This window comes from Psychromarinibacter halotolerans (assembly GCF_029168315.1).
Classification (GTDB): Bacteria; Pseudomonadota; Alphaproteobacteria; order Rhodobacterales; family Rhodobacteraceae; genus Psychromarinibacter; species Psychromarinibacter halotolerans.
Window position 1 is genome coordinate 277,013 of sequence record NZ_JARGYD010000005.1, and the last position, 43,929, is coordinate 320,941.

Annotated in this window: 40 protein-coding genes and 2 pseudogenes (1 of these 42 running past the window's edge); 20 read left to right on the forward strand and 22 right to left on the reverse strand. The window is 65.4% G+C overall.

Features of this window, described 5'->3' with window-relative positions; all coding sequences use genetic code 11:
- From P1K30_RS15025 to P1K30_RS15050, 6 genes are all read right to left on the reverse strand, one after another.
- Positions 1 to 540, reverse strand: partial view of an ABC transporter ATP-binding protein gene (locus P1K30_RS15025; protein ID WP_275633570.1) — the 5' portion only. 648 nt of this gene lie to the left of the window's left edge; 540 of the gene's 1,188 nt are visible here — the first part of the coding sequence; the start codon lies at positions 538 to 540; the stop codon falls past the left edge of the window.
- A complete protein-coding gene (locus P1K30_RS15030) occupies positions 533 to 1,261 on the reverse strand; it encodes an ABC transporter ATP-binding protein (RefSeq protein ID WP_275633571.1) in 729 nt (242 codons plus the stop codon). The genes P1K30_RS15025 and P1K30_RS15030 overlap by 8 nt, the downstream gene beginning before the upstream one ends.
- Positions 1,258 to 2,190 carry a branched-chain amino acid ABC transporter permease gene (locus P1K30_RS15035; protein WP_275633572.1) on the reverse strand — a complete coding sequence of 311 codons (933 nt, stop codon included), beginning with the start codon at positions 2,188 to 2,190 and terminating at the stop codon, positions 1,258 to 1,260. The genes P1K30_RS15030 and P1K30_RS15035 overlap by 4 nt, the downstream gene beginning before the upstream one ends.
- Entirely contained in the window at positions 2,187 to 3,053 is an 867-nt protein-coding gene (locus P1K30_RS15040; protein WP_275633573.1) for a branched-chain amino acid ABC transporter permease, read from the reverse strand. The genes P1K30_RS15035 and P1K30_RS15040 overlap by 4 nt, the downstream gene beginning before the upstream one ends.
- 64 nt (positions 3,054 to 3,117) lie before the next feature.
- Positions 3,118 to 4,308, reverse strand: coding sequence for an amino acid ABC transporter substrate-binding protein (locus P1K30_RS15045; RefSeq protein ID WP_275633574.1), 1,191 nt, complete (start codon positions 4,306 to 4,308; stop codon positions 3,118 to 3,120).
- A 20-nt stretch (positions 4,309 to 4,328) separates the two neighbouring features.
- Positions 4,329 to 5,723: an aldehyde dehydrogenase family protein gene (locus tag P1K30_RS15050; protein ID WP_338052372.1), complete on the reverse strand. Its 1,395-nt coding sequence runs from the start codon at positions 5,721 to 5,723 to the stop codon at positions 4,329 to 4,331.
- A 177-nt stretch (positions 5,724 to 5,900) separates the two neighbouring features.
- Between P1K30_RS15050 and P1K30_RS15055 the strand changes: the two genes are divergently transcribed.
- The gene (locus P1K30_RS15055; protein WP_275633575.1) at positions 5,901 to 6,803 is read left to right on the forward strand and encodes a helix-turn-helix domain-containing protein; all 903 of its coding nucleotides are present in this window, start codon (positions 5,901 to 5,903) and stop codon (positions 6,801 to 6,803) included.
- Between the two features lie 24 nt (positions 6,804 to 6,827).
- Here the strand turns inward: P1K30_RS15055 and P1K30_RS15060 are convergent, their stop codons facing one another.
- Positions 6,828 to 7,751: a LysR family transcriptional regulator gene (locus P1K30_RS15060; protein WP_275633576.1), complete on the reverse strand. Its 924-nt coding sequence runs from the start codon at positions 7,749 to 7,751 to the stop codon at positions 6,828 to 6,830.
- 164 nt (positions 7,752 to 7,915) lie between these two features.
- Here P1K30_RS15060 and chvE point away from each other — a divergent pair, with 164 nt between their 5' ends.
- The 6 genes from chvE to P1K30_RS15090 all read left to right on the forward strand — a co-directional run bounded on the left by chvE (position 7,916) and on the right by P1K30_RS15090 (position 15,570).
- Positions 7,916 to 8,980: a multiple monosaccharide ABC transporter substrate-binding protein gene (chvE, locus tag P1K30_RS15065; protein WP_275633577.1), complete on the forward strand. Its 1,065-nt coding sequence runs from the start codon at positions 7,916 to 7,918 to the stop codon at positions 8,978 to 8,980.
- Between the two features lie 79 nt (positions 8,981 to 9,059).
- Positions 9,060 to 10,580 (forward strand): multiple monosaccharide ABC transporter ATP-binding protein, encoded by a 1,521-nt coding sequence (gene mmsA, locus P1K30_RS15070; protein WP_275633578.1) that lies wholly within the window; start codon positions 9,060 to 9,062, stop codon positions 10,578 to 10,580.
- A gap of 12 nt (positions 10,581 to 10,592) precedes the next feature.
- Entirely contained in the window at positions 10,593 to 11,801 is a 1,209-nt protein-coding gene (mmsB, locus tag P1K30_RS15075; protein WP_379560540.1) for a multiple monosaccharide ABC transporter permease, read from the forward strand.
- Between the two features lie 163 nt (positions 11,802 to 11,964).
- Positions 11,965 to 13,707 (forward strand): L-arabinonate dehydratase, encoded by a 1,743-nt coding sequence (gene araD, locus P1K30_RS15080; protein WP_275633579.1) that lies wholly within the window; start codon positions 11,965 to 11,967, stop codon positions 13,705 to 13,707.
- Entirely contained in the window at positions 13,707 to 14,642 is a 936-nt protein-coding gene (locus tag P1K30_RS15085) for a Gfo/Idh/MocA family protein (RefSeq protein ID WP_275633580.1), read from the forward strand. The genes araD and P1K30_RS15085 overlap by 1 nt, the downstream gene beginning before the upstream one ends.
- A 13-nt stretch (positions 14,643 to 14,655) precedes the next feature.
- Entirely contained in the window at positions 14,656 to 15,570 is a 915-nt protein-coding gene (locus P1K30_RS15090; RefSeq protein ID WP_275633581.1) for a dihydrodipicolinate synthase family protein, read from the forward strand.
- A gap of 39 nt (positions 15,571 to 15,609) precedes the next feature.
- On the opposite strand, the gene P1K30_RS15095 is transcribed toward P1K30_RS15090, so the two are convergent.
- From P1K30_RS15095 to P1K30_RS15125, 7 genes are all read right to left on the reverse strand, one after another.
- A complete protein-coding gene (locus P1K30_RS15095; protein WP_275633582.1) occupies positions 15,610 to 16,362 on the reverse strand; it encodes a FadR/GntR family transcriptional regulator in 753 nt (250 codons plus the stop codon).
- An 85-nt stretch (positions 16,363 to 16,447) separates the two neighbouring features.
- The gene (locus P1K30_RS15100; protein ID WP_275633583.1) at positions 16,448 to 17,089 is read right to left on the reverse strand and encodes a cupin domain-containing protein; all 642 of its coding nucleotides are present in this window, start codon (positions 17,087 to 17,089) and stop codon (positions 16,448 to 16,450) included.
- Positions 17,090 to 17,103: 14 nt separating this feature from the next.
- Positions 17,104 to 18,036 (reverse strand): 2-hydroxyacid dehydrogenase, encoded by a 933-nt coding sequence (locus P1K30_RS15105; protein WP_275633584.1) that lies wholly within the window; start codon positions 18,034 to 18,036, stop codon positions 17,104 to 17,106.
- Positions 18,037 to 18,067: 31 nt separating this feature from the next.
- Positions 18,068 to 18,883 (reverse strand): ABC transporter permease, encoded by an 816-nt coding sequence (locus P1K30_RS15110; protein WP_275633585.1) that lies wholly within the window; start codon positions 18,881 to 18,883, stop codon positions 18,068 to 18,070.
- Positions 18,880 to 19,749 carry an ABC transporter permease gene (locus P1K30_RS15115; protein ID WP_275633586.1) on the reverse strand — a complete coding sequence of 290 codons (870 nt, stop codon included), beginning with the start codon at positions 19,747 to 19,749 and terminating at the stop codon, positions 18,880 to 18,882. The genes P1K30_RS15110 and P1K30_RS15115 overlap by 4 nt, the downstream gene beginning before the upstream one ends.
- Positions 19,746 to 20,801, reverse strand: a complete 1,056-nt coding sequence (locus tag P1K30_RS15120; RefSeq protein ID WP_275633587.1) for an ABC transporter ATP-binding protein — start codon at positions 20,799 to 20,801, stop codon at positions 19,746 to 19,748. The genes P1K30_RS15115 and P1K30_RS15120 overlap by 4 nt, the downstream gene beginning before the upstream one ends.
- 36 nt (positions 20,802 to 20,837) lie before the next feature.
- Positions 20,838 to 21,869 (reverse strand): extracellular solute-binding protein, encoded by a 1,032-nt coding sequence (locus P1K30_RS15125; RefSeq protein WP_275633588.1) that lies wholly within the window; start codon positions 21,867 to 21,869, stop codon positions 20,838 to 20,840.
- Positions 21,870 to 22,186: 317 nt separating this feature from the next.
- On the opposite strand from P1K30_RS15125, the gene P1K30_RS15130 reads away from it, so the two are divergent.
- Positions 22,187 to 22,699, forward strand: coding sequence for an Lrp/AsnC family transcriptional regulator (locus P1K30_RS15130; RefSeq protein ID WP_275633589.1), 513 nt, complete (start codon positions 22,187 to 22,189; stop codon positions 22,697 to 22,699).
- Positions 22,700 to 22,775: 76 nt separating this feature from the next.
- Here the strand turns inward: P1K30_RS15130 and P1K30_RS15135 are convergent, their stop codons facing one another.
- Both P1K30_RS15135 and P1K30_RS15140 read right to left on the reverse strand, forming a co-directional pair.
- On the reverse strand, positions 22,776 to 23,708 hold the full coding sequence (locus P1K30_RS15135) for a dihydrodipicolinate synthase family protein (RefSeq protein WP_275633590.1): 933 nt from the start codon (positions 23,706 to 23,708) through the stop codon (positions 22,776 to 22,778).
- Positions 23,709 to 23,907: 199 nt separating this feature from the next.
- Entirely contained in the window at positions 23,908 to 24,627 is a 720-nt protein-coding gene (locus tag P1K30_RS15140; RefSeq protein WP_275633591.1) for a GntR family transcriptional regulator, read from the reverse strand.
- Between the two features lie 131 nt (positions 24,628 to 24,758).
- Here P1K30_RS15140 and P1K30_RS15145 point away from each other — a divergent pair, with 131 nt between their 5' ends.
- The 4 genes and pseudogenes from P1K30_RS15145 to P1K30_RS15160 all read left to right on the forward strand — a co-directional run bounded on the left by P1K30_RS15145 (position 24,759) and on the right by P1K30_RS15160 (position 29,063).
- Entirely contained in the window at positions 24,759 to 26,006 is a 1,248-nt protein-coding gene (locus tag P1K30_RS15145; protein ID WP_275633592.1) for an NAD(P)/FAD-dependent oxidoreductase, read from the forward strand.
- A 20-nt stretch (positions 26,007 to 26,026) separates the two neighbouring features.
- Positions 26,027 to 26,179 (forward strand): annotated as a pseudogene (locus P1K30_RS15150) (proline racemase family protein); the annotation flags it as partial.
- Positions 26,180 to 26,259: 80 nt separating this feature from the next.
- Positions 26,260 to 27,771, forward strand: coding sequence for an aldehyde dehydrogenase (NADP(+)) (locus P1K30_RS15155; protein WP_275633594.1), 1,512 nt, complete (start codon positions 26,260 to 26,262; stop codon positions 27,769 to 27,771).
- Positions 27,768 to 29,063: an ArgE/DapE family deacylase gene (locus P1K30_RS15160; protein WP_275633595.1), complete on the forward strand. Its 1,296-nt coding sequence runs from the start codon at positions 27,768 to 27,770 to the stop codon at positions 29,061 to 29,063. The genes P1K30_RS15155 and P1K30_RS15160 overlap by 4 nt, the downstream gene beginning before the upstream one ends.
- A gap of 44 nt (positions 29,064 to 29,107) precedes the next feature.
- Here the strand turns inward: P1K30_RS15160 and P1K30_RS15165 are convergent, their stop codons facing one another.
- The gene (locus P1K30_RS15165) at positions 29,108 to 30,085 is read right to left on the reverse strand and encodes a dipeptidase (RefSeq protein WP_275633596.1); all 978 of its coding nucleotides are present in this window, start codon (positions 30,083 to 30,085) and stop codon (positions 29,108 to 29,110) included.
- A gap of 145 nt (positions 30,086 to 30,230) precedes the next feature.
- Between P1K30_RS15165 and P1K30_RS15170 the strand changes: the two genes are divergently transcribed.
- The 8 genes from P1K30_RS15170 (at position 30,231) to P1K30_RS15205 (ending at position 40,208) form a co-directional block, all read left to right on the forward strand.
- Positions 30,231 to 31,808 carry an ABC transporter substrate-binding protein gene (locus tag P1K30_RS15170; RefSeq protein WP_275633597.1) on the forward strand — a complete coding sequence of 526 codons (1,578 nt, stop codon included), beginning with the start codon at positions 30,231 to 30,233 and terminating at the stop codon, positions 31,806 to 31,808.
- A gap of 70 nt (positions 31,809 to 31,878) precedes the next feature.
- A complete protein-coding gene (locus P1K30_RS15175) occupies positions 31,879 to 32,907 on the forward strand; it encodes an ABC transporter permease (protein ID WP_275633598.1) in 1,029 nt (342 codons plus the stop codon).
- Positions 32,907 to 33,749, forward strand: coding sequence for an ABC transporter permease (locus tag P1K30_RS15180; RefSeq protein WP_275633599.1), 843 nt, complete (start codon positions 32,907 to 32,909; stop codon positions 33,747 to 33,749). The genes P1K30_RS15175 and P1K30_RS15180 overlap by 1 nt, the downstream gene beginning before the upstream one ends.
- Complete coding sequence (locus P1K30_RS15185; RefSeq protein ID WP_275633600.1) at positions 33,746 to 34,636, forward strand: ABC transporter ATP-binding protein; 891 nt, start codon at positions 33,746 to 33,748, stop codon at positions 34,634 to 34,636. The genes P1K30_RS15180 and P1K30_RS15185 overlap by 4 nt, the downstream gene beginning before the upstream one ends.
- On the forward strand, positions 34,633 to 35,463 hold the full coding sequence (locus tag P1K30_RS15190; RefSeq protein WP_275633601.1) for an ABC transporter ATP-binding protein: 831 nt from the start codon (positions 34,633 to 34,635) through the stop codon (positions 35,461 to 35,463). The genes P1K30_RS15185 and P1K30_RS15190 overlap by 4 nt, the downstream gene beginning before the upstream one ends.
- Before the next feature lie 15 nt (positions 35,464 to 35,478).
- Positions 35,479 to 37,551 carry a hydantoinase/oxoprolinase family protein gene (locus tag P1K30_RS15195; protein WP_275633602.1) on the forward strand — a complete coding sequence of 691 codons (2,073 nt, stop codon included), beginning with the start codon at positions 35,479 to 35,481 and terminating at the stop codon, positions 37,549 to 37,551.
- A 25-nt stretch (positions 37,552 to 37,576) separates the two neighbouring features.
- A complete protein-coding gene (locus P1K30_RS15200) occupies positions 37,577 to 39,298 on the forward strand; it encodes a hydantoinase B/oxoprolinase family protein (RefSeq protein WP_275633603.1) in 1,722 nt (573 codons plus the stop codon).
- A gap of 241 nt (positions 39,299 to 39,539) precedes the next feature.
- A complete protein-coding gene (locus P1K30_RS15205) occupies positions 39,540 to 40,208 on the forward strand; it encodes a GntR family transcriptional regulator (RefSeq protein WP_275633604.1) in 669 nt (222 codons plus the stop codon).
- Between the two features lie 11 nt (positions 40,209 to 40,219).
- Here P1K30_RS15205 and P1K30_RS15210 read toward each other — a convergent pair whose 3' ends face one another.
- The 5 genes and pseudogenes from P1K30_RS15210 to P1K30_RS15230 all read right to left on the reverse strand — a co-directional run.
- Positions 40,220 to 40,651: an allophanate hydrolase-related protein gene (locus P1K30_RS15210; RefSeq protein WP_379560552.1), complete on the reverse strand. Its 432-nt coding sequence runs from the start codon at positions 40,649 to 40,651 to the stop codon at positions 40,220 to 40,222.
- Between the two features lie 58 nt (positions 40,652 to 40,709).
- A complete protein-coding gene (locus P1K30_RS15215; RefSeq protein ID WP_275633606.1) occupies positions 40,710 to 41,771 on the reverse strand; it encodes an ABC transporter substrate-binding protein in 1,062 nt (353 codons plus the stop codon).
- Positions 41,772 to 41,836: 65 nt separating this feature from the next.
- On the reverse strand, positions 41,837 to 42,697 hold the full coding sequence (locus tag P1K30_RS15220) for an ABC transporter permease (protein ID WP_275633607.1): 861 nt from the start codon (positions 42,695 to 42,697) through the stop codon (positions 41,837 to 41,839).
- Between the two features lie 20 nt (positions 42,698 to 42,717).
- A complete protein-coding gene (locus tag P1K30_RS15225) occupies positions 42,718 to 43,476 on the reverse strand; it encodes an ABC transporter ATP-binding protein (RefSeq protein ID WP_275633608.1) in 759 nt (252 codons plus the stop codon).
- Between the two features lie 300 nt (positions 43,477 to 43,776).
- A pseudogene (locus P1K30_RS15230) lies at positions 43,777 to 43,929 on the reverse strand (electron transfer flavoprotein subunit alpha/FixB family protein); the annotation flags it as partial.

Here is a 43,929-nt window from a genome sequence, read left to right on the forward strand (position 1 = left end):
CGCGCGCAGGCTTTGGAACAGTTCCTTGCACAGCAGGGGCGACAGGCCCAGCGACGGCTCGTCCAGCGTCAGGATCGACGGGTTCGACATCATCGCGCGGCCGATGGCGACCATCTGCTGTTCGCCCCCCGACATGGTGCGCGCCTGCTGGCGGCGGCGTTCGAGAAGCTTGGGAAACAAGGCGTGCACCCGGTCGAGGCTACCGGCCTCTTCGTCGCGCGCACGCTCGGAATACGCGCCCAGCATCAGGTTCTCGCCCACCGTCATGTCGCCGAAGATCCCGCGTCCCTCGGGGACCAGCGCGATGCCTTCTTCGACCACGCGGTGCGGCGGAAGGCCCGCCAGATCCTGCCCTTCCATCACGATCCGCCCGGACACCCGGCCCTCGCAGACGCCCGAGATGGCCTTCAGCAGCGTGGATTTTCCCGCGCCATTCGCGCCAAGGATCACCACGATCTCACCCCGGTTCACGCGCAGCGATACGTCTTCCAGCGCGCGGTGCTGGCCATAGGCGGCGGATAGGCCGTCGATCTCAAGCATCTTCGGTCCCCAGATAGGCTTCGATCACGTCCGGGTCGGACAGGACGGTCGCGGTATCGCCCTCGGCGATCTTCGCGCCCGAAGACATCACCACGCAGCGGTCGCACAGCGACCGGATCGCATCCATGACATGCTCGACAAGGATGATCGTCCGGCCCTCGTCGCGCAGCGCCCGGATCAGCGCGATGCCCTCTTCCAGCTCGGTCGGGTTCAGCCCGGCCAGCCATTCGTCCAGCAGCAGAACGCGGGGCTCGCCCGCCAGCGTGCGGGCCAGTTCGACGCGCTTGGTGTCGATGTAGGTCAGTTGCCCCACCGGCGCCTGCGCGCGGCGGGAGAGGCCCACCTTTTCCAGCATCCGCATCGCCTGCGCCTCGGCGTCGTGGCCCCAGCGGCGGCGGTGGCCGAACACCGCGCCCGCCATCACGTTTTCCAGCACCGTCATCGAGGGCAGAAGCCGCACCAGCTGGAACGTGCGCGCCACGCCGCGCCGGGCGATGTCCTGCGCTGGCAGGCCCGAGATGGTGCTGCCGCGCAGGGCGATGGTGCCCGAAGTCGGACGCAGCGCGCCCGAGATCAGGTTCAGCGTCGTCGATTTGCCCGATCCGTTGGGACCGATCAGGCCCAGCACCTCGTGTTCGGCCACGTCGAAATCGAGGTCGTTCACTGCGACCAGCCCGCCGAACCGCTTGGTCGCACCGCGTAAGGACAGAACCGCCGTCATGCGAAGCCCTCGCGCCGGTTCACGCGGTTCCGCGCGCTTTGCATCAGGCCGACGAACCCTTTCGGCAGCAGGTAGACGATGACAAGGAACGACAGCCCCAAAAGCAGCGTGGTCTGGTTCGGGAACGTGCCGGCGATTGCCTCCCACAGGAAGGTGAAGGGGATCACGCCGACGATCGGCCCCCATAGCCGCCCGGTGCCGCCGAGCAGCGCCATGATCACCACCTGAAACGAAAGCATCGGCGTGAAGGCGATGGAGGGTTCGATATAGACGTAGCGGGGGGCAAGGATCGCGCCGGTGATCGCGGCGACCGCGCCGGGCACCATGAACAGCAGCACCTTCACGCGGGCGGTGTTGATACCGGCGTGGCGTGCGACCTCTTCGTCGTCGCCAAGGACGCGGACCGCGAAGCCCAGCCGCGACCGCCAGATCGCCCAGCCGGTCAGGAACACCAGCGCGGCTAGGCCGACAAGCTGCCAGTAGATGTGTTCCTCGGTGATCGAGGTCAGCACGTACAGACCCTTCTGGCCCGACACGTTCTGCACCCAAGTGATGATCTGCCGCACCAGCTCGGCCAGCCCCAGCGTGAAGATGACGAAGTAGACGCCGGACAGGCGCAGCGTCGCAATCCCGACCAGCGCCGCCAGCACCGCGCCGATCAGGCCTGCGATGGGCAGCAGCAGCCAATAGGGCAGATGCTCGATCCCCATGCCGGTGGTGTAGGTGCCGATGCCGAAGAAGGCGGCGGTGGCCAGCGAGATGTAATGCGTCGGCCCCGAGAAAAGCGCCCAGCTGGTGGCCAGAACGGTGTACATCGCGATAGTGACGCCAATTGACAGAAGGTAGGCGTCCGACACGAAGGGCAGGCAGGCGGCGACGGCCAAAAGGACGACGGCAAGGCTGACCTGCTGGATCTCGGTCCGGGTCATGAGCGGCTTTTCCCCAACAGGCCCTGCGGCCGCAGCAGCAGGATCAGGACGAACAGAAGATAGGCGGCGGCCAGCGTCAGGCCGGGGTCGATGATGCGGGCGACGAAGGTTTCGAGGACCCCCAGCAGCACCGCCGCGACGATGGTGCCCCGGATGTCTCCGACCCCGCCCATGATGACGATGATCAGCGCCTTGAGGGTGAAGATCACGCCGGTCGAGGCGTCCAGCGTCAGGAACATCGACACCAGCGCGCCGCCCATCGCGGTGACCGCGCCGCCAAGCGCAAAGGCCAGCGCCGACAGGCGCGGCACGTTGATGCCGACCAGCCTTGCGCTGTCGGGCGCAACGGCGATGGCGCGGACCGACATGCCGGCGCGGCTGTTGTACAGCCACAGCCACAGCGCGCCGCAGATCACCACGGCCGACAGGAAGGCGACCACGCGGTTCAGCCCATAGGTGTCGCCGACGAATTGGACCGGGCGGGCAAGGTAGGAATAACTGAAATAGTCGCCGCCGAAGACCGCCAGCATCAGGCCGACCGCCACGAAGGACAGCCCGAAGGTGGTCAGGATCGCGTCGGTTTCCAACTGTCCGCGCGACCGGGCGCGTTTCACCAGCGGGCGCAGGATGATCACGTAGATCAGCCAGTTCAGCGCGAAGGCCAGCGGCGCCACCACGAAGACGGTCAGCAGTGGGCTGACCTGGCTGGTGGTCCAGAACCAGAAGGCGCCAAAGCCGCCGGCGACCAGTACCTCGCCGTTCGCAAGGTTCATGATCCGGGCCATGCCGTATTGCAGGTTCAGCCCCATCGCTATCAGCGCGTAGGTGCCGCCAAGCAGAAGGCCGGTGAAGAGAATGTCCATCAGGGTCTTTCCGGGTCAGTCAGCGTCGCGGGCCCCGATGTCGGGACCCGCGCAAGGGCCGGGATTATTCCCAGCCGTCCTTCACGATGGGATCGACGGCGCCGTCACGCCCGGTCGAGGCAACGCCGGTGTAGACACCGTCCTGCCACTGTCCGACCGTCCAGTAGGCGGCGTTGTTGTTGTTCTCGTCCCACGAGATCGGGCCGATCAGGGTGTCGAAATCGTTGTCCGCGATGAAGGCCGCGACGTCGGCCTTGTCGATGGACCCGGCGCCTTCGATCGCCTGCTCGTAGATCTGGAAGGTCGAGTAGACCATCGCAGAGGCCCAGCTGTCGGGCTTGGAGCCGGTGACTTCCTCGTGCCGGGCCGCGTAGTCTTGGAACGCCGGGTCGAACGCGTTGACGCCGCCGATGCCCATCACGCCGTTCGCCGCCGCGCCGAAGCGGTCGCCATAGGCCGGGAAGGCAGTGGCGACGGCGGTGTAGAACACCTTGACGTTCAGGTCCTCGATGATCGCCTGCTCGGTCAGCGCGAAGGTGTCGGGCGGGTACGAGAAGGCGACGAAGCTGTCCGGCGCCGCCTCTTTCGCGCCGCGCACCACGGGCGAGATGTCCTGCGTGCCCAGCGGATAGCTGCTGTCATAGACGATCTCGAACCCGGCTTCTTCGAAGGCGGGGCGCGCGGCCTCTGCCAGTTCGATGCCGAACGCGTCCGCGACGTTGACCATCGCGACGGTATTGCCGATCTCGCCCGCTTCGCGCATCGCGCTCATGACGTCGACCAGCCCGCCGACCATGCCGTCGGCCGCGCCGAGGGTGATGTAAAGGTTCGGGAACTTGGACGACAGGTCCTCGACGTTGCCGGTATTCGCGGTCGAGGTGACCTGCGGATAGCCGAAGCGGTCATAGATCGGCGCGGCGGCAAGGTTCAGGCCGGTGGAATAGGGCGGCAGGATGAAATCCGCCTCGTCCTGCGTCGCCAGACGCTGCACGGCGGCAATGGTCTGCGCGGGGTTGGTCTGGTCGTCGTACTCGACGATCTCGACCATGTACTTGGTGCCGTCGACGTCCAGCCCGCCGCGCTCGTTGATGTCGTGCGCCCACAGCTGGACGTTGGGCCAGTAGGTCACCGCAGCGCCACCGGCCAGCGGGCCGGTCTTCGGCCCCACGGCGCCGATCGTCAGCGTTTCCTGCGCCGATGCGCCACCGGCGGCGATGGCCAGCACCGTTGCCAGCCCGAGAATGTGCTTCGTCATCTTGGTTCCTCCCTTTGGTCCTATGTTGCGTCCGTGGTCTGCGGGTCCTCCGCCCGCTGGGTGACCACCTGACACTCGGTGAATTCGCGGATCGCCTCGTCGCCGCCGAAGCGGCCGTAGCCCGATGACTTCACCCCGCCGAACGGCATCAGCGGGTCGTCGAATACGGTCGAGCGGTTGATGTGGCCGATGCCGGTCTCGACGGTGCGCAGCAGCGCCTCGGCCTTCGCCGTGTCGCGGCTGAAGACGGACACCACGAGCCCGAACTCGGTATCGTTTGCCAGCGACAGCGCTTCTTCCGCGTCGCCCGCGCGGATCACGCCGACGATGGGGCCGAAGGCTTCCTCGGCGTAGATGCGCATTCCGGGGGTGACGTGATCCAGCACGGTGGGCTGGAACGTCGCGCCAAGGCTGTCGCCCCCGGCGGCAAGGCGCGCGCCGTGGCTTAAGGCGTCATCGACGATCCCGCGCAGGCGCAGCGCCGCGCCGGGACTGATAAGCGACCCAAGCGGCGACGTGCCGGGCGCGGGCGCGCGCAGACTTTCGGCGCGAGCGACAAGGCGTTGGGTGAACGCGTCGGCGACCGAGGCGTCGACCACAATGCGTTCGGTCGACATGCAAATCTGACCTTGGTTGAAGAACGCCCCGTGCGCGGCTTCTTCGGCGGCAAGGTCAAGATCGGCGTCCGCCAGCACGACCATCGTGCCCTTGCCGGACAGTTCCATCAGACAGGGTTTCAGATGCCGCGCGGCGGTGACTGCGATCTCGCGCCCGACACGGGTCGAGCCGGTGAAGTTCACGCGACGCACCGCGGGGTGCGCGATCAGGGCGGCGACGACCTCTTCCGCGTGGTCCGGCGCGTTCGTGACGAAGTTCAGCACGCCCGGCGGCAGGCCCGCGTCGATCAGCACGCGCGCCACCCATTCATGGGTCTTCGGGCACAGTTCAGAGGCCTTCAGAACCACGGTGTTGCCACAGGCCAGCGGAGCGGCGACGGCCCGCGTCGCCAGCGTGACGGACGCGTTCCACGGCGCGATGGCCAGCACCACACCGGCGGGCCGTCTGCGCACCACCAGCCGGGCGCCGGGCAGGGCGCCTTGGGTCACGGTTTCCATCATGTGATCCGGCAACTCGGACGCCTGCCGCAAGATGGCCACCGCGATTTCGACGTTGAACCGTATCCAGTCGGCGGCAGAGCCGACTTCTTTCGCGGCGATTGCCACCGCTTCCTCTTGCCGGTCCAGCATCAGCGTGGCGGCCCGGCGCAGGATCTCGGCACGGTCGCCGGGCGCGGTCGCGGACCAGTGGTGAAAGGCCGCGGCCGCAGCGGTGGCGGCGCGGCGCGCATCCGCCGCGCGCGCCGCGCACGCCTTGGTCACGACGTCATCCGACAATGGGCCACGGCGTTCGAACACCGGTCCCGGAGCCGCGGATTCCGACTCTCCGTTAATGATCAGATGCGACTGAAACAGCGTTCTCCTCCCCAGGAACCGCGGCCAGTCAAGCCGACGTACAGGGAAGAAGGCGCTATGCAGCGGTCATAGTAAATGACAGTCTGTGGGAAACGGTTAGCTATTTGAGGGAGGAGAGCCATGCCGCTTGGCAGGGAACGTGCGTTCCAGACCGAACTGATCCGGGGAAAGGCGTTCTCTGGCGGGCTGTGGCCCGTGGTGCTGGGCCGCGCCGATTCCCTGCCGGTGCGGTCCCGCGCGGCGCTGCTGCTGGAAGAAGGCGCGGCGCGGCTTGAAACGGCGGACGGCGGGCGGGACATCACCGGGCCGGCGCTGGCATGGATCTCGTGGCCCGAAGACGCGCGGATCGTCGTCGCGCCGGGCTCTGTAGGATCGCTGATGGTTGTGGGCGTCACGACCTTGCTAAACGCCATCGGCCATACGCCCGAGGCCGCCGAACTGCGCGGGTTCGCCGAACGGGACATGCTGCTGGCTCTGGCGGACAGACCGCAGCTGCGGCGGCGGTTAGAGGCCGGGATCGGCGCGATCCTCGATGAACGCGCCGGTGCGGCGGCGGCGGCGCGCACCATCATCGAGTCTCATCTGCGCATCATGCTGGTCCGGCTTTGGCGTGCGCAGGACGTGGCGGGCCATGCCGGCAATCCGCGCTCTCCGGCAGAGCAATTGTTCAACCGTTTCAGTGGCCTGCTGGAAGAACATTATCGCGATCACTGGACGGTTCAGGACTATGCCCGCGTGCTGGGCGTGTCGCGCGACCGGCTGGGCGACATCTGCCGGCGCATCGACGGGCGGTCGCCGAAGGACTTGTGCGCCGCACGGCTGGCGATGGAGGCGCGAATGCTGCTGGAACGCTCGACCCATTCCGTCGAGCAGATCGCCGGGCTGCTGGGCTTCGCGACGTCGTCACAGTTTTCGCGCTTCTTCAGCCGCGCGGCGGGGCTGCCGCCGGGTCGGTTCCGCGCTGAACTGCCAAGACGACGGCGCGAGGCGGACGACGCGGGCGCGCTGCACGCATGGCCCTAGATGGGCCACGCGAACGCGAAGCCTTCAGGCGCTGAGTCCTTCCAGCACCAGTTCAAGCAGGCGTTGCGCAATGGGGCTGAGCGGGCGGCTTTTCATCCGGATCAGGTGATACGGGGGCAGGGTGATCGGCTCGTGGCTGAAGAAGGTGGTGACACCGTCGGCGCGCATCGACCGCACAAGGTCCGCCACCTCGCGCGCAGCGGGAGAGATCGCGTCGGATTCCGCGATGAAGGCCAGCACCACCAGCAGCGAGGCCGAATTCACGACGTCCTGCGGCGGTGGCAAACCGGCGGCAAGATGCGCGCGGTCGACGGCCTCGCGGATGGGCATCCCCGGCGCCTGAACGACCCATGTGTAGTCCGACAGCTGTTTCAGCGAGGGGCGCGGCCCGCTGGCCAGCGGATGCCCGGCGCGAACCAGAAATTCCATGTGTTCGGGCCGGCCACGCAACACCTGAAGCTGGGTCGCGTCGATGCCGGGCGTCACGCGGGACAGCACGAAATCGTATTCCCCCTGCATAAGCCCCTGCATCAGGTCGACGCTGGGCGCGACGTCCACGCGCACTTCGGGGTTGCCGGATTCCTGCTTTAGCCGCCGAATGGCGGGCACCACGAAGGCCACCGACGCCCCGGTCACCGCGCCGACCCGCACCACGCCGGTCGCACCGGATCGGAAGGCCTCTAGCTCGTCCGCCGCTTGATCCAGTCCCGACAGCAGCAGCCCGGCATGGCGGACCAGAACCTCGCCGACGGGCGAGGCCGTCATCCCCTTGGGATGGCGCAGGAAAACCGGCGCGCCGACGATGCGCTCTACTTCGGACAGGGCGCGCGAGGCGGCGGGTTGCGTCATCGCCAGACGCTCGGCCGCCAGCGACAGTTGGCCGAGGTCATTGATAGTGCGGATAAGCTGAAAATGCCTGAGTTGCAGGCGAGTGATCGCGGATCTCATGCGCTAACATACCGAGATTGGTATGTGGAATGCTAGAAAAATCAATTGAACGTTATGAAGGAACGCAACATAGATCTGCACGGGGTGCATATCAGCCCTGAAATTTCATCCTGCACTGCAGGGGGCGGCCCAGAGGAAGGGCTGTCCGACACCGGGAGGACATCATGAAAAAACTGACTCTGGGGCTTTCCGCCCTGGCTCTTGGCGCGTCTCTGCTGGCCGCGCCCGCGATTGCCCAGGACAAGGGCCTGATCGGCATCGCGATGCCGACCAAATCCTCGGCCCGCTGGATTTCCGACGGCGAATCGATGGTCGAGCAGTTCGAAGCCGCCGGTTACGAGACCGATCTTCAGTACGCCGAAGACGACATTCCGAACCAGCTGGCCCAGATCGAGAACATGATCACCAAGGGCGTCGACGTCCTGGTCATCGCCGCCATCGACGGCACCACGCTGTCGAACGCGCTGGAGAACGCGCACTTCGCCGACATCCAGACGATCGCCTACGACCGCCTGATCCGTGACAGCGAATACGTCGATTACTATGCCACTTTCGACAACTTCCAGGTTGGCGTGCAGCAGGCGACCTCGCTGGTCGAAGGTCTCGAGGAACGCTTCCCCGATGCGGAAAGCTGGAACGTCGAACTGTTCGGCGGCTCGCCGGACGATAACAACGCCTACTTCTTCTACGACGGCGCCATGTCGGTTCTCGACCCGCTGATCGAAGAGGGCAAGGTGAACGTCGTGTCCGGCCAGATGGGCATGGACACCGTCGGCACCCTGCGTTGGGACGGCGCCGTGGCGCAGGCCCGCATGGATAACCTGCTGTCGGCCCACTACACCGACGCGCAGGTGCATGGCGTGCTGTCGCCCTATGACGGCCTGTCCATCGGCATCCTGTCGTCGCTGAAAGGCGTCGGCTACGGCTCGGGCGACCTGCCGATGCCGATCGTCACCGGGCAAGACGCCGAACTGCAGTCGATCAAGTCGATCATCGCAGGCGAGCAGTACTCGACCATCTTCAAGGACACCCGCGAACTGGCCCGCGTCACCGTGGGTATGGTCGAGGCCCTGCTGGAAGGCGGCGAGCCCGAGATCAACGACACCGAAACCTACGACAACGGTGTGAAGGTCGTGCCCAGCTACCTGCTGAAGCCGGTTCCGGTCGATGCCTCGAATTACGAGGAAATCGTGATCGACTCCGGCTACCACTCGGCCGACGATCTCTGATCGCAACGTAAAGACGCCCCTGCCCGCAACAGGGCGGGGGCCCACGAAAATCCGCAGACATTCTTAGGGGGGGAGCCCGATGGGCACGCTGCTGGAGATGCAAAGCATCACCAAGACCTTTCCCGGCGTGAAGGCGCTGGACGAGGTCAACCTCCGGGTACAGGAGGGCGAGATCCACGCTCTCGTCGGCGAAAACGGCGCCGGCAAATCGACGCTGATGAAGGTTCTGTCCGGCGTCTATCCCCACGGCTCTTACGACGGCGAGATCCTGTACGCGGGCAATCCGGCCCGGTTCGGCGGCATCTCGGACAGCGAGCGCGAAGGGATCATCATCATTCACCAGGAACTGGCGCTGGTGCCGCTTCTGTCGATCGCCGAGAACCTGTTCCTTGGCAACGAGCGCGCCCGTGGCGGCGTGATGAACTGGCAAGAAACCTTCCGCCGGTCCGAGGAGCTGCTGCGCCGCGTGGGGCTGAAAGAAGCGCCCGGCACGATGGTCGACAAGATCGGCGTCGGCAAGCAGCAGCTGGTCGAGATCGCCAAGGCGCTGGCCAAGGACGTGCGGCTGCTGATCCTTGACGAGCCCACCGCCGCGCTGTCGGAATCCGACAGTCAGGCGCTTTTGGACCTGCTGCTGGAACTGAAGGCGCAGGGCGTCACCTCGATCATCATCAGCCACAAGCTGAACGAGGTCCGGCGCGTGGCGGATTCGATCACCGTGATCCGCGACGGGTCCACCGTGTCGACCATCGACGCGAAGACCGAAACCGTGACCGAGGACCGCATCGTGCGCGACATGGTCGGTCGCGACATGTCGCACCGCTATCCCGAGCGCGAGCGCCGGGCGGGCGAGGTGCTGTTCGAGGTGAAGAACTGGAACGTCTTCCACCCCGAGCATTCCGAACGTCAGGTCGTCCACGACGTGAACCTGTCGGTCCGCGCGGGCGAGGTCGTGGGCATCGCCGGCCTGATGGGCGCCGGGCGCACCGAACTTGCGATGAGCATCTTCGGCGGCAGCTATGGCCAGAACATCAGCGGCGAGGTCTTCCTGCACGGGCAGCCGATCAACACGTCGAGCGTCCGCGCCGCCATCGACAGCGGGCTGGCCTATGTGACCGAGGACCGCAAGGAACTTGGCCTGATCTTGGAAGAGACGATCCGCACCAACATCACGCTGGCGAACCTGCCGGGCGTGTCCTCGACCGGCGTGCTGAACGGGGCCGAGGAAACGCAGGTTGCCGAAAAGTACCGCAAGGCGATGAACATCCGCACCCCCAGCGTGGTGCAGAAGGTGATGAACCTTTCGGGCGGCAACCAGCAGAAGGTGGTTCTGTCGAAGTGGCTGTTCGCGGGGCCCGAGGTGCTGATCCTTGACGAACCGACGCGCGGCATCGACGTCGGCGCGAAATACGAAATCTACAACATCATCAACGACCTCTCGCGCGAGGGGAAGGGTGTGCTGATGATCTCGTCCGAGATGCCCGAACTGCTGGGCATGTGCGACCGGATCTACGTCATGAACGAGGGCGAATTCGTCGGCGAACTGACCGCCGCCGAAGCCAGCCAAGAGCGCATCATGTCGCTCATCGTCACCGAATAGGGAGGGGCAGGAATGTCCGACACGGTTTCCCCCACCGAGGGGCAGGCAGAGGCAGGCGGCAAGGGGCTGTCCGGCTATCTTATCGGCCACATGCGCGAATTCGGGCTGCTGTTCGCCCTGATCGCGATCATGGTCTTCTTTGAGATCGTGACCGGCGGCACCCTGATGCGGCCGATCAACATCACCAACCTGTTCCTGCAGAACAGCTATATCATCATCATGGCGCTGGGGATGCTGATCGTCATCGTCGGCGGCAACATCGACCTCAGCGTGGGGTCCGTGATGGGCTTCATCGGGGCGCTGGCGGCGGTGATGATCGTCAACTGGGACTGGTCCGTCTACATGGCCATCCCCGCCTGTCTGCTGGTCGGCATCCTGATCGGGGCGGCGCAGGGCTATTGGGTCGCGTACTGGAACATCCCGTCGTTCATCGTGACGCTTGCCGGGATGCTGGTGTTCCGCGGCCTGTCGCTGTGGCTGCTGCAGGGCCAGTCCATCGGTCCGTTCCCGCGCGAATTCCAGGCGCTGTCGACGGGCTTCATCCCTGACCTGTTCGGGGTGGACCGGCCGAACGTGACCGCGCTGGTGGTCGGCGCGGTGGTGGTGGCCATCATCGTCTGGACCGGGATGCGCAAGCGCAGCCGCAACGTGGCCTACGGGATCGAAGCGGAACCGATGCCCTTCTTCGTGATCCGCAACGCCATCGTTGCCGGGGCGTTCATGTTCCTCGTCTACAAGCTGTCCACCTTCCGTGGCCTGCCGAACGTGCTGATCACGATGGGCGTGTTGTTCATCATCTACGCCTTCATCACCGAGCAGACGACGCTGGGCCGGCGGATCTATGCGCTGGGCGGCAACAAGAAGGCGGCGAAGCTGTCGGGCATCGCGACCGAGCGGCTGACCTTCCTGACCTTCGTCAACATGGGTTTCCTTGCTGCGCTGGCCGGTCTGATCTTCGCGGCGCGTCTGAACACGGCGACACCCAAGGCGGGCTTTGCGCTGGAACTGGACGTGATCGCGGCGGTGTTCATCGGCGGCGCGTCGATGTCCGGCGGCGTGGGCAAGATCGTGGGCGCGGTGGTCGGTGCGTTCATCATGGGCGTGATGAACAACGGCATGTCGATCATGGGGATCGGCATTGATTACCAGCAGGTGATCAAGGGGCTGGTGCTTTTGGCCGCCGTGATCTTCGACGTCTACAACAAACAGAAGCAGGGGTAGGGCGGGGTACCCCCTCCCCGACCCTCCCCCTGTCAGGGGGAGGGAGCCGCGGGGCGGTGGGTGTTTCACCCCCTCCCCAACCCTCCCCCTGAAGGGGGAGGGAGACCGGGCGCCGCTGCTTGGCCCCCTTAAGTCAGGTCCCATCGGGACAGGAGCTGAAAACATGACCTTCAAGCCTGCCGAATGGCCCCGCAAGCTGCGCTCGCAGGAGTGGTACGGCGGCACGTCGCGGGACAACATCTATCACCGCGGCTGGCTTAAGAACCAAGGCTACCCGCACGACCTGTTCGACGGGCGCCCGGTGATCGGCATCCTGAATACGTGGTCCGAGCTGACGCCCTGCAACGGCCACCTGCGCGAGCTGGCCGAGAAGGTGAAGGCCGGCGTATGGGAGGCTGGCGGCTTCCCGGTCGAGGTCCCCGTGTTCTCGGCGTCCGAGAATACCTATCGCCCCACGGCGATGATGTATCGCAACCTTGCCGCGCTGGCGGTCGAAGAGACGATGCGCGCCCAGCCCATCGACGGTGCGGTGCTGCTGGTCGGCTGCGACAAGACCACGCCCTCGCTGATCATGGGTGCGGCGTCCACGGACCTGCCGTCGATCGTGGTGACCGGCGGGCCGATGCTGAACGGCTGGTTCCGGGGCGAACGGGTCGGGTCCGGCACGGCGCTGTGGCAGATGTCCGAGGACATCAAGGCCGGCAAGATGACGACCGAGGATTTCCTAGAAGCCGAGCAGGCGATGAGCCGGTCGTCCGGCACCTGTAACACGATGGGCACCGCGTCGACGATGGCCAGCATGGCAGAGGCGCTGGGCATGGCGCTGTCGGGCAACGCCGCCATTCCGGGCGTCGACGCGCGGCGCCGCGTGATGGCGCAGATCTCTGGGCGGCGCATCGTGCAAATGGTCAAGGACGACCTGAAGCCGTCCGACATCATGACCAAGCAAGCGTTCGAGAACGCGATCCGCACCAACGGCGCCATCGGCGGGTCCACCAACGCGGTGATCCACCTGATGGCGATGGCGGGCCGCGTGGGCATCGACCTGACGCTGGACGACTGGGACCGGCTGGGCCGCGACGTGCCGACCATCGTGAACCTCATGCCATCCGGAAAGTACCTGATGGAAGAGTTCTTCTATGCCGGCGGTCTGCCCGTCGTGCTGAAGCGGTTGGGCGAAGCGGGGCAGTTGCACAAGGATGCGCTGACAGTCTCGGGCGAGACGGTCTGGGACGAGGTGAAGGACGTACGCAACTGGAACGAGGACGTCATCCTGCCGGTGGACAAGGCGCTGACGCAGCAGGGCGGCATTGCGGTGCTGCGTGGCAACCTTGCGCCCTCGGGCGCGGTTCTGAAGCCGTCGGCCGCCAGCCCTGCGCTGATGAAGCACCGGGGCCGGGCGGTCGTGTTCGAGGACATCGACGACTACAAGGCCAAGATCAACGACGAGGTGCTGGACATCGACGAGACCTGCGTGATGGTCCTGAAGAACTGCGGCCCCAAGGGCTATCCCGGCATGGCCGAGGTCGGGAACATGGGCCTGCCGCCCAAGGTGCTGAGGAAAGGGATCACCGACATGGTCCGCATCAGCGACGCGCGGATGTCGGGCACCGCTTACGGCACCGTCGTGCTGCACACCTCGCCCGAGGCGGCGCGGGGCGGGCCGCTGGCGATCGTGCGCGACGGCGACATGATCGAACTGGACGTGGCGGCGCGGCGCCTGCATCTGGACCTGACGGACGAAGAGATCGCCGCGCGGCTGGCCGAGTGGCAGGGCCCGCCCGAGGTTCCGGTGGACGGCTACGCCCGGATGTTCCATGACCACGTCGAAGGCGCCGACAGCGGTGCTGACTTCGACTTTCTCAAGGGCTGCCGGGGGGCGGCCGTACCTAAGGACTCGCACTGATGGCGCATAAGATCGCGATCGTCGGCGTGGGCAAGATTGCCCGCGACCAGCATATTCCAACCCTCGCCGCCAACGACGACTTCGAACTGGTGGCGACGGCCAGCCGCAATGCGGGCGTCGACGGGGTGGACCGCTTCGAGGATCTCGGCGCGCTGCTGAAGGCGCGGCCCGACGTCACCTGTGTATCGTTGTGCACGCCGCCGCACGCTCGCTACGACGACGCCCGCCTTGCGCTGGAGTCGGGCAAGCACCTGATGATCGAGAAACCGCCGGGCGCGACGCTGAGCGAGGTCCACGACCTCGAGGCGCTGGCCATCGACCGGGGGCTGGTGTTCTACTCCACATGGCATTCGCGGCACGCGGCCTCGGTCTCGGCGGCGAAGGCGTGGCTGGCCGAGCGGACGATCCGCAGTCTGGAAGTGCGTTGGAAGGAAGACGTGCGGTTCTGGCACCCCGGGCAGGAATGGATCTGGGAGGCCGGTGGCCTTGGCGTGTTCGACCCCGGCATCAACGCGCTGTCGGTTCTGACCGAGATCTATCCGCGCGGCCTGTTCCTGCGCCAAGCCGAGCTGCAGTTCCCCGAGAACCGCGACACTCCGATCGCCGCTGACCTGACGTTCCGCGATCCGGGCGGCGCGCAGGTGTCGGCGCAGTTCGACTGGTTGAAGGACGGCCCGCCCGAGTGGGACATGCACATCGAGACCGATGGCGGCTATGCCCTGCTTAGCGAGGGCGGCGCACGGCTCACCATCGACGGCGTCGAGGTCGATGCACGGCGCGGGCCGGAACTGCAGGGTGAATACCCGGCGCTGTACGCCCGTTTTGCCGAACTTCTGGCCCGCGGCGAACGCGAGGTCGACCTGTCCCCCATGCGTCACGTCGCGGACGCCTTCACGCTCGGCCGCCGCAAGGTCGTCGCCCCGTTCCACTGGTAGAAAGGACTTTGCCATGACCAAGCCGCTGACCGGGATTCTGCCCGTCGCCCCGACGCCCTTTCACGCCGATGGACGTGTCGACGAAGAAGGCATGCGCCGCGTGCTCGACTGCCTGATCGATCAGGGCGTCGACGCCATCTGCATCCTTGCCAACTATTCCGAACAGTTCGTGCTGTCGGATGCCGAGCGTGAAACGCTGATGCGCATCAGCCTTGAACACGTCGCGGGCCGTGTGCCGGTGATCGTCACGATCAGCCATTTCTACACCGGCATCGTCGTGGAACGCGCCCGCGCCGCGAAAGAGATGGGCGCGGCGATGGTGATGATGATGCCGCCCTATCACGGCGCGGCGCTGAAGGGCGACGATGCGGGGATCTTCGAACAGTTCGCCGCGGTAAACGAGGTCGGCATCGACGTCATGGTGCAGGACGCACCGCTGTCGGGCGTGACCCTGCCGGTGCCGCTGCTGGCGAAGATGGCGAAAGAGCTGGAATACGTCAGCTACTTCAAGATCGAATGCCCCTTCGCCGCCGACAAGCTGGCCGCGCTGATCGAGGCGGGCGGCGACAGCATCCTTGGCCCGTGGGACGGCGAAGAGGCGGTGACGCTTCTGGCCGACCTCGACGCGGGCGCGACGGCGACGATGACCTCGGGCCTGCAGTGCGAGCACATCCGCCCGATCGTCACCGACTATCTTGCGGGCGACAAGGACGCGGCGCTGAAACAGTGGGGCAAGTGCCTGCCGCTGATCAACCACGAGAACCGGCAATGCGGCCTGCGCGCCACCAAGACGGTTTACATGGAAGGCGGCGTGATCGGGTCCGACTATGTTCGCCACCCGCTGAAGCCGATGTCGCAGCGCACCAAGGACCGGTTGCTGTCGCTGTCGCGCGAACTGGACCTGATCGCGCTGAAGTGGGGCAAGTGACCCACGCCTGACGGAGACCCTGTCCGCGCGCGGCGTGGTTCAGGCGTCGTCGAAGAAATCCGTTCCGGGCGCATCCGTGCGCTCGGTGTGGTGGTACATGTCGACCAGCCCGGCGCGGCCCTGGTACAGGTGGTGCCGCATGTAGGTGGCCGCCGCGTCGGGGTCCTCGGCGGCGATAGCCGACAGGATCGAGGCATGTTCCTCCAGCACGCGTTGCCGTTGCGGCGCGGCGCGTCCCAGTTCCAGACCGATGGTGATGGTCTGCGCAACGGGGTTGCCGATGGTGCGCAGCAAGAGCGGAAAGTTCTCGTTCCCCGATGCCATCGCGATCCGTTCGTGAAAGGCGATGTCCTCGGTCCGGCCAAGCTCGCCCCGGGCAATCGCTTCGCGCAAGGCGTCGTGGGCGGCGCGGATGGACGCAAGCTGCTGCTTGGTCCGGCGCATGGCGGCCAGCCGGGCGGCCTCGGATTCCAGCACGATGCGCGGCTCCATCGCCAGCAGGTATCCCGACACCTCGGAGGAATCCGCCAACTCGCCCAGCCGTTCGGGGGGGCGCCGCGTGACGAAGGTGCCGACGCCCTTGTGGGTCTTCACCAGCCCGTCGGCCTGCAGCCGCATCAGCGCCTCGCGGCTGACCGGGCGAGACACCTGAAACGCGCGGCTAAGTTCCGTCTCCGAGGGCAGCTTTTCCCCCTCGGACAACTGGCCGGACAGGATCTGTTCAAGGATCTGGCCATAGACGACCTCTGCCAGCTTGCGCTTTTTGGCCGGTTTGGCGCTAAAACTGTCCATATCGCTCTCCCTCCCGCGTTCCGTCAGTGTGCCGAGAAAGGGCCGCGGTTGCGACCCCGTTGGTTTTTGCCTGGGCCGTGGCCCGTCACGTTGGCGCCAGGGTGCAGAAGATTTTCTCCATCCCGCCCGTGTTCCAGTCGCAGCGGGTGTCCTTCGAAATCAGGAAGGTGTCGCCGGTTTCGAACCGATGGACGGTGCCCGAATCCTCGGTCAGCTCGATCCAACCCGACAGCATGTGCATGACCTCGAACTTCGGAAAGGCGATGGACCGCCGGTGATAGGCCGTGGTGGTCCACACGCCGGCGCCGAAGTTGCGCGCGGCGTCCTTGTACAGCGTCAGGTCCGTCTGCTCGGGCGTGCCGGACAGCAGCAGGTCCGCCGGGGTCGGGTCGCAGGGCGGGATTTCGCCCAGCGTATCGGGACGCAAGGCCATCGGCAGATCGGGCCCGTCGGTGGCGTCCGCCGTCAGGGTGACGCAGGCGATTCCCGCCTCTGCCGACAGCGCCGCCGAGGCGGGCAGGATCATCGCCTGCCCGGGACCGAAAGCCCCAAGGCCATCGGCCGTGACCCGCCCGGCCAGTACGATCACCACGCGCGGTGCGGCGACGGTGTCGGCGGGGGTGCCGACGGTCACGGTCAGGCCGCGGTCGTCGTCCCGGAACTCGGTGGCGCTGATCTCGGTCTGCGCTGCGCGATGCAGGGCGTAGACGCCCGGTTCGATCTTCATTCTGGGATCCTTCCTCAGTAGCCGTTTTCCGGGCTGAAAACGTTGGGCAGGTCCTTGCCCTCGTTGAACCGCTTGATGCCTTCGGCGACGTAACGGGCCTTTTCGCGCTTGGTGGGGGTCGAGGCGATGTGCGGCGTGACGGTGACCTTCGGGTGATCCCAGATCGGGCTGTCGGCGGGCAGGGGCTCGGTCTGGAACACGTCCAGTACGGCGCCACCCAGCGTGCCTGCGTCCAGCGCCGCCAGCAGGTCGGCCTCGACAAGGTGTTTGCCGCGCCCGGCGTTGATGAAGGTCGCGTGGTCGGGCAGGCCGGCCAGCAGATGCGCGTCGATCATGTTTTCGGTCGCGGGGGTGGCGGGCAGCAGATCGACAAGAATGTCGGTGCCGGCAAGGAAATCGCCAAGGTCGCCAGCCCCGGCGAAGCTTTCGATGCCGTCCAGCGTCTTGGGCGTGCGCGACCAGCCGCGCGTCTTGAACCCCATGCCGCGCAGGGCCGCCGCCGCCGCGATGCCAAGATTGCCCATCCCCATGATGCCGACGGTCAGGTCGCGGGCCGAGTGCGGCACCTCTTTGTACCGCCATTCGTGCGCCGCCTGTCCCAGCGCGAAGTCGCGGGTGTCGCGCAGCGCGGTCAACGCGGCCCAGACGACATACTCGCTCATACGCTGTTCCATGCCGCCCATGCGGACCAGCGGCAGGTGGCGGGGCCAGTCCGGGTCGCGCGTGATGTGATCGACGCCCGCACCGGACGAGAATACGACCTGAAGGTTCGGGAACTTGGCCAGCCAGCCGACGGGCGGTTCCCAGACCATCACGTATTCCACGCTTTCGGGGGACACGTCAGGGTCGTTCCAGAACCGGGTGTCCACGTCGGGGGCGAATTCGGCGAAGTATCCCTTCCACTCGGGGAAGACATCCTCGCCGCCGGATTTAACCAGCAGGGTCATGTGTTTGGTCCTTTCGTCATTTCGGTGGGGGTCAGCGGTCCCTGTCAGAGGGGCCTGACCCGATCAGCATCCGGTCCAGCCCGAACAGCCGGTCCAGCACCAGCATGACGACCAGCGCCATGACGATGAGGACGGTCGAGACGGCGGCGACCAGCGGGTCGATGCTGTCCTCGATGTAAAGCATCAGGCGGACGGGCAGGGTGGTGGTCTCGGGCGACGAGATGAAGATGGTCATCGTGACCTCGTCGAAACTGGTGATGAAGGCCAGCATCCAGCCCGACAGGATGCCGGGAAGGATCAGCGGCAGCGTGATCCTGCGGAACGTGGTCCAGCCCGGCGACCCCAGCGATGCGGCGGCGTGGTCCAGCGACCGGTCGAGCGAGCCCAGCGAGTTCATGATGGTGCGCAGGACGTAGGGCACGATCAGGATGACGTGGCTGATGGTCAGCCCGGTGATCGTGCCGCTCATGCCGATCTGCGAGAAGAACCGCAGGAACGCGACGCCCAGCACGATCGACGGCACCATCAGCGGCGACATGCACAGGCTGAGGAACGCCTGCCGTCCCGGAAAGTCGTACCGCACGATGGCAATCGCCGCCGGGACCGAGATCAGCGCGGCAATGCTGGCCGAGGCCGCGCCAAGGGCAAGGCTGGTACGGAAGCTGCCGGTGAACTCGGCGTTGTTCCACAGCGCCTGAAACCACCGCAGCGACGCGCCGTTCGTCGGCATCGACAGGTAGCCTTCCGGTGTGAAGGCGATGATGCAGACCACCACGATGGGCGCCATCACGAAGACGACGAACAGCGTGTGGAAGAGAAGGGACCAGAACCCGTTGCCGCTGCTCATCCGTACATCCTTTTGAAGCGCGCCTCTGCAAGGCGGTTGAAGCCCACCGCGACCACGATGATGATCGCGAACAGCAGCAGCGCCAGCGCCGCGCCCAGCGGCCAGTTCAGCGAGAACAGGTATTCGTCGTAGACCAAGGTCGCGACGACCTTCAGGCGGCGGCCACCGATGATCTGCGGCGTGGCGAAGGCCGAGGCGGCCATCGCGAAGACGATGATCGACCCCGCGAAGATCCCGGGCAGCACCTGCGGCAGGATCACACGGCGGAACGTGGTGAAGGCGCTGGCGCCCAGCGAATAGGACGCGCTTTCGACCATCGGGTTCAGGCGCTGAAGCGTCGTCATGACCGAGATGATCATGAACGGCAGCAGCACATGCGCCAGCGCGATGACCACTCCGTATTCGGTGTACATGAAGCGCACCGGCTCATCGACGATGCCAAGCGCGATCAGCGCATCGTTGATCACCCCGGTCGATCCGAACAGAAGCGCCCAGCCCAGCGTGCGCGACACCACGGAAATCAGCAGCGGACCCAGCGCGACCAGCAGGAAGATCCCGCGCCACGGCGCCTTCATCCGCATCAGGATCACCGCCTCGGGCGCGCCAATCAGCACGCACAGCAACGTGGTGAACGCGGCGATGCGGGCGGTGCGCAGGAAGATCTCTCCGAAGTAGTCGTCCGAGAAGATCTCGCGGTAGTTGTCCAGATTGAAGACGGATTCGATGCCGGTGTAGAGGCTGAACGCCTGCAACGACAGGATCGCCGTCGCGGCCAGCGGCACCAGCAGGAAGATCCCCAGCGTCAGCGCGGTCGGCAGCGACAGGATGAACGGGACGGGGTCGAAGCGACGCAGCGCGGCGGTCATGCGGTGGCCTCGTCCGCGATCAGGTGCATGTCGTCCGCCTGCCACGTCAGATGCACGGCCTCGCCCGTCGCGGGAGGACGGGCGCCAATGTTCTGGCGCTGCATCAGGACCGGGCCTTCGGGGGTGTCGAACTCTAGCAGCCAAAGCCCGCCTTGGAAGGTGCGGTTGGTGACGCGGGCGGGCAGGCCGGCGTCGGCGACCGATACTTTCTCGGGCCGAACGGCCACGGTCACGGGGCCGGCGGCGCCGGTTGGGGCGGCCCAGCTTTGATCCTTCAGCACGATTTGGCCGTCGGTTGCAGTGGCGGCGAACAGGTTGGTTTTGCCAAGGAAATTCGCGACAAAGCGGGTGTCCGGGCGGCTGTAGACCTCTTCCGGCGCGCCGACCTGTTCGATCTTGCCGCCGCGCATCAGCACGATGCGGTCGGACAGGGCCATCGCCTCTGTCTGGTCGTGTGTCACAAGGATCGTGGTGGTGCCGGTCTGCTGCTGGATGCGGCGCAGTTCCACCTGCATTTCCTCGCGCAGGCTGGCGTCGAGGTTCGACAGCGGTTCGTCCAGCAACAGCACGCGCGGCTCGATCACCAGTGCGCGGGCCAGTGCCACACGCTGCTGCTGGCCGCCGGACATCTGCCGGGGATAGCGACCGCCGTATTGCGCAAGGCCCACAAGGGCCAGCGCCTTCTCGACCCGCTCTTGCCGTTCGGCGCGGCCGACATTGCGGACTTCCAGCCCGTAGGACACGTTCTGCGCGGCGGTCATGTGGGGAAACAGCGCGTAGCTTTGGAACACCATGCCCAGCCCGCGCTTGTTGGCGGGCATCGCCGTCAGGTCCTGCCCCCCAAGGTCGATCCGTCCGCCGTCGGGGCGGACGAATCCTCCGATCATCTGCAGCGTCGTCGTCTTGCCGCAGCCCGACGGGCCGAGGAGGGAGACGAACTCTCCCTCCGCGACCGTCAGGTTCAGACCATCGACGACGGTCGTCTTGCCGTAGATCTTCGTCAGTCCGTCAATCCGCACCAGCGGGGTTCCGGACACAGTCGTACTCGTCATCGTCAGTCTCTGCCTTTTAGCCTTGGGTATCCGGGATCAGCGTTCGATCTCGCGGACCCAGCGACGATCCCAGTCTTCGCGGCTGGCGTTGACGATGTTCCAGTCGATCGCCTGAAGCTTGCTGACGGCGTCCTCGCCATAGGGCACGCCTTGGGCTTCTTCCTCGGTCAGTTCGGCCAGCGCGTTGGTCGGACCAAAGCCAAGGTTCTTGGCAAGGATCTCCTGAATTTCCGGCGAGATCAGGAAGTTCACGAACTCGATCGCCTCGGGCTTCATCTCTTCGGTGGTCACCGCGCAGACGTCGTTCGAGATGATCATCGCACCCTCTTCAGGGTAGACCAGTTCGATGGGGAAGCCCTTTTCGGCCAGCACCTTGACCTGCGTGGACGACCAGACGGAAATGTAGACTTCGCCGTTCTGATACATCTCGGCCAACCGGGCCGAGGACGGCTCGAAGCTCAGCACGTTGGGTGCGATGGTTTCTTCCATCTTGGCAAAGCCGGGGTCCATGTCGTTGACGCCGCCGCCGTAGATTTCAGAGATCTTGATCAGCGCCAGCATCCCGTTGGTGTTGTTCAGCGGCTGGAACACCATCTTGTCGGCAAAGGTGTCGTCTTCCAGCGCGGTCCACGATGTCGGGGCGTCCCAGCCGTTTTCGGCGAAGACCTCGGTGGCGTAAGCAACGCCAAGACCCACGACGCCGAAGCCGACGGCCTTGCCGTTGTCGAACTTGGCGAAGTCGTGGATGTTTTCCTCGTGCTCCGAGATATCCAGATCGCGGCACAGGCCCAGCTCGATTGCCTGGCTCATCGGGCCGGTGTTCATCATGGCGATGTCGGTCTGCTGGTTGTCCTGACCGGCCAGCAGTTTGGCCAGAACGGCGGCAGAGTTACCGGCGGAATAGACGATCTCGACGCCGGTTTCCTCGGTGAACATCGGGAAGATCACCGACTTCATCAGTTCTTCCTGCGACCCGCCGTTGCCGGCGACGTACAGCGTCTGCGCATTGGCGGCGCCGGCCACCAGCGCGGCCATCGCGACCGACATGGTCATCAGTGTCTTTTTCATTTCATTGGTTCCCTGTTGTGACAGCTCGGCCGTTGCCGGACACGAGCTGTCGCACCGGCTGGACTGGCTTGTTTGAAGGACGATTCTCGCCCGGTCACGCCGCAGCGCGACATGAGAAGCACTTGTAACTTCAAATAATTACTTCCGAATGTGCTGCGAAAATGAGCCTATGTGACAGAAAAATTATCGGCAGAAACTTAATACCACCGAAATTTTTCCTGATGACCTCAGGAAACATGTTAACTCCGGTCGAAATCCTGACAGCGTCCGGTCGTGGATCGTGCATCTGCGGAATCGCCAACAGACAGGAGAACGGGATGAAACCGGGGCCACGCAGGATAACCGTTGGGACGGTCGTTCTGGACGACATCGACATTCGGATGCTCATCGCCCTTCAGGATGACGGACGCATCACCAAGTCGCAGCTGGCCGACCGCGTGAACCTGTCCAACAGCGCGTGTTTCGAAAGGATGCGGCGGCTGGAAGGGACGGGGGTGATCGAATCCTACCATGCCCGGATCAACGTGCTGAAGCTGGGCGATCCGCAGTTGATCCAGACGCATCTGAACCTGTCGTCCCACCGCTCTGGCGACTTCCAGAAGTTCGAACGGTGGGTGCTGGACGAAGAGATGATCGTCGAGTGCTACGCGCTTGGCGGGGGCATCGACTATACGATCACGGTCTGCGCGCTGCGCATCGCGGATTATCAGGAACTGATCGACAAGATGCTGGACGCCGATTTGGGGGTCGAGCGGTACTACACCTACATCGTGACCAAGAAGGTGAAGCAGAACGAGGTGCGGATCGAGAACCTCGTGAACGCGGTCTAGCTCCGCGTGGCCGGGCGGCGGTGGTCTTCCCGGTTGGTCCCGGCCCACTTGGGGGCCGGGTGCCAAGGGTGGTCCGTCAGGCGGCCCACTCAGAGTACCAGTTGCGGAACAGCGCGTATTGCGTTTCCACGTATTTGCGCTGTGCGTCGGACAGGGCGTCGGTCTCGTTGAAATGCAGGCGGTACTCTTCCTCGCCGTTCAGCACCAGCAGGTACTTGTAGAACAGCACAAGGTCGACGCCCTCGTCGAAGGTCGACAGCACCATCAGCGCCTCTTCCAGCTCTTTCGCCTTGGCGCGGGCTTCGACGCCACCGGCGGCGGCCTCTTTCGACAGGTCGATCAGGTGCAGGACTTCCTTCGGAAGCGCGTTGCCGATGCCTGTAATCGCGCCGGTCGCGCCGCAGTTGACGAAGCCGTGGTAGACCTGTGTGTCGACGCCCACCATCAGGGTCAGGTCATCGCTGGCCGAGGTGATGTTCTGCCCGGCATAGCTCAGATCCGCCGCACCGCCGAATTCCTTGAACCCGATCAGGTTCGGATGCGCCGCGCGCAGTTCGAAGAACAGGTCGGCGCGGGTCGCGAAGCCGTAGTAGGGGCTGTTGTAGATCACGGCGGGCAGGTCCGGCGCGGCGTCCAGGATCGCCGCGAAGTGCGCTTTCTGCGCCGCGACCGAGGTGCCGCGCGACAGCACGCGGGGGATCACCATCAGGCCCTGTGCGCCGACCTTTGCGGCGTGGGCGGCGTGGGCGACGGCGGTCTTCGAGTTCACGGCCCCCGTTCCGACGATCACCGGCACGCCGGCCTCGACCAGCGCCTCGACGCCCTTCATCCGCTCTTCGTCGGTCAGCAGCGGCCAGTCACCCATCGAGCCGCAGTAGACCACGGCGCTCATGCCGGCCTCGATCAACTGCTTCCCCTTGCGGGCAAGGGCGGCATAGTCCGGTTTCCGGTCGGCGGTGCAGGGGGTCATCAGCGCCGGAATGCAGCCGCTGAAGATATCGGTGTTCATCGTGGGTCCTTTCGAATGCGCCTGTTCTTCGGGAGCGCGCCCGTGGCTGTATGAATCTTTGGATGCGGATTGGATATCGGAAGCTTTATAGTTTGTCGACAAAAAATATTTAACTGCGCAGGGCAGGTGTCTTTGCGCGCGAAAAAAAGCGGCACGAGGACCGTGCCGCCTTTGAAATCAAGGGTCTGAGACGAAGGCGTCAGAGGGCGAGCGACACGCTGCCCCGCCGATCCGCCGAGATATACGACTGGATCTGCCGCACGATCTGGTTTGCGTGGGCCACTGCCAGCGCATCGGCTTTCGCCACATCGCGGGCCTCGATCGCGTCGATCATGTCGTCGTGTTCGGTCACGTACTGGCGCGGCAGTTCATCGTTGAAGGACGAATAGTACAGCCGCAGGATGCGCCGTCCTTCGTCCAGCAGCTTGGTGAACAGCTCGGTGTAATACTTGTTGCCACCTGCTTCCGCGATGGCGACGTGAAAGTCGCGGTTGGTCGTGATCATCTCCAGCGGGTCGCGCGCCTCGACGCTGGCGGCGAAGGCCGTTTGCTGCATGCGGATGCGGTCAAGGTCGGCGTCGGTCCGGTTCTGCGCAGCCTCGCGGGTGGTGACGCGGTACATCAGCGTCATCGCGTCGAAGAACGACGACAGGTTCAGGAAATCGATCTGCGACACGATGGTCGCGCGGTTCGTCAGGGTGGTGATCAGGTTCTCGGCCGCCAGCCGAACCAGCGCCTCGCGGATCGGCGTGCGCGACAACGAGAAGCGTTCGGACAGTTGCGCCTCGTCGATGGCGCTGCCCGGCGGCAGGGTCAGGTCGATGATCTCGCGGCGCAGTGTGTCATAGACCGTCGATACCCCGGACCCACGTTTGCGCGCGGAATCGCCGGTGTCCGCCTTTTTGGCCGCAGACTTCATCTCTCTCTCCCTCGAACCGAATTCCGTAAAATACTAACGAATGCCGCGTTAAGTGCAAATCGTATTTTTATTGTCGACTTATTCGGTTTCGGTTGCTATCCCCCGGACCGATCAGGACGGGGCAGGTCGAGATGCGTGTTGCCATCGCAGGTGCAGGAGTGATCGGCGTCAGCGCCGCCCACGCCCTTATGCGCGACGGCCACGAGGTGTCTGTTTTCGACCCCGGCGGCGTCGCCGCGGGCGCGTCACAGGGAAATGCCGGGGCTTTCGCCTTTACCGACATCATCCCGCTTGCGACCCCGGGTATCCTGCGACAAGCGCCGGGATGGCTGTTCGACCCGCTGGGGCCTTTGACCATCCGCCCCGGCTATGCCCTGCAAATCCTGCCGTGGCTTGCGCGCTTCGCCCGTGCGTCCATGCCGGACCGCTATGCCGCCGCGCTGGCGGCTCAGGCCGCGCTGATGCACCACTCGTCCGATGCGCTGGAGCGGCTGCTGCCAGCGGTCGCGGGCGAGCCGCTGTTGCGGCGCGAGGGCCAGATGCAGCTGTACGACACCGCCGCCCAGCTTAGGGCCAGCCGCCCCGGGTGGGAGGCACGCGCCGAGCATGGGCTGCGGTTTCAAACGCTGGACGGTGCCGAAGCGATTGCCGAGATCCAGCCGGGCCTTGACCCGCGCTTCGGCCACGGGGTGTTCACCCCCGACTGGATCAACGTCACCGATCCCCGCCAGTGGGTCGACCACATCGCGGCGGACTTCACCCGCAACGGCGGCCGCATCACGCGCCAAGCGGTGCAGGCGATCCGGCCAGAAGGACAGGGTGCCGCGCTGATGCTGGACGGTCACTGGCAATCCTTCGACCGGGTGATCGTTGCGGCGGGGGCGCATTCGAACGCGCTGCTTCGTCCGCTGGGCCTGTCGCTACCGCTAGAGACCGAGCGCGGCTATAACACCACGCTGCCCGCACGGGCCTTCGATCTGCGCACGCACCTGACGTTCTCGGCGCATGGTTTTGTGGTGACGCGGATCGGCGACGGCGTGCGGGTCGGGGGCGCGGTGGAACTGGGCGGGTTGAAGCTGGCGCCCAACATGAAGCGCGCCGACGCCCTGCTGGCCAAGGCAAAGAGCTTCCTGCCGGGGTTGGACGCCACGGGCGGCACGCAGTGGATGGGCTTTCGCCCCTCGATGCCTGACAGCCTGCCGGTGATCGGCGCCGCCCCGGCGCACCCCGGCGTGCTGCTGGCGTTCGGGCACGGGCACCTTGGACTGACACAGTCCGCCGGAACGGCAGAACTGCTGGCCGACCTCGTCGCCGCCCGCCCGCCGCGCATCGACCTTGCGCCCTACAGCCCCGGCCGGTTTCTGAAGGGGCGTCGATGACCAAAGACACCGTGACCTGTTTCCATGGCCGAACGTACGGCGCCCTGGTACGCCCCGTCGCAATCGGGCCCGCGATCATCCCCTCGATCAGCGGCTGGGCCCGCCAGACCGGCATCAACACAATCTTCACCGACGACCGCGACGCCTATGCGCACGGCTTCGTCGTGACCTGATCCCGACCGGATCATCCGCGTTTTTCGTGCATCGCCCGCGGTGCGCGCCCTCAAACACATGTCCCGAAAAGGAGGCGACAATGCCCTATACGCCACATGGAAAACACCTGATCGCCGGCGAAGCCATCGGTGCGGACAAGACGTTCACCTCGACGCCTGTTGCGGGCGACGCCCACGCCTTCGCCTGCGGTTCGCCCGCCTTGGTCGACCGCGCTGTGACGGCGGCGGAAGATGCGTTCTGGAGCTATGGCTACACCGACGCCGAGACGCGTGCGGTCTTCCTTGAGACCATCGCCGACGAGATCGAGTCCCGCGCCGACGACATCACAGAGATGGGCACCGCCGAGACCGCGCTTCCGACCGCGCGGCTGCAGGGTGAGCGGGGCCGCACCACCGGCCAGCTGCGTATGTTCGCCGACCACATCCGCAAGGGCGACTATCTTGATCGCCGCCATGACCCGGCGCTGCCCGACCGCGCCCCTGCGCCGCGCCCGGATCTGAAGCTGGTACAGCGTCCGCTGGGGCCGGTCGCGGTGTTCGGCGCGTCGAACTTCGCACTGGCCTTCTCGACCGCCGGGGGCGACACGGCCTCGGCGCTGGCGGCTGGCTGCCCGGTGATCGTCAAGGGACACGAGGCGCATCCAGCCACCGCCGAACTGGTGGCCGAGGCGATCACAGCGGCTGTTGCCAAGTGCGGCCTGCACCCCGGCACCTTCTCGATGATCCACGGCGGCAGCCACGAGGTCGGCAAGGCGCTGGTCGAACACCCGCTGATCCGTGCCGCGGGCTTCACCGGCTCGTTGCGAGGCGGTCGGGCGCTGTACGACCTGTGCGCCGCGCGCCCCGAGCCGATCCCGTTCTATGGCGAGCTGGGCTCGATCAATCCGATGTTCATGATGCCCGCCGCGATGGCCGCGCGCGCCGCCAAGTTGGGTGCTGGATGGGCTGGCTCTTTGACGATGGGCGTCGGCCAGTTCTGCACCAACCCCGGCGTCGCCGTTGTGCTGGACGGTGCCGAGGCTGACGCCTTCACCGGGGCCGCTGCCGAGGCGCTCAATGCAGTCGACGGGCAGACCATGCTGACTGACGGCATTGCCGATGCCTATCGCGCGGGCCGCGACGCGGTGGCCGCCACCGGCGCCGCGTCCGAGGTTCTGTCGAAAGGCTGCGACGGTCGGCACGCCGCACCCGCGCTGTTCGTCACGTCGGGCGATTGCTGGCTGGCCACGCCGGACCTTGCGCACGAGGTGTTCGGGCCGCTGGGCATCGTGATCCGCGTGAAGGACGAAGCCCAGATGCAGGAGATCGCGCGCGGCTTGTCGGGTCAGTTGACCTGCACGCTGCACATGGACGATGCCGACACCGATGCGGCCCGCGCGCTGGTGCCGGTGCTGGAGCGCAAGGCCGGACGCCTGCTGGTCAACGGCTTTCCCACCGGGGTCGAGGTTTGCGACGCGATGGTTCACGGCGGGCCGTACCCTGCGACGACGTTCGCCGGCACCTCGGTCGGCACGATGGCGATCCGCCGCTTCTTGCGCCCGGTCAGCTATCAGGATTTCCCGGCCGCGCTGCTGCCGAAGGAGCTGGCATGACACATCCGATCCCCGAAGACCTTGGCGCGCGGCTTGATGCCCGTTTGGACGAGTTGCACCAGGAACAGACAGACTGGCTGGCGCGGCTGGTGCGGTTCGACAGCGTGCGCGGCAACGTGGGTCCCTGTCAGGACTGGCTGGCCGGCGAGTTCGCGGCACGCGGCTGGGACGTGGATGCCTTCACGATCGCCGACGTGGACATCGACGGCAAACCGGGCGCGTCGCCCGTGGTCGATACCGACTATGACGACGCGAAGATCGTGGTCGCCACCCATGACGTGCCGGACGGCACGGGGCGCAGCCTGATCCTGCAGGGGCATGTCGACGTCGTGCCGCCCGGCGCCCCCGAACTGTGGGACCATCCGCCGTTCGAGCCGGTGATCAAGGACGGCTGGATGCACGGTCGCGGTGCCGATGACATGAAGGTCGGCGTGGCCGAGATGGTGTTCGCGCTGGATGCGCTGCGTGACCTTGGCTATGTGCCCGACGCGCGGGTGCATGTGCAGACCGTGTGCGAGGAAGAATGCACCGGCAACGGCGCGCTTTCGACGTTGGAACGCGGCTATCGCGCCGACGCCTGTCTGATCCCGGAAAGCATGAATGGCCGGATGATCCGGGCCGAGCTTGGTTCGGTCTGGGTGCGTGTGCGCCTGTTCGGCAAGCCCGGGCACGTTCTGGGCCCGGTGTCGGACAGTGCCAGCGCCACGCTTGCGGCGTATGACTACGTCAACGACCTGCGCGCCCTGACCGCCGAGATCAACGCCGAGGCCACGGATCACCCGTGGTTCGGCCACATCGAGAACCCGGTGAAGTTCAGCCTTGGCAAGATCCGGGGCGGCGACTGGCTTGGCTCTGTCCCGTCATGGGCCGAGATCGAATGCCGCATCTCGGTGCTTCCGGGCACCACGCTGCCCGAAATGCGCGAAAGGGTCAGCGCCCGGATCATGCAGACCGCGCGGCGGTTGGAATCGACGGTCGATCCCGTGATCAGCTGGATCGGTTTCCAAGCCGACGGTCACGTTCTAAAGCCGGGCAGCGCCGCCGAGGCGACGCTGGCGCAGGCGCACCAAGCGGTGCACGGCGCCGATATGGAGACGTTCAGCCAGACGGCGACCTGCGACGCCCGGATCTATGATCTGTACTACGGCATCCCGGCGCTGGTGTATGGCGGGCAGGGGGAGGGGGCGCATTCTCCGCTGGAGCGGACGAACCTTGCCTCGATGCGCGAGACCACGAAAGTCATCGCGCTGTTCATCGCGGAATGGTGCGGGCTGCGTCCGATTGCGCAGTAATGCACCCGGGCGAGGGCCGCGCCATGTGTGCGGCCCCCGTTCCCTTAGCTGGCCGGAAAGATCTGGCCGTACAGGCGATACCAGTTGCCGCCCATGATCTTGGCCACTTCGTCGGCGGCAAAGCCCCGGCGTTCCAGCGCTGCGGGCAGGTTGCCCAGCTCGGCCGGGGTGTCCAAACCTTCGGGATAGTAATGCGGCGGCGCGGGGTAAGTGGCCGGATCCCAGACGCCCGCGTCCACCGCCGACTGCCACATCGACATAGCCATCTCGTCGGATGCGAAGGGCTGCTGCCCCCAGTAGTAATCCATGCCCAGCCCGACATGATCGACGCCCACAAGATCGGCGAAATGCGCGATGTGATCGATGAAGTCGTCCACCTTTACAGGCTTGCCCTGCTTGATGAGGTAGGGCACCAGCGTCACCCCCACCACGCCGCCGGTCGCCGCCGCCGCGCGCGCCTGATCGTCGCGGATGTTGCGCGGCGAAGCGTGCAGCGCGTGGGCATTGGAGTGGGTGAAGGCCACCGGCTTCGTCGCGGCCTCCATCGCGTCCATCGTTGTGCGATGCCCGGTGTGCGACAGGTCCAGAAGAACGCCGCAGGCCTCCATCTCTTCGATCAGCCGACGGCCAAGCCGGGTCAGCCCGCCGTTGCGCGGTTCCTCGCAGCCGTCACCGAACGGGCCGGCGGCATTGTAGGTCAGCATGATGGCTCGCACACCCAACTCGGCGAAGGCGCGGACATATCCGATGTTGCCTTCAAGCGGTGCGGTGCCTTGGAAGTGGAACAGGATGCCCAGCTTGTCCTCGCGCAGGGCGCGGTCCACGTCTGCGGCGCTTCGGACCAACAGCAGATCGTCGCGCGCCGCGATCCGGGCCAGCCAGCCGGAAATCGTGCGGAACGTGTCGATGGTCGAGTCGTGTGCGGCGATGGTCGGGGCGACGCAGGTGGTTCCCCCGGCCCGGTATAGGTCTAGAAATTCGGGTTTCTCCAACAGTGGCGATACCGCATCGATCTTCATCATTCTTTTTGTCTTTCAGTGTCTTGACGGATCTGCGCGCAGGTTTTGTACAATCAAAAATGCGCCTTGTGTTTTTTTTGTATATTACATAAGTTCAGACAAAATAACAGAATATAAACCCGTTAGTTTTCCAAGCAGGGAGCAACACATGTTCGGAAACAAGCTCAAGCTGACCGTGTCGGCACTGGCTATGATGATGGTCGCCGCCGCGCCCGTCAGCGCGCAGTCGCTGCTGCGCATCGACGACTCGCCGATTGGCGAGCTCGACCCGCACAAGGCGGTCGACGATGCCGACAGCTATCTGGCGTACAACGTCTATGACACGCTCGTCATCCCCAACAAGGGCTCGGGCGGCGTGCAGCCGCACCTCGCCACCGAATGGACGGTCGAGGACAATATCGTCACCTTCACGCTGCGTGACGATGTGACCTTTCACTCGGGCAACGCCCTGACCGCCGCCGACGTCGTCTATAGCTTCGAGCGGATGACCGGCATGGGCCGCGGCTTTGCCAACCTGTTCGACAACGTGACCTCTGCCGAAGCGATCGACGACACCACGGTTCGATTCACGCTGGAAGGCCCGTCGGCGCCGTTCCTGCCCGCGCTGGTGCGTCTGCCGATCGTCGACAGCGCCGTTGCGCAGGAACACGCGACCGATGGCGATTATGCCTCTGACTGGTTCTCGGCGAACGAGGCCGGGTCGGGCGCCTATGAGATCGTGTCCCACAATCCGCAGGAAGAGTCGGAGCTGACGAAGAACGACGACTTCTTCCTCGATATCCCCGAGGCGGCACCGGAAACCGTCATCCTGCGCTACGGCATCGCGCCGTCGACGATGCGCGGCCTGATGCAGTCGGGCGAGCACGAGATCGCGTCGCCCTACAGCCCGCCCGAAATGATCCGCGACCTTGCGGAAGAGGACAACATCGAGCTCATGACCATGAGCGGTGGCTGGGCCTATCACATCAAGCTGAACACGCTGAAGGCCCCGCTGGACGACGTGAACTGCCGTCTCGCGCTGACCTACGCCGTGGACTACGACGCGCTGCGCAGCCTGACGCAGATCAACGACGAGTTCGCACAGGGTTCGCCCTCGAACGGGCCGATCCCGACGGGCATGCTGGGCCACGACGATGCGCCGATGTACGCCCGCGACATGGACCGTGCGCGCGAATACCTCGACGCCTGCGAATACGATCCGGCCACCGCGCCGCCGATCGAGATCTCGTGGAACTCGGACGTGCCGATTCAGGAACGCTTCTCGCTGTTGCTGCAGGCGAACTTCGCCGAGCTCGGCTTCCAGTCCGAACTGATGCGCGGCAGCTGGGCGCAGCTGACCGGCATGATGTCGAACCCGGAAACGACGCCGCACATGTTCCAGATCTGGGCCGCGCCGCTGACCCCGGACCCGGACTCGCTGCTGTACCCGACGTACCATTCGTCCCAGCCGCGCACCTTCCTGTCGATGGAAGGGTTCAACACCCCCGAGTTGGACGCGATGCTTGACGAAAGCCGGGTGCTGCTGGACGAGGAAGAGCGCGAGGCGAAGTTCCAGGAAATCGGCGCCTACCTTCGGGACAATGCGCCGACGATTTACGCATTCGAATACCAGGCCGTGCTAAGCGCGAGCGACCGCGTGACGGCGCCGACGCTGACCGACGACGACCAGCGGTATGGCCTGAACACGTTCAACTACTCTTTCCGCGAAATCGAAATCGCGGAGTAAGTGACTTGATGTGCGGCGGGCGACGCTTTGCGTCCGCCGCACTTCGATTTTCCGAGACTACGGGGTCCGCATGTCGATTGGACGCATGATACTTGGCCGGTTTGGGTCCTCGCTGATCGCTTTCATCGGCGTGTCCATCGTGATCTTCGGCATCGCGCGTATCCTGCCGGGCGACCCTGCGCGGATCGCGCTTGGCCCATCGGCCAGCGACGAGCAGGTCGCGGCACTGCGGGCGGAACGTCACCTCGACGCGTCGATTCCCGAGCAGTACCTGCGCTATGTCGTGGACGTGCTGCACGGTGATTTCGGCCAGTCGCTGTACACCAACCGCCCCGTGCTGCAAGACATCGTCGATTTCCTGCCCCGCACGCTGGAACTGGCGATCTTCGCGGCCATCGCGATGATCCTGATCGGCCTGCCGCTGGGCATCCTTGGCGCGCATTTCCGCAGGCGCTGGCCGGACCATGCGACGCGGATCATCGCGCTGCTGGCGGTATCGACCCCCGGCTTTGTCTGGGCGATCCTGCTGCAGTTCATTTTCGCGTTCCAGTTGGGATGGTTCCCGCTGGAAGGGTCGCTGACCCGCGGCGTCGAGGCGCCGGAAACCGTCACCGGGCTGGTGACCTTCGACGCCATGATCGCAGGCAACTGGACCGCGTTTTTCGACGGGCTGCATCACCTTGTGTTGCCAGCCGTGGCGCTTGCAATGTCCGGTCTGGGCCAGACCGCACGCCTGACCCGGTCAAGCATGGGCGACACCTATCGCTCGCCCTTCATCGAGATGGCCCGCGCCTTCGGCTTCTCGTCGCGCCGGATCGCCACGCGCTTTGCGTTCAAGCCGTCGCTGACGCCGATCCTGACCGTGCTGGGCCTCGATTTCGCGGCGCTGCTGGGCAACGCCTTCCTGATCGAGCTGATCTTCAGCTGGCCCGGGATCTCGCGCTACGGCGTGCAGGTCATCCTGCGCAACGATCTTGATGCCATCGTCGGCACGGTGCTGGTGATCTCGGGGGCGTTCCTGCTGATCAACCTGATCGTCGACCTCGTTGTCGTGGCGATCAATCCGAAACTTCGCGCCGAACTGGCCAAGGGGGCATGATGACCCGCATCAAGGGCTTTTTCGTCCTGCTGACCGCGTCGCCGATCGCCTTCATCGGCTTCGTGATGACCGCGCTGCTGGTGCTGGTCGCCGCCTTCGCCGGTGTCATCGCGCCGTACCCGGAACACGTCGGCCCGATCGGCGATTTTACCGCCATCATGCAGGGCCCCAGCGCCGCACACTGGTTCGGCACCGACACGGTGGGGCGCGACATCTTCTCGCGCGTGCTGTTCGGGCTGCGCACCTCGCTTCTGATGGTGCTGGTCGTACTGTCGGTGGCGCCGATCTTCGGCGTGTCGATCGGCCTGATCGCGGGCTATTTCGGCGGCTGGGTGGAAACCGTGCTGATGCGGCTGACCGACGTCTTCCTGTCGATCCCGCCCTTGGTGCTGGCTATGTCGGTGCTGGGCTTCCTGTCGCCGAACCTGACCAACGGCATCATCGCCGTCACCGTGATGTGGTGGCCGTGGTACACGCGGCTGGCGTACAACCTAATGCGGCGCGAACGCAGTCAGGGCTATGTCGCCGCCGCCGAGATGATCGGCGCGTCGTGGGTGCACATCGTCTTCCGCGAGGTTCTACCCAACTGCCTGTCGCCGATCCTGTCGAAGATCCTGCTGGACACGGGCTTTATCATCATCATCGCCGCGTCGCTGTCCTTTGTCGGGCTTGGCTCGCAGCCGCCCGCGCCGGACCTCGGGTCGATGATCGCGGCGGGCACGGATTACCTTCCGGCCAACTGGTGGCTGACGGCGTTCCCGTCGCTGGCGCTGCTGTACGCCGCCTTCAGCGTGAACATGCTGGGCGACGGCATCCGCGAACTGCTGGAGAAGAACAAGTGACCGCCCCCGTCCTTCAGATCCGCGACCTTACGGCGACCATTCCGGTTCTTGGCGGCCAGAAAGACGTGCTGCACGGTATCTCGCTGCACATCAACGCGGGTGAGCGGGTGGCGCTGGTGGGCGAGTCCGGGTCGGGCAAATCCGTCACCGCGCGCATCGCGATGGGTCTTCTGCAGGAAGACCTGAAACTGGGCCTGACCGGCGATGTCGACGTGGCCGGCCACCGGCTGGGCAGCAATGCGCGGGCGCTACGGCAGATGCGCGGCCGCGAGCTGGCGATGATTTTCCAAGACCCGATGGAGACGCTGAACCCGGTGATCCGCATCGGGGGCGAGTTCCTTGAGGTTCTGCGCCGCCGCGAGCCCCGCATCCGGCGCGCCCGCGCGATGGAACTGGCCCGCGACGCGCTGCGCGACGTGGAACTGAACGACCCCGACATGGTGCTGGGCAGTTACCCGTTCCAGCTGTCGGGGGGCATGAACCAGCGCGTGATGATCGCGCTGGCGCTGATCAACCGGCCCACGCTTTTGTTTGCGGACGAACCCGGCACCGCGCTGGACGTGTCGGTGCAGGCCCGCACGCTGACCCTGATGCGCGAGCTTGGGGCGCGGAACGACACCGCGATTCTGTTCATCTCGCACAACCTTGGCGTCGTGCGCGAATTCGCAGACCGGGTCTATGTGATCTACCGCGGGCGTATTGTGGAACATGGCCGCACGGATCAGGTCTTTGCTAATCCGGGCCACGCCTATACCCGCGCCTTGCTGTCGGCGCTGCCCAGCATCGCGCACGGCGACCTGCCGGACCTGCCCGAGACCAGCGACGCGTTCCTTGACCCGCTGTACCTGCACGAGGGGTGCGCCGAACCCGGGGAGACGCCGCGATGAAACGTCCCGCAATCGAACTGATCGGCGTGTCCAAGGTCTATCCCGGCAAGTCGGGCGAGACGCGCGCGCTGGACAACGTATCGCTGCGCGTCGCGGCAGGGCAGTGTCACGCCATCGTCGGCGAAAGCGGCTCCGGCAAGTCGACGCTGGCCAATATCGTGATGGGCCTGACCGCGCCCAGCGACGGCAGCGTGCTGATCGACGGATCTGACGTCGCCTATCCGCGTAACATGGCCTTCAAGCGCAAGGTCCAGCTGGTCCAGCAGAACCCGTCGGGCAGCCTTAACCGGCAGCGTTCCGTCGGGGCCTCGATCCGACTGCCGCTGGACGTGCACGGCATCGGCTCCCGGTCCGAGCGCCGCGACCGCGTCGTGTCGCTGCTGGAAGAGGTGGGGCTTGATCCCGAGTACCTGCGCCGGTCGCCCGCCACCCTGTCGGGCGGTCAGAAACAGCGCGTGTCCATCGCGCGGGCGTTGGCGCCGGAACCCGACATCCTGGTGCTGGACGAACCGACCTCGGCGCTGGACGTGCTGGTGCAGGTCCGCGTGCTGCGGTTGCTGCGGAAGATCCAGAAGCAGCGGAACCTGACCTTCATGTTCATCACCCACGACATGGGTGTCGTTCGCGCGGTGTCCGATCAGGTCAGCGTGTTCCAGCGCGGCCAGCTGCTGGAAACCAGCCCGACACAGACTTTCTTCGACGCGCCGGAAAGCGCGTATGCCCGCGACCTGATCTCGGCGATCCCGGTGGTGACGGCAGAGGAACAACAGCTGCGCGACCGTATCGCGCGCTCTGGCAAGGATAGGCCGGGCACGCCCGGCACGTAAGGAAAGGAAGACCAAATGACGACGCGTATCGGTGTCGACATCGGCGGAACGTTCACGGATCTCGTGTATTTCGACGACCAGATCGGCGAAAGCCGCGAGGGGAAGGTCCCGACCGTCCCGGATGCGCCGGAAAAGGGCGTGATCAACGCCGTGCGCGAACACGTCCCCGCCGACGTGATCGGCCGGGCCAAGTATTTCCTGCACGGCACGACCGTCGGGCTGAACGCCCTGCTGGAGCGCCGCGGTGCCAAGGTCGGGCTGATCACCACCGAAGGCATGCGCGACGTGCTGGAACTGCGGCGCGCCGACCGCGCCGACATGTACGACATGTTCTGGGCCCCCAAGCCTCCGCTGGTGCCGCGCTATCTGCGGCTTGAAGCGGTCGAGCGGGTGCTGGCCAACGGCCAGATCCACAAGCCGCTGGACGAGGCCGCGCTGGCGCCGCTGTTCGAGACGCTGAAAGCGGAGGGCGTCGACTGTGTCGCGATCTGCCTGATGCACGCCTATGCCAACCCGGTGCACGAAAAGCGCGTGGCCGAGCTGCTGCGCGCCTCGGGTTTCGCGGGGCGGATCACGATTTCCTCCGAGATTTCGGGCGAGTACCGGGAATACGAACGCACCTCGACCGCCGTGGTCGACGCCTTCGTGCGCGCCCGGATGGCCGACTATCTTGCCAATCTGGAAGCGGCGCTGCGCGAACTGGGCTTCACCGGCGAATGCCTGATCACCCGGTCGGGCGGCGGGTCGATGACCTTTGCCGAGGCGCAGCTGCGCCCGTTCGAGACGATCATGTCCGGCCCCGTGGCCGGTGTGCAGGGCGCCAGCGAGCTTGGCCGCCTGATCGACGCCCCCGCGCTGGTGACGGCGGACGTGGGCGGCACGTCCTTCGACGCGGCGCTGGTGCTGGATTCCGAGCCAATCGTGCTGTTCGAAGGTCAAGTCGACGGCATGCCGCTTCAGACCTCGTGGGTCGACGTGCGGTCGATCGGGTCGGGCGGCGGTTCGCTGGCCTATGTCGACGAAGGCGGGCTGATGCGCGTCGGTCCCCACAGCGCCGGTGCGGTGCCGGGCCCGGCTTGCTATGGCAAGGGCGGCACCCAGCCCACCACGACCGACGCGGCGGCCTATCTTGGGATGTTGGGGCCGGGCAATCTTGCCTCTGGCATCAACCTTGATTTCGACGCCGCCAAGGCCGCGTTCCAGCCGCTGACCGAGGCGCTGAACGAGCCGATGGACAAGGTCGTGACCGGCGTGCTGCGGATCTCGTCCTCGGCGATGGCCAACACCTTGCGCGACCTTGCGTTCGAACGCGGCCTCGACCTGCGCGAGATGACGCTGCTGCCGTTCGGCGGCGCCGGCCCGATGATGGCCACGCTGCTGGCGGACGAGCTGAAGATGCAGGAAATCATCGTGCCGCAGCTTGCGGGCAACTTCTCGGCCTGGGGTCTGCTGGGCGCCGACAAGCTGCAGGATGCCGCACGCACGCGGATCATGCCGCTGACCGAGGACACGATGGGCGACGTCGCTGGCGTGCTGTCCGACCTGTTCGACGAGATCCGTGGCCGTGGCGAAAGCTCTGGCATCGAAACGGCGCAGGCCACCGCATCGCTGGATCTGCGCTATTCCGGTCAGGAGCACTGGCTGACCATCCCGCTGGACATGGACGGCGAAAAGCCGGTGTCCGAGATCGCGGCGATCACCGACGCCTTCGAAGGGCTGTACCAGCAAACCTTCGGCGCCATGCTGGACGAGCCGGTCGAGATCATGTCGGTTCGCGCCGCCCTGAAGGTGCCGCTGCCCGCGCGCCAGATCGGCAGCCGCCCCCGCACCGATGCCCCCTCGGGCGAGGCGCAGACCTTCCGCGCCTATTCTTTCAACATGGGCGCATGGACCGAGTTCCGCATCATGGACCGCAGCGAGATCGCGGGCGAGGTGCGCGGCCCGATGATCATCACCGACACCACCACCACGATCTACGTGGACGCCGGCTGGTCGCTGACGATCGGCAAGATGGAAGAGCTGCGGATGCGGTCCGTTCCGCTGGACGCCGAAACCGCCAACGCCACCGAGACATGCTCGGCCGAGTGACGGCACCGGGCAGGAGACGATCTGAATGACCAAGCAAGACATCGCAATCTACGAAACCACCTCGGCCCGGCGCACGCCGCCCGAGTCGGCTGACCCGATCACCACAGAGGTCATGCGCCACGCGCTGAACTCGGCCGCCAACCAGATGAAGCGGGCGCTGATCCGCACGGCGTTCTCGCCGATCATCTACGAGGTGCTCGACTTTGCCGTCGCCATCTACGACCGCGACATCCGCCTGCTGGCGCAGGCCCCGACGCTGCCGATGTTCATGGGCACCATGAACTTCTGCATCGAAGGCGCGCTGGAAGGGATCGGCGGGCCGTCGAAACTGAAGGATGGCGACGTCATCCTGTACAACTGGCCGTTCGGCACCGGCGCCCACGCGCAGGACCTTTGCGTCATCATGCCGGTGTTCTTCGATGGCGAGCTGGCAGGCTACGTCATTAACAAGGCGCACTGGAATGACATCGCGGCGAAGGACCCGTATTCGACCGATACCGTCGACGTCTACCAGGAAGGCGTGATCTATCCGGGCGTGAAGCTGTACGAGGCCGGTGTCCTGAACGAGGGGCTGCAGGCCGTTGTCCTGACGAACACCCGCGTTCCCAAGGCGATCAAGGGCGATCTGAACGCGCAGGTCGTGTCCTGTCGCGCCGGTGTCGCCGGGTTCGAGGACGTGCTGCGTCGGTTCGGCCGTGAAACCTTCGAGGCTTCGATCGAGCTGATGCTGGATCACGGCGAGAAGGTGATGCGCAGCTATCTCGAGAAGATCCCCGATGGCGTCTACAGCGCATCGGGCGCGCTGGACAACGACGGCATCACAGACACGCAGGTCCCATTCGAAATCTCGATCAGCATCAAGGGGTCCGAGATCGAGGTCGACTTCACCGCCTCGCCGGACGAGACCGAGGGCCCGTTCAATTGCCCGTTGCCCTGTACCGTGGCGCTTAGCCGTGTTGCGATGACCTTGCTGGCGGGCTTTGGCGAGCCGCCGAACGAGGGCCAGTTCCGCCCGGTGCGGGTCAAGACGCGGCCCGGTTCGATGTTCCACCCGCTGCCGCCGGCGCCGTCGTTCCTGTACTACTGGGCCGCGCTGCAAGCGGTCGAGGTGATCCACGCCGCCATCGGCAAGGCGCAGGCCGAACTGGTCCCCGCCGACAGCGGTGGCTGCATTGCGTCGCTGACGTGGTGGGGCAAGCGCACCGCAACCGGCAACCTTTGGGCCGAAGGTGCGCCGCACCCGGTGGGGCAGGGCGCCTCGGCGCATGGCGACGGTGGCACCATGCTGTTCGTCACCCAGTCCGGCACCCGGCTGGCGCCGATGGAAGTCTGGGAAAGCCGCAACCCGTGGATCATCGAGAAACTGGCGCTGGCGCCGGATTCCGGCGGTGCGGGCAAGTACCGCGGCGGTCCGGGGCTCGACCTGGAGTTCCGCTTGCTGGAGGATTCTTTCATCACGCCGGTGGTCGAGCGCACGCAGAACCAGCCGCAGGGCTCGAACGGCGGCGCGCCGGGGCGGGCCAACGGCCTGACCATCCGCAAGCCGTCCGGTGAAGAGGTCTGGCTGCCGAAATACACCCGCTATGCGCTTGAGGCAGGCTCGCTCGTGTCGCTGTCCACGGGTGGCGGCGGCGGGTACGGCGACCCGTCTGAACGCACGGCCGAGGCGGTCCTCGCCGACGTGCGCAACGGCTTCGTCACCGAAGAACAGGCGCGCCGCGACTACCCCCACGCCTTCGCCGACTAGGCGGCGCTTCGGCTTCGAACCAACCGGCGGGTTCCTCTTGGGGCCCGCCGTTCCATTTCGTCGCACCATCTCGAAATCCACCGACGCGACGGGCGTTCGACCGTGCCGTTCTCAACTAACAGTCCCGGCTGCGCCTATGTGTCGGCACAGGTTGCCGCAACGGCCGTTGCCGCTCTGGTCCCCGAGCCTGATACCGGCTAAACCGCATGCAGCATTGCATGCAGCGAAGGGGCCCGACGCGTTGCCGCCGAAGAAAGAGAAAACCGCGACCGAACTCATCCGCTCGACACTTGCCGAGCAGATCGTTCGTGGCGAGATCGCGCCGGGTGTCATCCTGGAAGAGGCATCGCTTGCGCGCCGGTTCTCGGTTTCAAGGACACCGGTCCGCGAGGCGATCCGGCAGCTTGAGGCCATCGGGTTCGTCGTGGCGCGCCCGCACCGTGGCGCGGTGGTGCCGCAGTTCACGCCGGAACGTCTGACCGAGATGTTCGACGTGATGGCCGAGCTTGAAGCGATGTGCGCCCGGCTTGCTGCCACGGCCAGTTCGCCCGAGGCGAAGGACCGGCTGGTCAACGCCTGCGAGGTTTGTCGCAAGGCGGCGGACGACGGTGATATTGAGCTATACCGCGAAACCAACGACCTGTTTCACGACGCGATCTATGCCGCCAGCGGAAACGGGTTTCTGGCCGAGGTGACGGTGGGCGTCCGGAACCGGCTTGCCCCGTTCCGCCGTGCCCAGTTCGGGCACAGCGGCCGGATAGTGCAGTCGATCGAAGAGCATGCGCTTATCACCGAGGCGATCGTAAACGGCGAAGCAGAAGTTGCGGCGCAACGGGCGGCCGATCACCTGCGCGTCGTGCGAAAATCGGTTGGGGCCGTGGCACCGCTGTTGCAGTCGCCGGAAGGCTAGGTTGCCGCGCGTTATGCCTTCTGGCTCATGTACGCGCGCCATCCGCCGTGGGCGGTGATATCCGGTGATCCATCGACCGCATAGGGTTCGACAAGGAAACCCTGCACCGGCCCGCTTTCAAGCTCTATCGTGCCAATGCACAGGGGCGAGGGGATCATGCTGACGAAGCGGCCGTAGGCGTCATGGCTCAGCGCCCAGATCTCGACCTCGATCTGTGCGCCGCTGCCATCGGACACCCGCAGCAGTCCGGGCTTTGGCGGAACCGATCCGGCAAGATCGAACAGTCGGTACAAAGGGGCGGTCCGATCCGGCGACACGAAGCGCGCGGCAAGATCCACCAGTTGAACGTTAAGAGGCATGCCGCTGAGATGCGCGCCGACTACGGCGATTTTCACTTCATCGGTTTTGGCGTCGGGGGCGGTCGGTGTACTGGCTTCAATCATCTCTTGTCGTCTTTGAGCGAAGGGAAGGACGGGCGTGGTGAACGCCCGCCCGAACGAATTACTCGCCGGTCACTGTCGAGATATCGAGGCCGTCCCAGGCCATCTCGACGATCTCGTCGGTGAGGATCGACGCGATATCCACGGGGCCTGCCAAAGCCTGCTGGTCGCCTTCACCCACAAGCAGGTAATCCATGTAGAACTCCCAAGCGTCGGGCAGGAAGACGCCGTGCGGCTCTACGCCCTCGGGTGCGGTGTAATAGGTCTGCACAAGCTCCCAGAACTCTGCCGCGACCGGGTTGTCGCCCAGCGAGGCCTCGGCATACTTGGTCTTGAGCAGTTCGAAGGTCTCGTCCTTGTTGGCCATGCCCCATGCCCAGCCCTTGATGGTGGCGCGGACGAACTTGACGAGAAGCTCCTTGTCTTCTTCGAAGGTTTCGGCCCGAACGGTCAGCGCGTCCCCCGGGAAACGGGTAATGGCTGCCGGTGTGATCGACCGGGTCGGGATGTCCTGCGCCGGAAGCAGCAGAAGATCGCGCTTGGCGCCCGCATAGGCTTGAATCCGGCCTTCGGTGAAGGACCGTACCGTCGTCGGATCACCTTCGCCCGCGATCACAAGGCTGACGTCGGCGCCTTCCTTCAGACCGCTTTCAAGGATCGACGCGCGGGTCATCGGGACTTCGCCCCCGGCAAGGTCGGACACGCCGATGACCTTGCCCTTCATGTCGGCAACGGTCTGGATGTCGCTGTCAGCCGGCACCACGATGTCAAAGGAGTCCGGGTAGTAGATCTGCATGATCGCCTTCAGCGGAAAGCCACGCTGCACCGTGATCATCGCAGCGGCCGAGGCGAAGATGCCCCAATCGACGTTCTCGGCCGCCAGCTGGCGCGCGGCGTCCGACGACCCCTTGGAATAGTTCAGCGTGACGTCCAGCCCTTCCTCTTCGTAGTAACCCATTTCCTGGGCCACGTAGATCGGGAACATCTGTGCGGTCGGGCCGCCTTGGGCGGTGACCCCGTCGAACTTGATCAGATCCTGCGCGGCGGCCGAGAAGGCGAGCCCCGCCGAAAGCAGTGCGCCTGCCAGCGTTCTGACGGCATACTTCTTATGAAAGCGTGTCATGTGGTTTCCCTTGTTGGAGCGGTGGAGAGGTTCTTGTTTTGTGAGTGGTCGTGCGAAGCCGAGGGTCAGAGCGACCCCCAGAAAATGATCTTCTGCTCCAGCCATTCGATGAGCTGATAGATCACCAGCGTGAACAGCGAGAGCAGGATGATGAGAGAGAAGACGCCCGGAATATCGAGCTGGAAGTTCATCGCGTAGATCAGATAGCCAATCCCGGCCGAGGCCCCGACGAACTCGCCGACGATTACGCCCAGCACGGCGAGCGTCCAGCAAAGCTTTACCCCCGCCATCATGATCGGCAGCGCGTTGGGCAGCAGCAGATAGCGGAAGGTCTGCCAGCGGCTGGCGGTCAGGGACTGCATCAGCTTGACCGCGTTCGGCTCGATGGTGGTCAGCCCGGTCAGCGTGTTCAGGAACATCGGGAAGAAGCACATGACCGCCGAGATCGCGATCTTGGATTCCATGTCGAATCCGAACCAGGTGATGAAGATCGGCGCCAGCACGATCTTCGGCGGCGCTTGCAGCGCCACAAGGTACGGGTACAACGTGGCTCGGACTGACGCGAACATGGCGACCCCAATCCCAAGGATCGCCCCGGCGCCCATACCAAGCGCGAAGCCCCAGAAGATTTCCTGCAACGTGACCCAGACGTTCGGCCAGAAAAAATCGGCCGACATCACGCGAACGGTCGCAAGCCAAGTGTCCTTTGGCGTGGGAATGATCAGCCGATGAACGAAGCCCGCTTCCGTGGCGACCATCCATGCCAGAAGCACGAAGATCCCGAAGCCGAATGCAAGCAGGCGGTTGCGCCAGACTTCCTTGCGTGCCTTGCGAAGCTCTGCATCAACGAACGCCTCTATGGTTCTGGGGGCTGGCGGGACGGCATCTGCCGCCTTCAGGTCGCCGGGGTGTATGGATTGCTGCATCGATGTCATGTCCTTGCGTCCTAGTGATCCACGCCAAGCATCCGGCGGATCTGGAAGACGAGTTCCGAGTAACGGTCCTGCGCCATCAGCTCGGTCGTGCGGGGCCGGGGCAGGTCGATCTCGACGATGCCCTCCAGCCGGCCGGGGCGCGGCGTCATCACGAACACGCGGTCCGACAAGAACACCGCCTCGCCGATGTTGTGGGTGACGAAGATCACGGTCTTCTGCGTCTGCTCCCAGATCCGGAGCAGTTCGAGGTTCATCGTTTCGCGGGTGAACTCGTCCAGCGCGCCGAAGGGTTCGTCCATCAGCAGGATGGCCGGGTCGTGCGCCAGCAGGCGGGCAAGACCCACGCGCTGCCGCATGCCGCCGGACAGTTCCGAAGGATAGCGGTCTTCGAACCCCTTCAGGCCAACCATTTCCAGAAGCTCGTCGACCCGTTTGCGCTGTTGCGTCTTGTCCAGCTTCAGCACATCCCCCGGCAGGCTGGCGTTCTGTCGGATGGTGCGCCACGGGAACAGCACAGAGGTCTGGAACATCATGCCGATGTCGCGGCTGGGCTTCTCATGCTGCTCGCCCAGCAGGCTCAGGCTTCCGTCAGTTTTCTGCTCCAGCCCACCCATCAGGGAAAGCAGGGTGGATTTTCCGCATCCGCTGGGGCCGACAAGTGAAATGAATTCGCCCTTCCGGATGGAAAAGCTGACGTCCTGTAGCGCGACAAGTGGGCCGGTGGCGGTGACATAGACCTTCTGGAGGTCCTGACCTTCGATCAGGTTCATAGTTATCCTCACTTCAATTGCATGCAATTAGGCATGCAATGTTCGTGATGGCCAAACGGGTCTTGCTCGGAGGATGGAACGAAACTGGGTTTGCTTGGATTTCGGGCGCTTGATGGCGGTGATGCCTATTGAAAAGCGGTCTGAGTCAGCCGGCTCGTGGGCTGGTGATCCGAAAGCCCTTTGAACGCACAACGCAAAAGGCCCGCCGTTTGGCGGGCCGGGTGGGATGGGGTGGAACCCCATCCTACGTTATGGCTTGTCGGATGGGGTTTCACCCCATCCTGCTCCACCCTCACCGGATCAGAGCTTCTCGGTCAGTTCCGGGACTGCGGTGAACAGGTCCGCGACAAGGCCGTAATCGGCGACCTGGAAGATCGGCGCTTCCTCGTCCTTGTTGATCGCGACGATCACCTTGGAATCCTTCATCCCCGCAAGGTGCTGGATCGCGCCCGA

What these genes read in the sequence shown, in the direction of transcription:
- P1K30_RS15140 (WP_275633591.1), bottom strand. Translation starts at nt 24,627, where the DNA reads ATGAAGTCTGCGGCCAAAAAGGCGGACACCGGCGATTCCGCGCGCAAA.
- P1K30_RS15175 (WP_275633598.1), top strand. Translation starts at nt 31,879, where the DNA reads ATGTCGATTGGACGCATGATACTTGGCCGGTTTGGGTCCTCGCTGATC.
- P1K30_RS15055 (WP_275633575.1), top strand. Translation starts at nt 5,901, where the DNA reads ATGCCGCTTGGCAGGGAACGTGCGTTCCAGACCGAACTGATCCGGGGA.
- P1K30_RS15220 (WP_275633607.1), bottom strand. Translation starts at nt 42,697, where the DNA reads ATGCAGCAATCCATACACCCCGGCGACCTGAAGGCGGCAGATGCCGTC.
- P1K30_RS15120 (WP_275633587.1), bottom strand. Translation starts at nt 20,801, where the DNA reads ATGACGAGTACGACTGTGTCCGGAACCCCGCTGGTGCGGATTGACGGA.
- P1K30_RS15040 (WP_275633573.1), bottom strand. Translation starts at nt 3,053, where the DNA reads ATGGACATTCTCTTCACCGGCCTTCTGCTTGGCGGCACCTACGCGCTG.
- P1K30_RS15195 (WP_275633602.1), top strand. Translation starts at nt 35,479, where the DNA reads ATGACGACGCGTATCGGTGTCGACATCGGCGGAACGTTCACGGATCTC.
- P1K30_RS15190 (WP_275633601.1), top strand. Translation starts at nt 34,633, where the DNA reads ATGAAACGTCCCGCAATCGAACTGATCGGCGTGTCCAAGGTCTATCCC.
- P1K30_RS15155 (WP_275633594.1), top strand. Translation starts at nt 26,260, where the DNA reads ATGCCCTATACGCCACATGGAAAACACCTGATCGCCGGCGAAGCCATC.
- P1K30_RS15170 (WP_275633597.1), top strand. Translation starts at nt 30,231, where the DNA reads ATGTTCGGAAACAAGCTCAAGCTGACCGTGTCGGCACTGGCTATGATG.
- P1K30_RS15225 (WP_275633608.1), bottom strand. Translation starts at nt 43,476, where the DNA reads ATGAACCTGATCGAAGGTCAGGACCTCCAGAAGGTCTATGTCACCGCC.
- P1K30_RS15045 (WP_275633574.1), bottom strand. Translation starts at nt 4,308, where the DNA reads ATGACGAAGCACATTCTCGGGCTGGCAACGGTGCTGGCCATCGCCGCC.
- P1K30_RS15030 (WP_275633571.1), bottom strand. Translation starts at nt 1,261, where the DNA reads ATGACGGCGGTTCTGTCCTTACGCGGTGCGACCAAGCGGTTCGGCGGG.
- P1K30_RS15165 (WP_275633596.1), bottom strand. Translation starts at nt 30,085, where the DNA reads ATGATGAAGATCGATGCGGTATCGCCACTGTTGGAGAAACCCGAATTT.
- P1K30_RS15160 (WP_275633595.1), top strand. Translation starts at nt 27,768, where the DNA reads ATGACACATCCGATCCCCGAAGACCTTGGCGCGCGGCTTGATGCCCGT.
- P1K30_RS15105 (WP_275633584.1), bottom strand. Translation starts at nt 18,036, where the DNA reads ATGACCCTGCTGGTTAAATCCGGCGGCGAGGATGTCTTCCCCGAGTGG.
- mmsB (WP_379560540.1), top strand. Translation starts at nt 10,593, where the DNA reads ATGTCCGACACGGTTTCCCCCACCGAGGGGCAGGCAGAGGCAGGCGGC.
- P1K30_RS15060 (WP_275633576.1), bottom strand. Translation starts at nt 7,751, where the DNA reads ATGAGATCCGCGATCACTCGCCTGCAACTCAGGCATTTTCAGCTTATC.
- P1K30_RS15095 (WP_275633582.1), bottom strand. Translation starts at nt 16,362, where the DNA reads ATGGACAGTTTTAGCGCCAAACCGGCCAAAAAGCGCAAGCTGGCAGAG.
- P1K30_RS15200 (WP_275633603.1), top strand. Translation starts at nt 37,577, where the DNA reads ATGACCAAGCAAGACATCGCAATCTACGAAACCACCTCGGCCCGGCGC.
- mmsA (WP_275633578.1), top strand. Translation starts at nt 9,060, where the DNA reads ATGGGCACGCTGCTGGAGATGCAAAGCATCACCAAGACCTTTCCCGGC.
- P1K30_RS15085 (WP_275633580.1), top strand. Translation starts at nt 13,707, where the DNA reads ATGGCGCATAAGATCGCGATCGTCGGCGTGGGCAAGATTGCCCGCGAC.
- P1K30_RS15210 (WP_379560552.1), bottom strand. Translation starts at nt 40,651, where the DNA reads ATGATTGAAGCCAGTACACCGACCGCCCCCGACGCCAAAACCGATGAA.
- P1K30_RS15035 (WP_275633572.1), bottom strand. Translation starts at nt 2,190, where the DNA reads ATGACCCGGACCGAGATCCAGCAGGTCAGCCTTGCCGTCGTCCTTTTG.
- P1K30_RS15180 (WP_275633599.1), top strand. Translation starts at nt 32,907, where the DNA reads ATGACCCGCATCAAGGGCTTTTTCGTCCTGCTGACCGCGTCGCCGATC.
- P1K30_RS15110 (WP_275633585.1), bottom strand. Translation starts at nt 18,883, where the DNA reads ATGAGCAGCGGCAACGGGTTCTGGTCCCTTCTCTTCCACACGCTGTTC.
- P1K30_RS15145 (WP_275633592.1), top strand. Translation starts at nt 24,759, where the DNA reads ATGCGTGTTGCCATCGCAGGTGCAGGAGTGATCGGCGTCAGCGCCGCC.
- chvE (WP_275633577.1), top strand. Translation starts at nt 7,916, where the DNA reads ATGAAAAAACTGACTCTGGGGCTTTCCGCCCTGGCTCTTGGCGCGTCT.
- P1K30_RS15135 (WP_275633590.1), bottom strand. Translation starts at nt 23,708, where the DNA reads ATGAACACCGATATCTTCAGCGGCTGCATTCCGGCGCTGATGACCCCC.
- araD (WP_275633579.1), top strand. Translation starts at nt 11,965, where the DNA reads ATGACCTTCAAGCCTGCCGAATGGCCCCGCAAGCTGCGCTCGCAGGAG.
- P1K30_RS15125 (WP_275633588.1), bottom strand. Translation starts at nt 21,869, where the DNA reads ATGAAAAAGACACTGATGACCATGTCGGTCGCGATGGCCGCGCTGGTG.
- P1K30_RS15215 (WP_275633606.1), bottom strand. Translation starts at nt 41,771, where the DNA reads ATGACACGCTTTCATAAGAAGTATGCCGTCAGAACGCTGGCAGGCGCA.
- P1K30_RS15100 (WP_275633583.1), bottom strand. Translation starts at nt 17,089, where the DNA reads ATGAAGATCGAACCGGGCGTCTACGCCCTGCATCGCGCAGCGCAGACC.
- P1K30_RS15130 (WP_275633589.1), top strand. Translation starts at nt 22,187, where the DNA reads ATGAAACCGGGGCCACGCAGGATAACCGTTGGGACGGTCGTTCTGGAC.
- P1K30_RS15115 (WP_275633586.1), bottom strand. Translation starts at nt 19,749, where the DNA reads ATGACCGCCGCGCTGCGTCGCTTCGACCCCGTCCCGTTCATCCTGTCG.
- P1K30_RS15090 (WP_275633581.1), top strand. Translation starts at nt 14,656, where the DNA reads ATGACCAAGCCGCTGACCGGGATTCTGCCCGTCGCCCCGACGCCCTTT.